The following is a 54342-nucleotide window of genomic DNA, read 5'->3' on the forward strand; positions in this document are numbered from 1 at the left end:
GTTTCGTTCTTGGCGCCGGTGCCGGGATAGAGCGGCATCTGATGCGTCGAACAATAGAGCACCGACGGATCGTCCCAGAAAATGTCCTGCGTGCCGTTGCCGTGGTGGACGTCCCAGTCGACAATGGCGACACGCTCGGCGCCATGTTTCTTCTGCGCATAGCGCGCCGCGATCGCCGCTGTGTTGAACAGGCAGAAACCCATGGCAGTGGTCTTTTCGGCGTGATGGCCGGGCGGACGCGCGGCAACGAAGGCATTGGCGACGCGGCCCTCGAAGACGTCGTCGACGGCAGCATTGGCCGCACCGATGGCGGTCACCACCGCCTGCCAGCTTTTCGGGCTGGCGCTGGTGTCGGCGTCGATCGGGACGATGCCGCTTTCAGGGATCGCGTCGCGGACGCGGGCGACGAAATCCTCGGGGTGCGCATAGAGGATGGTGGCTTCGTCGCCTGCCGGCGCCGTCACCCGATCGAGCCCGGCAAAGGCTTCGTCGTCCAGTACGCGCTCTATGGCGCGCAGGCGGTCTGGCCGCTCGGGATGACCGGGCGGCGTCAGATGTTCGAGAAAGATCGGATGGGTGTAGAGCCTTGTGACCATGACCCGATATAGGCGCGCCCGGCCGCTTTGACCATGGTTTGACGCCGCACTGTCGCGACGCTCAACAGGGATTAGGCGGGGCAACAGGGATTAGGCGGGTTCTAGGTGTTGGACGCAGGCTGCGTCCAGCGCGAGCCGCCGAAGGAAGCCAGCGCCTTGTCCTTGAGTTCCCTGAACTTGGACGACGCCTCGGCCAGCCGCTGGTCCCATTCGGCGTTCGGCACCTGGCCTTCGATGGTCTTGAAATAGACCTGCATCAGGCAAGCGATGGCGAAAGGTTCGATGAAGGCCGCCTTGAAGGCCCAGGCAAGCAGGATGGCGAGCACGAACGCCCAGCCGCCGAGTTGCCCAGGAATGAACCACATGATGGCGGCGGCGGGCGCCAGCATCAGCAGGAAGATGACGAAGGACACGCCCCACATGATGACCGCCAGCCAGACGGCGTTCTTGACCATGGTCTTGCCGTTCTGGGCGTAAAGCACGACGCCTTGCCGGGCGGTTTCGAAGGGCGAGGACGAGTTGATGCGGATGTTGTAGCCGAGGATGATCTCGTCGACATAGGTCAGCGACAGGCGGATCACGGTGTTGATGAAAGCGACCAGGCCGCCAAGGCCTGGAATGGGCAGGAAGGCGGCAATGCCGCCGATCAGGCCGGTGATGGCGCGAATGGCGCCCTTGACCAGCTGGTCGACCACGAAAAGGATGTTGGCCTCGGCGAAACGCTCCTTCACGACATCCTTGGCATAGGCAATCTGGTCCTGGCCATTGGGAATGTCGCGGCCGTCGATCAGATGGACCATGACGGCGATATGGCCGGCCTTGACGACGTAGAGGATGTATTCGCGGACCCAGTAGAGCGCGATCGAAACCACGCCGATGCCGACGATGCCGCCCCAGAGCGCAAAGGAAAGCGGCCCGTCAGGATCGGTGGAGATGTGGCCGACGCCATAGCCGACCGAGGCGCCGCTGCCGGTTGCCACGATGTAGGCGAGCGTGATGCCGAAATAGACGATCATGCGAAAGACGATGAACGGCCATGTCCTGATCATGATGGACACCGACCTGCCGATTTCGAAATCCCACATGCCCGAATCTCCCCTCAGAGATGGTGGCAGAGGATGAACCCGGGTCCGGAATTGTCAATCTCGGCAAATGCCGGGGATCGGCTGGTGAGAGTTCAGACCGGCTGCGAACCCTGCTTTTTTAGCAGGCCTTCGAGCAGCTGCTTGAAGGCGGCGACCACGGTCTTCGACGTCGCTTCGGGATTGCTCGAATTGGCGATCCGCTGCGCCGCCTGGCTGCTGGCGCCGTTGATCAGCCTGGCCGTGGTTTCGGGGTCGACGCCGGTGACGACCATCCCCTCCTGCTGCAGCCTGGTCAGATGATCGGTCATTGAGCCGACGCAGGCATTGGCATTCGGCCATTGCGCGGGATCGCCGAGCACGGCCGGACCATCGCGGAACATGATGCGCTGGATTTCCGGCTCCAACGCCATCTCGATATAGGTCGTGCATTCGTCGACGAAACGCTGCCAACGGCTCGGCGTTCTCGACGCGATCTCATCTATGCGAACCGCCATCTCGCCGTCGATTTCGGCGATGACCGCCTGCAGCAGGCCCTTCTTGTCGCCAAAATGGTGATAGAGCGCGCCGCGCGTCAGCCCGGCCGACGCGGTGAAGTCGTCCATCGAGGCTTCGGCATAGCCGATCGTGCCGAAGGCATGGCGGGCCGCTGTGATCAGCTTGGCGCGCGTTTCGGCAATCATCTCCTTGCGGGGTCTGTGCATTTCTCTGGACCTATCCACATACGTTTCGTATGCCAATTGACATACGCGATGTATGAACTATCTAACAATCATACGCATCGTATGTAATTGTCGAATTGGCCTTTGTCGAGGAACCAGCCATGCAAAACCCATACTCGGAAATCTTTCGCGCCCCCGGAGCCAAGGGCTTTGCCGCCGCCGGCTTCCTGGCGCGCCTGCCGATTGCCATGGCGCCGATCGGCATTGTGGCCATGCTCTCGCAAACGCGCGGCGAATACTGGCTGGCGGGTGCGGTGTCGGCGACCTTCGCGCTGAGCAACGCTTTCGTGGCGCCGCAGATCTCACGGCTGGTCGACCGCCTCGGCCAGACGCGGATCGCGGTTCCCACCACCATCGTCACCGTGCTCGCCTTCGTAGTGCTGATTGCGGCAGCCAACCAGGACTGGCCGGTGTGGACACTGTTTGTGTCGGCGCTGGCGGCTGCTGCCATGCCCAGCATGCCGGCCATGGTGCGTGCACGCTGGACAGAGATTTTTCGCGGCCGGCCGCAGATGAATACCGCTTTCGCCTTCGAGTCTGCGGCCGACGAACTCGTCTACATCGCAGGGGCATCGCTGTCGGTGGGTTTGAGCGCCGCCCTGTTCCCGGAAGCTGGCGTTCTGGTCAGCACGCTGTTCCTCGCCATTGGCTCGACAGCCTTCATCCTGCAGCGCTCAACCGAGCCGCAGGTGCGGCCGGTGGATCATGTCTCGAGCGGCTCGGCAATCCGGCTGCGGCCAGTGCAGATCATCACCTTCGCCCTGATCTTTGTCGGCGCGACCTTCGCCACGACGGAAGTGAGCACGGTGGCGATCACCAAGGAACTCGGCCAACCCGGCGCCGCCAGCCTCGTCATCGGCGTCTATGCGCTGGGATCGTTCGTGCTCGGCCTCGTCGTCGGCGCGCTCAATCTGAAGGCGCCACTGCAACGCCAGCTCGCCATCGCGGTCGCTCTCGTCGCGCTCGGCACGCTGCTGCCGCTCACCGCGGGCACAGTGCCGCTGCTGGCGCTGACCGTGTTCATCAGCGGCGTGGCGATCTCGCCGACCTTCATCACCGCTTTCGGCCTGATCGAGCGGCACGTACCGGAAGCGATGCTGACCGAAGGCATCACCTGGGTGATGACCGGCATCGGCATCGGCATGGCGCTGGGCTCGTTTGCCGCAGGCGCGGTGGTTGATGAGTTCGGCGCCCGGAACGGGTTCTGGGTTTCGGTGGCGGCTGGCACTATTGCACTGGTCACGGTGCTCGCCGGCCAGCGCAGCCTGGCCACCCACACATGCGAGCTGGACGGATGCGACGCTGCCGCCGTTCCCGCGGAATAAGTGCACAGGCGTCCGGTTCGGAACGCGGACCGGACGCAGCTTTCTCCGAGAGCAGCGTGGCTCTCTAAGACTGTTCAAACCTCTTGCTGATCTCGTCTCCATCGAGAACGACAACAGGACTTCCCAGTGTCTCGACCATGTCCGGGTTCAGATGGGGTATGGTTTCAGGGCGCCCGACCATCGGCGGGCATTCTCCAAGGCAATAAACGACCGAGTTGGTGACACGCAGGATTTTCCACAGCGCCTCGTAGAGGCGCGGATCATCCGGCGGCCGAGCGACCGTGAAGCCGGAACATCGCGAGGCATCGCCGGGGTCGAAATTGAGATAGAGGTCGGCCGACGAAGTGTCGTCATAGGTAACGACCCAGCATGAGAACTCAGCCTCACGCCTGGTGATGAACGGCGCGAAGGCTTCCTCGATGATCGACGTGGGGAAGTAGCTCTCTTCGCCACCTTCAAAGCAATTGAGATATGCCTCGAAGCTCATCCGACTGCCCCCAGTACCCTAGAGAATCTCGGTCTTGGCGATATGAATGCCAAAGCCTTCGAGGCCGACGTAGTGGCGCTCGCGCGAGGCGATCAGGTTAATCGAGGAAATGCCAAGATCCTTCAGGATCTGCGCCCCGAGGCCGATTTCGCGCCATTCGTTCTCGCGGCGGCGTGCCTCATCATGATCCTCGCGGTCGGCGTTCAGCGGTCGCTTGCGCTCCTGATGGGCGACGCCGACGGAGCCCTCCCGGAGATAGACGATGACGCCGCGCTTGCGCTCGCCCATCGCTTTCATGATGCCGTCGAGCCGATGGCTGGTGCCGAACACGTCGGTCACCACATCCTCCGAATGCAGCCGCACCGGCACGTCCTCACCGTCTCGGATATCGCCGAAGACGACAGCGACGTGGTGCATGGAATCCCAGGGCAGCGTGTAGGTGAAGACCTGCGCCTTGCCGCCGAGCGTGTCGATCTCGGAACAGGCGACGCGCTCTACCAGCGTTTCCTTGCGCTGCCGATAGGCGATGAGGTCGGCGACCGAAACCTGCTTGAGGCCATGCTCCTCGGCGAAGCTCGCCACCTGCGGGCCGCGCTTGACGGTGCCGTCGTCATTGACCAGTTCGGAAATGACGCCGACCGGCGGCAGGCCGGCGAGCTTGCACAGGTCAACCGCGGCTTCGGTATGGCCCGAGCGCATCAGCACGCCGCCTTCGCGGGCGATCAGCGGAAAGATGTGGCCGGGACGGACGAAATCCGAGCCGCCGACATTGCCATTGGCGAGGTTGCGCACGGTCAGCGTGCGGTCCTCGGCCGAAATGCCGGTCGTGGTGCCGTGCTTGAAATCGACACTGACGGTGAAGGCGGTGGTGTGGGCGGAATCATTGTCGGCGACCATCGGCGACAGGTTCAGGCGCTTCGCCTCCTCGCGCGGCATCGGCGTGCAGACGATGCCTGAGGTATGGCGGACGATGAAGGCCATCTTTTCCGGCGTGCAATGCACGGCGGCAACGATCAGGTCGCCCTCGTTCTCGCGTCCGTCATCGTCCATGACGACAACGATCTCGCCGCGTTCGAAGGCGCGGAGGGCTTCGACGATTTTCTTTTGATCGTAAGGCATGGAGTGCTCGCTTCGCTCGCAGGGCAGTAGGGAATAGGGCAGTAAGGCAGTAGGGAAAAGGAAAATCTGGCTGTGTTCGGCGGGCTGGGTAACATATTGCCCTACTGTCTTACTGCCCTATTCCCCTCCCTTTCCCGTCTGTCCTCTATGCCGCAGATAATGATCGGCGATGGCGCAGGCAACCATGGCTTCGCCGATCGGCACGGCACGGATGCCGACGCAGGGGTCGTGGCGGCCTTTGGTCATGACGTCGACGTCGTTGCCGTCCTTGTCGATGGATTTGCGCGGCGTCAGGATCGACGAAGTCGGCTTGACGGCGAAACGGGCAACGATGGCCTGGCCGGTCGAGATGCCGCCCAAAATGCCCCCGGCATTGTTGGACAAAAAAACCGGCTTGCCGTCATTGCCCATGCGCATCTCATCGGCATTCTGTTCGCCGGTGATGCGGGCGGCTTCGAAACCGTTGCCGATCTCGACACCCTTGACGGCGTTGATCGACATCAGGCCCGACGCAATGTCCTGGTCAAGCTTGGCGTAGATCGGCGCGCCGAGGCCGGCCGGCACGCCGTCGGCGACGATCTCGATCACCGCACCGACCGAGGAGCCGGATTTGCGGATGCTGTCGAGATAGCTGGTGAAGACCGGAACCGAGGCCGGATCCGGGGTAAAGAACGGGTTTTCTGCGTCGCCAATGAAATTCCAGTTCCAGTTGGCGCGGTCGATCGATTTTTCGCCCATCGAGACCAGCGCGCCGCGCACCACCATGCCGGGCACCACCTTGCGGGCGAGCGCACCGGCTGCCACCCGCGCTGCCGTCTCGCGCGCCGAGGAGCGGCCGCCGCCGCGATGGTCGCGCACGCCGTATTTGACGTCATAGGTGTAGTCGGCGTGGCCGGGCCGATACTGGCGGGCGATCTCGCCATAGTCCTTGGAGCGCTGGTCGACATTCTCGATCAGCATCGAGATGGGCGTGCCGGTGGTGATCATCGTCTCGCCGTCCTCGTCGAGGATGAAGCCCGACAGGATCTTGACCTCGTCCGGCTCGCGGCGCTGCGTGACGAAACGTGATTGGCCCGGACGGCGCTTGTCGAGTTCGGCCTGGATATCTTGCCGCGTGAAGCGGATGCCGGGCGGGCAACCGTCGACGACGCAGCCGAGCGACGGGCCATGGCTTTCGCCCCAGGTGGTGACGCGGAACAGATGGCCGAACGTGTTGTGAGACATGGAATTTTGCCCTGCCCGGCAGCGGAACCGGATCAAGGGTGCGTTCTATTGGCGTTTTCCCCAGGGGTCAAACTGTGATCCGGCGGTTTTAGTTTTGACACATTCGGTTGGTTTCTGCTCTCTTCCATCCGCCCGTTGAAAAGCTCGCCGCCACCCGTGCAGGCGCAATGACAAAGAGGACGACGATGCGTACCCTGATTGGCGCTGCTGCCGCCATGTTGCTGATTTCCACCGCCGCCTATGCCGGCCAGACCGAAGGCCTGATCAAGAAGGTCGACAAGGATGCGCTTACGCTGACGCTGGAGGACGGCAAGTCCTACAAGCTCAACGCCGAGACCGATCTCGACTCGCTGAAGCCGGGCATGGATATCGTCATTGCCTATGACGTGACGAATGGCGAGAATGTCGTCACCGACATGGAACTACCCGATACCGAGTAAGACCGGCACCGAATAGGGCCGATACCGAACAGGCTCTTGCTCGCTCCACGGAGCTTTGCCCGGCCAAACAGGACGGACGTCCTGTTTGTTCGGTCTCTGGCTGCTCGAACTCAGGTTTCCAGCCCTAAAGCCATTGCAGACGCCCGTCCTGCAGCCTGAGCACGCGGTCCTGCGGCACCGCCAGCCTCGCCGCTTCGTCTTCGGAAACACCTTCTACCATCCGAAACAGGGTTCGCACGACGCCGCCATGCGTGACGCAGACCGTCTGGCGGTCGAGCGCGTCGAACCACGGCTTCACCCGTTCGAGCAGCATCTGGTAGCTTTCGGCGCCCTCGCCCGGCGGCTGGAAATTCCATTTGTCGCGCCGGCGCGGCTTGACCGAGCCGGGGCTGCGCGCCTCGAGTTCGGCAAAGGTAAAGCCCTGCCAGTCGCCGAAATGCACTTCGACGAGGCGCGGGTCGGTGCGAAATGCGTCGGGATCGAGTTCCATTGCCGTGCGCAGGCGCTGCATCGTTTCGCGCGTCCGCTTCATCGGGCTGGCGACAAAGTCGAAATCGCCGGGATTGTCGATCAGTCCGGCCAACCGCCGTCCGTTGCCGGTCGCCTGCTCACGTCCGAGCGCATTGAGATCGGTATCGGCCTGGCCCTGCAGCCGGAACTCGGCATTCCACTGCGTCTGGCCGTGGCGCACGATGTAGACGAGCGGAACCATCAGGTCTTCCGGAGATCAGGGCGGGCAGGCGGAAACCGCGGCAGGACTATTCCTTGACGGTCGAAATATCCGGCGCGTCGACCGCCTTCATACCGACGACATGGTAGCCGGAATCGACATGGTGCACTTCGCCGGTGACGCCACGCGACAGGTCAGACAGGAAATAGACGCCGGAATCGCCTACTTCTTCCTGCGTGACGGTCTGCTTCAGCGGTGAATTGTACTCGTTCCACTTCAGGATGTAGCGGAAATCGCCGATGCCGGAGGCAGCCAGGGTCTTGATCGGGCCGGCCGAGATGGCGTTGACGCGGATCTTCTTGCCGCCGAGATCGACAGCGAGATAGCGCACGCTGGCTTCGAGCGCGGCTTTGGCGACACCCATGACGTTGTAGTGCGGCATCACCTTTTCGGCGCCGTAATAGGTCAGCGTCAGCAGCGAGCCGCCATCGGTCATCAGCACCTCGGCGCGTTTGGCGATGGTGGTGAAGGAGAACACCGAAATGTCCATGGTGCGCAGGAAATTGTCGCGCGTCGTCTCGACATAGCGGCCGGTCAGCTCGTCCTTGTCGGAAAAGGCGATGGCGTGGACGAGGAAGTCGAGCTTGCCCCAGTGCCTGGCGACATTGGCAAACACCTCGTCGAGGCTCGCCGGATCGGTGACGTCGCAATGGCCGGCGACAAAAGCGCCCAGTTCCGCAGCCAGCGGCTCGACGCGCTTCTTGAACGCCTCACCCTGATAGGTCAGCGCGATCTCGGCGCCATGGTCGACGCAGGCCTTGGCGATGCCGTAGGCGATCGATCTGTTGTTGGCGACGCCCAGTATAAGCCCGCGCTTGCCGGCCATAAGGCCCTGTCCACCCGCCATGTCAGCGCTCTCCGAAAGATTTTCTGCTTTGGAGTGCCTATCGCACAGGCAGAAAGGCGCTTCAAGCGCAGACGGGCCGCGCGTTCAATTCAGACACTCGGCTTGAACAACGAATGGGGGATAATAACGTTGTTGTGAGAACCAACGCCTCATTGCGGCCAGCGCGCCTTGATGGCCCAGGCCCGGCTAACCAGCCGAATCGGCTGATTTGCACCGAATGCCGGCTATTCCGTCGCTTTGCGCCAGGGGATGAGCATTCCCACCTGCTTGCGGTAGAGGCGGTACTGATCGCCGAACATCGCGACGAGATCGCGTTCCTCGAGGAAGATGCCGAGCAGGATGTAGCCGGTGCTGCCCGCCGCGAAGAGCAGATGTCCCCATGTCATGGACGGCGTCGCCCAGAAGGCCAGGAGAAAGCCGACATAAAGCGGGTGCCGGACCCATTTGTAGAACAGCGGCGTCCTGAAGACCGGCGGAGCCGGTTCGCTCTTGCGTAACGCCGCCAAGGCCTGACGCAGGCCGAACAGCTCGAAATGGTTGATCAGAAAGGTGCTGATCAGCAAAACCGCCCAGCCGAGCCAGAATACGCACTGGATGATGGCGACCCACATCGGATTCTCGACCGTCCAGACGGGACCGGGGATTGGCCGCCACTGCCAGTAGAGCAAAAGCAGGATAAGGCTGGCCAAAAGCACATAGGTGCTGCGTTCAGCCGTGTGCGGGACAATCCGCGTCCACCAGCGCTTGAACACCGGCCGCGCCATGATGCTGTGCTGGGCGGCGAAAAGACCGAGCAGAAGTGCGTTGACGATGATGGCTTCGACCGGGTTTTCCGCAATCCCTGAATCGATCGATTTCGGTACGGCTGTATTACTGACAAAACCGACCGCATAGAGAAACGAGCCGAGAAATATCAGGTATGCGGCAACGCCGTAGATAAGGGTGATTACGCCCGCCATGACTGCCCCTCCATGCAAGCATCAAGATTCGGTCGGTCGACCGAATTCGCGTCAAAAACCATAAATTTTAGAACGAGTCAACTTGATCGGTCGCTCGACCGAGATATGGTGGCGGGACGTCCAGCCCCGGACAGGAGAGTTCATGACCCGCCAACATCACGCCTTAACCAGCGGCAGGCACACCGCATGACGGACGCTGCCGAAGCCGTTGCTCCACCCCAGAACAAGCCAAAGCGCGACACCCGCGCCGAACTGATTTCGGCAGCCGAGCTATGCCTCTATCGAGGCGGTTACGCCGATCTGTCGACGCGCCGCGTTGCAGAGATCGCCGGCGTTCCGCTCAGCCAGATCCACTATCATTTCGGTTCCAAGGAACGGCTGTTCCTGGCCCTGCTCGACCATCTGAACGAGGGCCTGCTGAAACGCCAGGCGGAGACCTTCGCAGCACCGATGCCCCTATGGCGACGTTGGGAGCGCGCCTGCGATTTCCTCGATGAGGATATGGCGTCCGGCTATGTCCGGATCCTGCATGAGATGATCGCGGCAAGCCTGTCGAGCCCCGAAATCGCCAAAGCGGTACGCCGTGACCTGTGCGGCTGGTTCGAACTGCTGGATGGGCTGGCGCAAGAGGCGGAGCGGCGGTTCGGCGGCCTCGGGCCATTCTCCGCCGCCGAAGTGACCAGCCTTGTCAGCGCCGCCTTCCTCGGCAGCGAGACGATGATCCTGCTGGAGATCGAGAGCCCACATGTCCCGGTGCGGCAGGCGTTGCGCCGCTTCGGCGAAACCATACGGCGCATGGAGGAAGCAGCACCCGACGCCTAGAGCGTTTTCACCGTTTCACGGAAACGGCGAAACGCTCTATCTCTTTGTTTTGACGCAATTCCCTAGGGAAAGTGCTACGCGCTTTTCCCGGGAAAACCGCTCACACTTTTCCTGGAATTGCTCTAGCAGGCGAAATGAAGCCGCGTCAGCCTTTGCGGCTGCGCATCAGCGCTTCGAGCTCGCTGTCGCCACCTTCTGGCAGCATGATGCGGACATGGGCGTAGAGATCGCCGTGGCCGCCGGCCTTTTCCGGCAAGCCCCTGCCCTTCAGCCGCAGCACCTTGTCCGAACTCGACCAGGCCGGGACATTGACCGCCAGCCTGCCGGTCGGCGTGTCGACTGGCACCTTGGCGCCAAGCACCGCATCGGCCAACGCTACCTCCAGATCGGCATGCAGGTCGCGACCCTCGATGCGGTAGCGCGGGTGCCTGCGGATGTGGATCTTGACCAGCGCATCGCCCGGCTGTCCCGGCCCTTGCTCGCCCTGGCCCTTCAGCCGGATGGTCTGGCCGTCCTCGACATAGACCGGTAGCTTGACCGCAATCTTGCGCCCGTCGGGGAACATGGCGGTCACCTTTTCGGCGGTCGCCATCTCCTCGATGGTGACGTCGAGCGTCACGTTCAAATCTGCGGCCGTCGCCTGCTGGCGGCGGTCGCCGGCACCAGCGCCGCGCGCGCCGGAAAAGGCATCGCCAAAGATCTGGCTGAAGATGTCGCTGTTGCCGTCGAAGGGATCGCCGCCCGGGCGGCCCGAACGGAATTCGAAGCGCGAGCCGCCGGTGCCCTGCTGGCGGCGAAAGCCGCCGAACGGATCGCCGCCGGCTGCGCCCTCAAAACCCTGGAATTTCGGCTTGCCGTCGGCGTCGATCTCGCCGCGGTCGAACGCCGCGCGGTTCTTTTCGTCGCCAATGACCTCATAGGCCTGGTTGGCGGCGGAAAAGCGGTCCTTCGCCTTGGGATCATTCGGATTCTGGTCCGGATGATGCTTCTTGGCGAGTTTGCGGTAGGCCGATTTTATGTCCTTGGCCGATGCGTTCTTGGCAACGCCCAGCACCTCATAGGGGTCGCGCATGCGTCCTGCCCTGGAGAAAGAGTGAATCCACGTTGCCCCTTATATGCGCTTGCATAGGAAGAAATTCCAGTAGCGCACAGGCTTATCAAGGCTGAAATTGCGGTGCCCGCAAGTCTCGAAAATCAGAACGGTTTGAAGTCCTGCATGTGCCAGCCGCCGGCGCCGGCCATGCACAGTTCTCCCTTGAACAAAGCCACGCCGTCGAAGCTTTCACGCGAGGCAGTGAAGCTGCGGCAGGTCTGACCGTTGTCCTGCAGCTCGGCCAGTTCGGTGATAGAGCCGCGCGAACCAGTATCGGCATTCGCCCACGGCACGGCCTGGCCGCGAAGCTCCTCTATGTCGGCCGAAGAGACCGCGTTGCCGATCGTGGTCTGGTCGGAAGCGCTATCGGCGTCCGTTGATGTCGTCCTCACCGGCGCGCTCGAGGTGACGATGGAGCGGTCGACCTCGGCCTTTTCCAGGCTGAATCCGCCGGCGCCGCAGGCGGCAAGCGGCAGGGCGACGATCACGATCACGGCTTTTGAGCTGGCCGAAGCGATAGCGCTCCATTGCCCGCTGTCAAAAGCTTGCGCGATACGCGACAATCGGCAACCTCCTGAAGCTCGAGACAATTTGAGAAAAACTATGAGTGACACTGAGTTAACAACTGGTGACTTTACCGAGGCTGCAGAGCCGTTCCGCCTCTTTGCCGCCTGGCTGGAGGATGCCTCCAAGAGCGAAATCAACGACGCCAATGGCGTCGCTCTGGCAACCGTCGATGCCGATGGCATGCCGGATGTGCGTATGGTTTTGCTCAAGGGGTTCGATGAAAGCGGCTTTGTCTTCTACACGAATTTCGAGAGCGCCAAGGGCCGCGAGATTCTTGGCAGCATGAAGGCGGCGATGTGCTTCCACTGGAAATCGCTACGTCGCCAGGTGCGCATACGCGGACCGGTGGAGATCGTCAGCGATGCGGAGGCGGATGCTTATTACGCGACGCGGCCGCGCGGCAGCCGCATCGGCGCCTGGGCCTCGAAACAGTCGCGGCCGCTGGAAAGCCGCTTCGCGCTGGAGAAGGCCGTGGCCGAATACACGGCGCGCTATCCGATCGGCGAGATCCCGCGGCCAAAGCACTGGTCGGGGTTCCGCATCGTGCCGCAAGCGATCGAGTTCTGGCACGACCGGCCGTTCCGGCTGCACGACCGCCTGGTCTTTTCGCGCAACGCCGAAGGCGATTGGGACAAGACGCGACTTTATCCGTGAGTGTCAGCCGACTGTTGAGATTAATCCTTCTCCAACTGGAACAGCAGGAAATGCGGCCGCTCGCTGGCAACGCTGAGCGCCGGCCGTATCGACTTGGTCGCCTCCTTCGGCACCAGGAAGGTCTCGCGCAGATTGAGCGTGTCGCCGGTCTTGGCGCCGGAGAAAATCGCCGAAATGCAGGTCTGCACATTGTCCGGCGTTTTCAGCGAGACAATGGACTGACGCCTACCGCCACGCCACCATCTGCGGCAGGTTGAACGGCGTGATGATCTGGATGTTGGCCATGCCCGACACAGGCGACTTCGGCAGCAGCCCGTGCGCACGCATGACATGCAGGCAGGCGCTGCGCATGTCCTGACCGAGATCGTGATGCAGGACGGCGCTGATGCGGCCCGCCCGGAGGAGCGCGATGTTGTCGGCGTCGAGATCATGACCGACGAAGGCGCGGCAGGGGCGGCCAAGCGCAGCGAAAGCCTCGATGACAGCCAGGTTGCCGCCGCCGATCGAATAGACGCCGGCAATGTCGGAATGCTGGCGCAAGGCATCGCATGCGAGCCGGCCGGTGTCGCGGTCGAGGCCATGGCCTTCGCTGACCTCGACGATGCCAAGCCCGGGGTAGCGCTCGCGAAGTGCTTGCCTGAAGCCGATCTCGCGCTCTTCCTCGCCGCGGAAACGGTTGCTTGAGATGGTCACCAGGATGCGCGCCGGGCCGCCGCCGAGCCATTCGCCAAGGAGGTAGGCCGCGGTCTCGCCTGCCGCGCGGTTGTCCATCCCGACATAGGCTTGCCGCCCGGTGTCGGGAAGGTCCGTCACCAGCGTCACAACCGGGATGCCGGCTGCAACAAGCCGCGCAGCGGCGGCCCTCACCTCCGTGACATCCGGCGCCTTGAGGAACACGCCATTTGAGCCCCGGCGCTGCAGCGCATCGATGATCCCGACGGTAGTCTCGACGTTACGGGTCTCGGCGAGATGATAGCGGGCGCGGAAAATCGCCGGCTGCAAGGACGGCATCGCCTGCTCCAGTCCCTGCCGAACCGCCTCGCTGAAGCGGGCGGGCGCCTCCATGACGACGTCGAGGACGAATTTGCGGCCGGAAAGACCGACCTGGTCGCGCTGCTGTTCGAGCTCGCCAATGGCTTGCTTCACCCGCCGCACCGTGTGCTCGCGCACGCCTGGCCGGTCGTTCAGCACGCGATCAACGGTTGCGAGGCTGAGGCCGGCCTGGAGAGCGATGTCCTTGAGGAGAAACGCGCGCGACATGTCTTGAGGTGTTTTTGAGGTGTTTGCGAGGCAACAAGCACAGCAGGCCGTTGTATACGGCAATCACAATCAGAACCGCAACAGGAGGATGCATCATGAAGGCCGACAACCTAGCCAGGATCAGGTCCGCGAAGGTCTGGCTGACCAAGCAGCAATGCGACATCGAGGATTTTCGCGCGCTTGTCGAGCAGAAGACGGACGCCGCCGACTATCCCTTCGCCGCGAGCATCGAAAAGAACGTGCCGGTCTATGATGGCGACGCCGTGCGCGAGGCGGCGGGCGATCCCGAAACCCGCAAGGCGCTGCTGGCCGAATGGGTCGAGGCGCTGACCGACGGGCCGGGCGTGGTGGCGTTCAAGAAGGCGTTCGCCGACACCGCGCCGATCGACGCCGCAACGACGCTCTTCAACGACATGATCGCTGAACAGCATGCCACGGGCACCGGTGGCGGCGACCATTTCGCCAAACCGGGCGCCAATGACCGCATCTGGAACGCGCTGGAAAAATTCTGCCTGCGCGATCCCGCCGCCTTCGCGGCCTATTATGGCAACGAGATCATCGCGCTGATCTCGGAAGCCTGGCTCGGCCCGGCCTATCAGATGACGTCGCAGATCAATTGCGTGAACCCCGGCGGCGCGGCGCAGTCGGCGCATCGCGACTATCATCTCGGCTTCCAGTCGCCGGAAGTCATCGAGCGTTATCCGGTGCACGTGCATCGCGTCTCGCCGGTGCTGACGCTGCAAGGCGCGGTCGCCCATTGCGACATGCCGCTGGAGAGCGGTCCGACGCTTTACCTGCCCTACTCGCAAACCTATCTGCACGGCTACCTCGCCACGAGCCTGCCCGAGTTCAAGGCCTATTTCGCCGAGCACCATGTGCAGCTCGCTCTGGAGAAGGGCGACGCGGCATTCTTCAATCCGGCTTTGTTCCACGGCGCCGGCAACAACCGCTCCACCAACATTCGCCGCATGGCCAATCTGCTGCAGGTCTCGTCAGGCTATGGCCGGGCGATGGAAAGCGTCGACCGCACCCGGATGAGCCGCGCGCTCTATCCGACCATCCAGAAGATGCTGGCGACGGGCGCGATCTCGAAGGACGCGGCCGCGAATGCGATCGCCTCGACGGCCGAGGGCTATTCCTTCCCGACCAACCTCGATCGCGACCCGCCGATCGGCGGGCTGGCGCCGGAGACACAACAGGCGCTGTTCCATCGCGCGCTTGAGGCCGGCTGGACGGCGGAAGATTTCGGCAAGGCGCTGGACGAGCAGGCCAACAAGAAGCTGACCTGAGAGGTCACGGGCGCCCGCCGTTGCGCGGGCGCCTATCCCTTTTTCCGGGTCATGAAGGCGGTCAGCGCGGCGCGCGCTTCGTCGGACTTCAACCGTTCGAAGAAATGCCCGCTCTCGATCTTGATGCGGGCGACAAGCTCATCGCGCGGGGCGCGCATCAGGTCACGCGCGATCTTCAGCGCTTCCGGTGGCTTGGCGGCGATTGCGCCGGCAGCAGCCAGCACCGTGGCTTCGAGCGCGTCTTCCTCGACCACTTCGTAAATCAGGCCGGCGGCCTTGGCGCGCTCGGCGGAAAATCCTTCGCCGAGGCCAAGCAGCGCGAAGGCGCCCTGACGGCCGAGGATAAGCGGCGCGAGCAGGCTCGACCCCGCCTCGGGCACCAGGCCGAGATCGACAAAGGGTGTGCGGAACAGGGTGCGCGGCGTGGCGAAGGTCAGATCGCAATGCAAATTGAGCGTGGTGCCGATGCCGACGGCAATGCCGTCGACGCCGGAGATCATCGGCTTTTCCACCTTGGCCAGCGCCATCAGGAAATCCCAGACCTCGGTGCCGCCATCGCCGCCGGTGGCGATGACCAGGAAGTCGGCGAGGTCGTTGCCGGCCGAGAAAGCGCCTGGCACGCCGAGGAAGACATGGACGCGGACAGACGGATCGGCGTCACCTTCGGCCAGCGCCTTGGACATTGTCGCGTACATGGCGCGCGTCAGCGCGTTCTTCTTGTCCGGACGGTTCATGCGGATGATCTGAATGGCGCCCTGGCGCTCGACGAGGATATGGTCTGTCACGGTCTTTTCCTTGTGAACGCCAAATTGAGAAATCAGGCTGAAATCAGCGCCTTGCCGGCGGCAGAAAGGCTTTCGGCGCCACCGATGACGCGTTCCTTCAAGGCGCTGGCTTCGCCAAGCAGGTTTTCAGCAAAAAAGCGGCAAAGCGCGATGCGGTTTTGCTCGGCAAGCCCGCCCCGCGCCAGATAGGCGCCGCCAGCGGCAAGCGAGATCAGCCTGAGATAGGGCGTCGCGCCCGCCTGCGCTTCGTCGAGACGGCCGTCGGCCAGCAGCTTCTGCAGGAAACGCGTCGCCTCGCTCAGGTCGTCGAGCGCCCGGTCGAGCGTCTCGGCGGTGCGGCCGAACCCCTGCAGGTTCGAGGTCCGCACTTCATCGGCGACCGCCTTCAGTTCGGCGATGTAGCCATGTACGTGCTCGCCGCCACCGAGCGGCAGTTTGCGCGCCACCAGGTCGATCGCCTGGATGCCGTTGGTGCCCTCATAGATCGGCGCGATGCGGGCATCACGATAGAGCGCCGCCGCGCCGGTCTCCTCGATGAAGCCCATGCCGCCATGCACCTGGACGCCCAGCGATGCGACATCGACGCCGACATCGGTGGAAAAGGCCTTGGCCAGCGGCGTCAACAGATTGGCGCGATCCCGCCAATGCGTGGCCTCATCGCCCGACGAGACCCGCGCGAGGTCGATGGCGTGAGCGCAGCTATAGGAGATGGCGCGGGCGATCTGGGTCAGCGCCTTCATGGTCAGGAGGTTGCGCTGCACGTCGGGGTGATGGACGATCGGCGCCATGCCGGCGCCTGTGTAATCCGATACCTTGCCCTGGCGGCGCTCATTGGCATAGGCGATCGCCTTCTGCGTCGCGGCTTCAGCCACCGCCACGCCCTGCATGCCAACGCAAAGCCGGGCGTTGTTCATCATGGTAAACATGCAGGCGAGCCCCTTGTTCTCCTCGCCGATCAGCCAGCCAATGGCGCCGGGCGTGGCGCCTCTAAAACCGTCGCCATAGATCATGGTGCAGGTCGGCGAGGCATGGATGCCGAGCTTGTGTTCGAGGCCGGAACAGAAGACGTCGTTGCGGGCGCCGAGCGACCCGTCATCATTGACCAGGAATTTCGGCACCAAAAACAGCGAAATGCCGCGCGTGCCGGCTGGTGCATCGGGCAGCCTGGCCAGCACGAGATGGACGATGTTGTCGGTGAAATCGTGCTCGCCATAGGTGATGAAGATTTTCTGGCCGAAGATGCGGTAAGTGCCGTCGCCGGCCGGCTCGGCGCGGGTGCGCAGTGCTGCAAGATCGGAACCGGCCTGCGGCTCCGTCAGGTTCATCGTCCCCATCCACTCGCCGGAGACGAGCTTTGCCAGATACTTCGCCTTGAGCGCCTCTGAAGCGTGCTTATCCAGCGCCTCGACCGCGCCCATGGTCAGCGTCGGGCCGATGCCGAAGGCCATGGCGGCGGAGTTCCACATTTCGAGCGCGGCGACGCCGAGCATGGTCGGCAGGCCCTGGCCGCCGAACTCCTCTGGCCCCGACAGCGCGTTCCAGCCGCCGTCGATCCAGCTGCGGTAGAGCGCCTTCCAGCCGGGCGGCGTGGTGACGGCTGCATCTTTCAGCACCGCGCCGTGCTCATCGCCGATCTTGTAGAGCGGCGCGACCTCTTCGCTGGCGAAACGGCCGGCCTCGGACAGGATGGCGTCGACAAGGTCTTCGCCGAGATCGCCGAACGCGCCGCTGTCGAGCGCCGGCTTGAGGCCGGCGACATGCTTGAGCGTGAACGAAATATCCTCGACAGGCGCCTTGTACATGCCGCTTTTCTCCTCCGCTGCTCGCCTCCTCGATCCTAGGACCCAGGGCGACGCAAAACCATCCGCCTTTGGGCGGCCTCGGGCCTTCTTTTTACGTAAACGTCAAACTTTGTCACGCGGATTTTGCACTGAACTTCGTCATCCACGGGCGGAGCGGAAGCGAAGCGGACGCCGAGTAGCCATGCCGCGACCTCGCGCGCAGGGTGCAACGGTGCAGAATTCTGGCCGTGGCAACACTTCGAACTTGCGGCATGGATTCTATGGTCTGCGCCGCGTCGCTTCGCTCCTTGCTTCGCCATAGAATGACGAGATCGCGAGGGCGACGGCCTGTTTGCAAGGCTGCCGTTGCCTATCAAAATTTCTGCGGCAAGGAATGAGATCCTGCTGTTATGATATTTCGGAAAAACCATCGACAGATTGGACCGGGCAACATGCTTGCCAGACCCGAGACATACCGCTGCATCGAATGCGGCCTGCCGTATCAGGCAAGCGGCTTCTGGTATTATCATGGCGAACTCGAAAGAGGCCCCGCCTACTGGACCGATCGCGGCATATTGTGCTCGCCGCAATGCTCGCTCGCCCATTACCGCACGCGCGCCGCCGAAGGCACGCTGCCGCAAGAGCCGGCGCCTGATCCGCTTGAGGTGCAGCCGATCCGCCGGTAAAGCATTTCCTTAACCATAGCAGTTCACCATCGGTGTTTGGTCAGCGGGGATCCCCTGTTTGAAAACGCCGGCGCATCTTCTTCGCCGCTCAGCGATCGCTCTCGCGGCGATAATGGCGCTGATATCGGCGGCTAAAGCCTCCGACTTTTCCGAGCCGTGGCGGGATGGCGACCGCGCGCTGGTGGTCGACGCCTACGAATACAATTCCATCGACTGGGCGCAGCTTGCCACCGACAAGCGCGTTGTCGGCTTCATCAACAAGGCCTCGGACGGGCTGCCACCGCCCTATTTCTGCTATGGCGACGAAACCACGGTCAAACTCTGCAAGACGCTGTGGAAACGCTATGCCGTGACGCGCGAACTGTTCCAGACGCGCAAGGTGGTGGCCAAGGCGCTCGGGCTGAAATGGGGCGCCTATCATCTTGCCCGCCCCGGCAATCCGGTCGAGCAGGCGAACAACTTCATCGATTTCGCCGAACCGGCGCCGGGCGATCTCTTGGCCCTCGATCTCGAAGGCAATGACCCCTCGCAGTGGATGTCGCTGGAGGATGCCGAGGAATTCGTGCGCCAGGTGCACCGGCGGCTCGGCCGGTTCCCGATACTCTACAGCAATGGCAAGACCGCACAGTTCATCGCCGACAACCGCTATCAATATCGGCTGTTGTCGCGGCTGCCGCTCTGGTATGCGCGTTACAAGCCCGACATCGACGTGCATTTTCCGATGGGCAACTGGCAGGGCTATGCGCTGTGGCAGTTTTCGGCCCAGGCCAATTGCGGGCGCCTGCGCTGCCCCTACCGGGTCGCCGGCACGCCCAACGACATCGATGTCAACGTGGCGCCAATGGATGCGGCCGCGCTGCGCCAGCAATGGCCGTTCGGCGGCCTGATCGACGTGCCGCCCGACTATCTCGCCTCGATCCCGGTGCCGGTCTCACGCGAGGCCGGGCTGGCCGGCAAAGTCACCATCACCTACGCCGACGTCGCGACCCCACCGACGGTCGAGGAGATGGTTACGGTGCTCGGCGCGCGCTGGCAGACATTTCGCGCTGCCTTCCGCATACCGGTGGTCAAGACAGTGCCGCGCCGTGCGCGCTTCGGCATTGCCGAATATGTCGCGTGGAAGCGGACCGCGTATCGTTCGGAGGCGCTGCTCGAGGCCGCCTTCTCGCAGGCCGCCGATCCGGTCAGTACGGCCTCGACGGAACTGGTTCGCGAGCGCTGAATTACCCGGCGGCGCTGGTTTTCTCCCGCGCCACTGCCTGCCAGCCTATGTCGCGACGGCAAAAGCCTTGCGGCCAGTCGATGCGGTCGAGGGCGGCGTAGGCACGGCTCTGCGCTTCGCCCACTGTCTTGCCTGATGCGGTGACGTTGAGCACGCGGCCACCATTGGCGACCAGCGCGCCGCCATTGATGGCGGTGCCAGCATGGAAAATCTCAACGCCATCGCCTGCGGCTTCGTCCAGCCCGCGGATGACCGAGCCTTTCTCCGGCGTGCCGGGATAACCCCGCGCCGCCATCACCACAGTGAGAGCCGCCTCGTCGCGCCAGCGGATTGAGCTGTGCGCAAGCTGGCCGTCGACGGCGGCGTTGAGCAGCACCAGCAGATCGTCCTTCAGCCGCATCATCAGCACCTGGCATTCAGGATCGCCGAAGCGGGTGTTGTATTCGATCAGCTTCGGCCCCTTCTCGGTGATCATCAGCCCGGCGAAGAGAATGCCGGCAAACGGCGCGCCAAGCTCGGCCATGCCGCGCATGGTCGGCTCGATAATTTCGCGCATGGTGCGCTCGACCATCTCGGGCGTCATCACCGGTGCTGGCGAATAGGCGCCCATGCCGCCGGTGTTGGGGCCGGTGTCGCCGTCGCCGACGCGCTTGTGATCCTGCGCGGTGCCGAAGGGCAGCGCGGTTGTGCCGTCGCACAGGCAGAAGAAACTCGCCTCCTCGCCGGTCATGAATTCCTCGACCACCACCTCGGCGCCGGCGTCGCCGAAGGCGCCGTCGAAACAGGCATCGAGCGCGGCTCTGGCCTCGTCCAATGTCACGGCGATGGTGACGCCCTTGCCGGCGGCGAGCCCGTCGGCCTTGATGACGATCGGCGCGCCGACTTTTTCGACATAGGCCTTGGCCGCGGTGAGGTCGGTAAAGCGGCCATAGGCGGCGGTCGGGATGCCGTATTTGGCGCAGAGGTCCTTGGTGAAGCCTTTCGAGCCTTCGAGCCGTGCTGCCCGCTTCGACGGGCCGAAGACGCGGATGCCCTGATCACGCAGATCATCCGCAATGCCGGCGACCAGCGGGCCTTCCGGCCCGACGACGACGAGGTCGATCGCGTTGTCCTTGCAGAAGGTGGCCACAGTGGCATGGTCGGCGATGTCGAGCTTGACCAGTTCGGCCTCGGGGGCGATGCCCGGATTGCCGGGCGCGGCATAGAGCTTGGTTAGAAGCGGCGAGGCCGCGATCTTCCAGGCCAGGGCATGTTCGCGGCCGCCGGAGCCGATCAACAAAACGCGCATGCCGATGTTCCCTTGTCATTTCACGACAGGGACTGCGCTATTGCGCCGGGGGCTGCGGGTCAAGACTTTTGGTTGCTGCTTGCCGGTTGCGCACGGGAACGTCGCGCGTACCGGCAAGCCGAGGTCGTAAGCGCCGTCTCGCAGGCTCAGCTCTGGAAAACGACCGGGAACCAGTCCTCGCGCAGTTTCTGGCCGGGCTTCATGTCATGGCCGGGATAGGGCGGCGAGGTGCGTCCGGGGCGCTCGACATAGCGCGCGTCGTCGCCGACCCAGCGCAGCGACAGCGCCCGGCGCCGCGCCGCGGTCGGATTGCCGCGCGCGCCATGCGCCGTCCGGAAGTCGAACAATATGGCGTCGCCCGGCTCCATCTCCCATTCCAGCACCTTCAGCGACGGATCCTTGTCGGGATCCGGCACCGGCAGATAGTCGCCCTCGCCGGCATAGAAATTGCTGTCGTCGAGCCAGCGCACCGGCAGGATCATCTTGTCCCATTTGTGCGAGCCGGCGATCAGCCGCAGCGTCGCTTCCTTGACCGGATCGATCGGGATCCAGAAGCTGACGGTCTGACTGCCGTCGACAAAATAATACGGGATGTCCTGGTGCCAAGGCGTCGGCTTCTGTGTGCCCGGCTCCTTGACCAGCACATGGTCGTGGAAGAACTGCGCGCTGCGCGACTGCATTGCCGCCGCCGCCAGTTCGGCGGCCGGGGAATTGCGCACCACATCGACGAATTCGGGGATGCGCTCCCAGTTGCAATAATCGTCGAAGAAGCTGCCCTTGCCATTGGCGATATCGGACGCCGTGGCGCTGCGGTTCTGCATGTTGCGCTCGATGCCGGCGGCGATGGTGCCGACCCAGTCCTTGAACGCGCCACGTATGCAGACCGCGCCATCGCGCTGGTAGTCGGCAATCGCTGCGGCGTCGATATGTCTGGCGGCCATCTCGTGTCTCCCTGTTTCGATTACCGACTATCGCAGTCGCCGCACATCGCGTAAAATAATAACTTCTCATCTCTCTTATAGTTTAATCCTATGAACCTGACACTTACCCAGTTGCGCTATCTCGTCGCCGTCGCCCGGCACGGCAGTGTCACCGCGGCAGCCCGGATGCTGAACGTCTCACAGCCGTCGATCTCGGTGGCGATCGACAATGTCGAAGCGACGCTCGGTCAGAAACTGTTCGTGCGCCAGCGCGGCAGCGGCATCGCGCTGACCTCGTTCGGCCGCGGCGCGGTGGCGAAGGCAAAGCAGGTGCTGGCCGAAGCGGACGAACTGGTTGGGCTCGGGACGCGTGACGCCGATGTCGGCGGCGAACTGGTGCTCGGCTGTTTCGAGGATCTGGCGCCCTATTTCGCGCCGGCGCTGATCCGCGCCTTTTCGCAGCGCTGCCCGGCGGTCATTGTGGTCGTTCGCGACGAGACCTTCGAGACGCTGGGCCGGCGGCTCGGCGATGCGGCAATCGATCTCGGCCTGACCTACGATCTCGGCCTGCCCTCGCACTTCGCCCGCATCCTGCTGCATGAGCTGCGGCCGCATGCGCTTTTGCCGCATGGCCACGCGCTGGCCAGCCAGGGCAGCGTCAGCCTGGCGGAACTGGCGACCCATCCGCTTGTTACCACCGACCAGCCGCATAGCTGGCAGCATATGCTGGACCTTTTCCTCAGCCGCGGCCTGTCGCCGGTCTCGCAGTCGACGACGAGTTCATTCGAATTGCAGCGCAGCATGGTCGCCAACGGCTTCGGCGTCGCGGTGAGCTACACCAGGCCCTATGGCGACAGGAGTTATGACGGCCTGCCGCTGGTCTGCAAGCCGCTGTCCGATCCGCTGCCGATGCAGCGCATCATCCTCACCCATGACACAAGGCAAAGGCTGTCGAAGGCGGCGCTGGCCTTCATCGAGGTGGCGAAGGAATGGTTTGCCAGCCACGATGTCTTCACCGCCTGAGCGACAATGCGGCCGCTTGACGGCGCTCGCCGCTACTGCCACTCCAGCACGATGGAAACCATCCAGTCGAAAGCGGCCCAGGGCCGTGTCGCCGACGCGCCGAGCGGCCATTGGGTCTACAAGATATTGCCGCGCTGGCTGTGGCCTTACGCGCAGCTTGCCCGCTGGGACCGGCCGATCGGCTGGCAATTGCTGCTATGGCCTTGCTGGTGGTCGGCAGCGCTTGCAGCCAGCGCCTATCCGCGCCCCACCGACCCGTTGCTCACATTGCTGCCGTCGCCGTGGTTCCTGTTCCTGTTCTTTGTCGGCGCCGTCGCCATGCGTGGCGCCGGCTGCACCTATAACGACATTGTCGACCTGGACATCGACAACATGGTCGAGCGCACCCGCTCGCGGCCGCTGCCGGCCGGCAAGGTGACGCGCCGCCAGGCCTGGGCGTTCCTGGTTGTCCAGGCGTTGCTGGGCCTCGTCGTACTGTTGCAGTTCAACGACTTTGCCATTCCGCTCGGCATCGTCTCGCTGGTCATCGTCGCCGTCTATCCCTTCATGAAGCGCTTCACCAACTGGCCGCAATTCGTGCTTGGTCTCGCCTTCTCGTGGGGAGCGCTGATGGGCTGGGCGGTGGAGTTCGGCGATCTCGATGGCCCTGCCATCATGCTCTATATCGGCTCGATCCTTTGGGTGATCGGCTACGACACGATCTATGCGCACCAGGACAAGGAGGACGACGCCATTGTCGGCGTGCGCTCGACGGCGCGGCTGTTCGGCGACAACACCAAGACCTGGCTGGTCGGCCTCTATGGCGGAACGCTGGTCTGCTTCGCCATTGCCTTCGCCTCGGCGCAAGCGCCGGTGGTGGCGCTGGCCGGGCTGATCGCCGCCGGCGCCCATATGGCGCGGCAGATAGCGGTTCTGGATATCGACGATCCCGACCAGTGCCTGCGGCTGTTCAAATCGAACAACCAGGTCGGCTGGCTGATCTTCATCGGCCTGATCGGCGGAGCGCTCTGGGTGGCGCTGAAGCCGCTGGTGTAGCGGCGGCTTTGGCTACTCTCTCGAAATGATCTCTTCGCCGTCGATGACCAGTCGCAGGCCGAGATCGCCGGCCCTGCGACGGGCGAGAAAGCGCGGACGGCGCGTGGTCGATACACGGCCCTTGCGGCGATCCTTGGCCGGCAGCGCTTTGATGGCGGCGCCCAGCGATTCTTCCAGCGTACGGGCAATGCCGTCGGATTCGATCAAAAGCATCTGCAGCCGGTAGGCGTCGGCCCAGGCGCGCCAGTCGGCGGCGACGTCGTCGAGATCGTCGGCCACCAGCAGCGGCACCGACAGCATCGGGTCGTTGTGCAGGAGTTCCAGGGTTACCGTGACATTGCCTTCCGGATCCTCCATCGCGCGGGCAGCGACGCCGCGAAACGCGTTGGCGGGCAGTGCGATGATCGCCGGCACGCCGCTCATCTCGAGCGTGCGGCGAATGACGGCGCCACGCTGGTCGATGGTGAAGGTTACGTCGCCATAGTCGTCGCGCGTGGCATAGGTGACCACTTGCGGCAGGCGGAATGGGTCCAGACGCATGTTGCGCCCAGCCCAGACGGGCTTCAGTACACTGTTCATCTACTGCCTTCCTGTGTTTCTCCTGAGAGCCGTTTTCACGGATCCCACCGGGCCAGTTTTCCCGGCCTCGTTATGCGAAACAGTAGCGCGGGCTCCTTACCGCTGCGCTTAAGAAAGTCAGTTAAATTTTGCTGATCTCAGGGGATGGTTATCGGAATAAGACCAGCCACAAGTTATTGAAAGGATCAGATAACCTTACCGGGATTCATGATGCCGGCCGGGTCGAAGGCCGCCTTCACACGGCGCATCAATTCGATCGCCATTGGCGGCGCGGTGGCGATCAGTTCGTCGCGCTTCAACTGGCCAATTCCATGCTCGGCCGAGATCGAGCCATGGAAGGAGCGCACGACATCGTGCACGGCATGGTTCATGGCGTGGTAGAGGCCGAGAAACGCTTCGTCGTCATCCTCCTCCGGCCGGGAGATGTTGTAGTGGAGATTGCCGTCGCCCATATGGCCGAAGCAGACGACACGCGCCTGCGGGCTGACCGAAGCGACAGCGCCGGCAGCCTTGGCGATGAAGGCCGGGATGGATGCCACCGGCACCGAAATGTCATGCTTGATCGAGGCGCCTTCGGGCTTTTGCGAATCCGGCAGCACCTCGCGGAAATTCCAGAAGGCATCGCCCTGCGCCAGGCTTGCGGCGATCACCGCGTCGCCCACAATGCCTTGCTCGAGACCTTCCGACAGCACCTCCTCGATCAGCCCCCTGGCGTCCTCGGCCGAGCGGCCTGACGAAACCTGCATCAGCACATACCAGGGCCAATCCTCGGCCAGCGGCCGGGTGACGCCCTGCGCATGGCGCAGCGTGAAATCATAAGGGCGCTGGCCGATCAGTTCGAAAGCGGTGAGTGCCGCCCCTGCCCGGTCCGTCGCCAGGCTGAACAGCGACAGGGCTGCCTCCGGCGACGACAGGCCGGCAAAAGCCACCTCGCGGCCCTTGGGCTTGGGAAACAGTTTCAGCACCGCCGCGGTGATGATGCCGAGCGTGCCTTCGGCGCCGACAAACAGGTTCTTCAGATCGTAGCCGGTGTTGTCCTTCTTCAATTTGCGCAGATCGTCGAACACCTCACCGGTCGGCAGCACCACTTCGACGCCGAGGCAGAGTTCGCGCGCATTGCCATAGGCAAGCACGCCCGTGCCGCCGGCATTGGAGGAGAGGTTGCCGCCGATCTGGCAGGATCCTTGCGCGGCAAGCGACAGCGGAAACAGCCGGTCGGCGGCGTCGGCGGCTTCCTGCAGCGTTTGCAGGATGACGCCGGCCTCGACGGTCACCGTGTTGGAGAAGACGTCGATCTCGCGGATGCGGTTCAGCCTCGACAGCGACAGCACGATCTCGCGACCGGAGACGTCGGGCACCTGCGCGCCGACCAGCCCCGTGTTGCCGCTTTGCGGCACGACGGGCGTTCCCGTCTCGCTCGCCAGCCGCATGATCTGGCTCACCTCGTCGACACTGCCGGGACGCAACACCAGCCCCGTCCTGCCGTGCCACAGCCCTCGCCGCTCGGTGAGGTAGGGCGCGATATCGGCCTGGTCGCGCAACGCATATTTGTCGCCGACGATTGCGGCGAAGCGGTCGATAAGGGCGGGGTCGAGATCGAATGGGGCGTCGTTCATGGGCAGAAACTATGGCGCTCAGTCGAGCTTGTCACGTGGGGCAGCGGCACGAAACAGCCGATCGTTGATCGCCTCGCCCAGCCCGTCGACCGGGATCGACTCGACGGCGATCGTTGCCGCACCGCTGCGGTCGAGTTCCTGCAGATAGGCGAAGAGATTGCTTGCCGCTTCGCGCAGGTCGCCTGACGCGGACAGGTTGCGCAAGGCGACGGCCGCTTGCCAGCCTTCCACGCGTTTGCCGCCAAAGGCCAGCAAGGCCTCGCCTTCGGCCACGCTTTGCGCATTGAGCCGCACCGATGCGCCGGGCGCATAGTGCGACGCAAGCATGCCTGGCGCCTCGATGCCGGCTGTCGCGCCGCGCTGCAATTTTGTGCCGATGACGGCCTCGATGTCGGCGGCGGCAATGCCGCCCGGCCTCAGCAGCCGCACTGTATCGCCTTCAACCTTGACGATGGTCGATTCCAGCCCGACCGGAGTGGCGCCGCCGTCGACCACAAGCCGGATTTTGGCGCCGAGATCGGCCGCCACGGCTTGCGCCGTCGTGGCGCTGATCTTGCCCGAAGAGTTAGCGCTGGGCGCGGCCAGCGGCCGGCCGAGTCTTGCGATCAGCTCACCGCCGAACCCCTTCGGCATGCGCAGCGCGATCGTATCCAGCCCGGCCGTGACCAGCGGATGGATGCCGTTGCCGGGTCGCAGCGCGAGCACCAGCGTCAGCGGTCCCGGCCAGAATGCCTCGGCCAGCCGCTTCGATAGCGGATCGAAGGTCGCAATGCGCTCGGCCATCGCCAGATCGGCGACATGGGCGATCAGCGGGTTGAAGCGCGGCCGGCCCTTGGCTTCGAAGATGCGGGCGACGCCAACGCCATTGGTGGCATCGCCGGCCAGTCCGTAGACGGTCTCCGTCGGAATGGCGACGACGTCGCCGCCCTCAAGCAGCGCCAGCGCCCGCTCCATCGCTTCGCCGACGGGTAGTATCTCAGCCACTTGCATCACCTCACAGGCGCCGGACCTAATACGGCAGCGATTTTCGGGCAAGTGCGGGCGTTGGTGAATTATCAATGCCTAAAATGCTATGTTTCCCTGCAAGCCGGCATCAATCCACTGGGGTTAAGGCTACCGGCTTGTTGGGTAAGGGGACGGTTGCGATGTCGATGCGTGTGCTTGCAGCGCTTGGTTTCACCCTGGCGGCAATGACCGGTGGGGCACAGGCCTCGTCGATCGTCTTTCTGGGCGTCTCGAAATCCACGCCATCGGTCATCAAGGTCGGCGAACCCGACCCGATGAAGGTCGCCTCGACGCCATCGATCGTGGCGGTCGGCGATGCCCAGCCCGACGTGACTTATGAAAAGGTTGCGGCAATTCCCGAGAAGCCCAGGCACGGCAACCAGAACCCGATGATCATTCGCGGCGGCATCATCGGCGGCGCCTTCGCCGCGCCGGCTCCTGCCAAGGCGAGCGCTGCAGCAGCGCCGGCAGAAGAAACGAAACCCACTGCCGGTACCGCCCCCGCCGGGACGGCGACTGCATCGAACGGCAAGCCCGAGTCGCAGCCGGCGGCGCCTAAGCCGGCGGCTACACCGCAGCAGCCGATCCAGGGCGTCGGCAAAGCCGAGTAGGCCATTTAGCCAAAACAGTCGGCCAGTCCATTCCGCTTGACGCCGATCGGCGCCACGGAGCACGATCGGCCTGTCGGCGGCGGCCCAATTTCGCCAACCGGTTTTGGCATGAGCGCGCCGGGTTTCAAGTGAGCAAGGGGGTATCATGAACAAGGCGAAATCATTGACTATTGCCGGCCTGTTGTTGGCGTCATTTCTGGGCGTCGGCAGCGCGCAGGCCGGTGACGATATGCTGGGGTCCTATGTCGCGCGCATTTCCGATCGCGACCACCATGCCAGCGACGGCTACGAGCTGAGCAGCGCGGCGCAGATGGTGCGGCAGGACCGCGCCAACTGGCACAAGTTCCACCGCCGCGATGCCGACGACCAGGGCGACGACTGGTTTAGCAGCAATGATGATCGGGCCTATCTGGAACGCACGCTGAAGCGCGGCGGCGCCATGAGTTCCTCGACACGGAACGCCATCGTCAATGGCGAGCCGCTGATCCAGGTCGACGTCTATTCAGACAGCGTGCATGTCAGCATCCTTGAGGACTGACAAAGTACGTTTCGGGAGGCCTGAAAGCAGGAAGGGCGGCGTGCGAACGCCGCCCTTCTCGTTTGATGTCAGTCGCCTGAAAGCTCAGGCCGCTTCTTCCTTGTCGTCATTCTCGCCGTCTTCGGACTCTTCTTTGTCGTCGTCCTCGTCGTCGGATTCTTCTTCGTCAGCGTCGCTGGCTTCGGCCTTCACGCTGTCGTCGTCTTCGTCCTCGTCGTCTTCTTCGTCCTCATCGTCGTCCGAAGAGGCGGTGGTTTCTTCGCCTTCTTCATCGCCCGATTCGTCGCTGTCTTCGTCATCGCCGTCCTCGTCATCTGACAGGTCGGCGGCCTCGACCGCCGTGGCGGCGGCATGGTCGAGAATGTTTTCGGAAGCGGATTCAAGCGCCTCGGGAGTGCCCGAGGTTTCTTCTGTCACTTCGATCTCGTGAGCGGAATTCATGGAAGCCTCCGTGGGGTTGGGAACATGTCCTTTTTGCCACGGAGAGATCATCGTCATATGACTGTAAGCCGGCTCGAAGGGCCGGCCGGGCAGAATTTTTTTGGCGCTTCGCTCGCCCTTTAGCCAGCTATTCTGGAGAAATCCGCGACCTGGTCGGTGGCCGCGCGGATGCGGGCGAGCAGCGCCAGACGGTTGGCGCGCACGGCCTGGTCTTCATCATTCACAAGAACGCGTTCAAAGAATGAATCAACGGGTTCACGCAATACGCTAAGCGCCAGCATGGCGGCGGAAAAGTCTTCGTTTTGAATCGCTTCGCCGGCTTGCTTCTCAGCCTGATTCACCGCCGCAAACAGTGATTTCTCTGCTTCCTCGCGAAACAGCGCCGGCTCAACAGTCTCGGCGATGGCCGTTTTCTTCTTCTCCTCGGCAGCCAGAATGTTGGCCGCGCGCTTGGTGCCGGCGAGCAGGTTCTTGCCGTCCTCGGTGTCGAGGAAGGAGCCGAGCGCTTCGACGCGTCGGACGATCTGCAGCAGGTCGTCGGACTGCGGCGTGATGACCGCATCGATGAGATCGTGGCGGGCGCCCTGATCGCGGAGGTAGACTTTCAGGCGGTCGTGGAAGAAGGCGAGAAGGTCATGCAGAATTTCGGATTCGTCCTCTTGTGGCACTTGGCGTTGTACGTACCGTTCGATGTGCTCCCGAACCTGCACGTCCAAGACATATCTACCAGCTGGTGCATTCACCGCTTGTGCAAACGTAGAGCGTGATAGATCAAACAGACTTATCGGAATCTTCGTTGAGAGAAACCGTGCAAGCTTTGCTGCGTTGTGGAGCCTAAGCAGTTGGACACAAAGCTCGACGAGCCGCGATCGCACTCCGTTCTCGATCAAAATTCGGATCACGCCGAGCGCCGCCCGCCGCAGCGCATAGGGATCCTTTGACCCTGTCGGCTTCTCGTCGATGGCCCAGAAGCCGACCAGCGTATCGATTTTGTCGGCAAGCGCGACGGCAATCGACACCGGATCGGTCGGCACGCGGTCGGACGGGCCTTGCGGCTTGTAGTGCTCCTCGATGGCTGCGGCCACGGACGGATGCTCGCCCTGTAGCAGTGCATATTTGCGCCCCATGGCGCCTTGCAGTTCCGGAAACTCACCCACTGCTTCGGTGGTCAGATCGGCCTTCGCCAGCACGGAGGCACGCCCGGCGCGCTCGCGCAGGTATTTCTGCTCGGTGTTGAGGTCGTCGGCCGACAGAAGCTTGCCGTCGAAGAATTTCGGCTGCTTCGACAAGGTATCGGCGATCTCTTCGGCCAGCCGCTTGATCCGCTCCACCCGCTCGCCTTGCGTGCCGAGTTTGGCATGGAAGGTGACGTTGAGATGGTCGAGTCGGGCCATGCGCTGGTCGAGCGGCTTTTTCAGATCGAGTCCGAACTTTTTTGCCGATTCCTCGAGCTGCTCCAGATCAGGCAGATCGCCCTGGTCGGTCCGCCAGAAATAGAGCGCATCCGACAGGCGCGCGCGCACCACCTTGCCGTTACCGTGCGCAATCTCCTTGCCGCCGTCCTTGGCCTCAATGTTGGCGGTGAGGATGAAGCGGTTAGAGAGGTTTTCGCCATCGCCCTGCGGCCGGGTGACGAAGCATTTCTGGTTGGCGCGGATGGTCAGCCGGACCACTTCAGGCGGAATGGCGAGAAAGGCCTGCTCGAACTCGCCCATCAGCACCACCGGCCATTCGACGAGGCCTGACACTTCTTCCAACAGTCCTTCGTCCTCGACCAGGTCGAGCCCGTTGGCGAAGGCGAGATTGCGGGCGTCAGCGAGGATGATCTCCTTGCGTCGGTCACCATCGAGCACGACCTTGGCCGCTTCCAACTTGGTCACGTAATCGTCGAAGCGGCGCACGGTGATTTCATCCGGCGCCATGAAACGATGGCCGTGGGTGACGTTGCCCGAGCGAATGCCGTCGATCTCGAAATCGACCACCACCGGCTCCTCGGTCTCCGGGCCGAAGGTGCACAGGATCGTCTGCAGCGGCCGCACCCAGCGCAGCGAACCGGGCTTGGCCGAAGCCGGCCCCCAGCGCATCGATGTCGGCCAGGGGAAGCCGCGGATGATGGCCGGAACCAGTTCGGCGATGATCGCCTCAGCCGCCCTGCCGGGCTTGGAGATGTGGGCGACGTAGAAATCGCCCTTCTTCGGGTCGGAATGGATATGCGCCTCGGCAACCGAGGCAAGGCCTGCCTTGCGTAGAAATCCGTGCACCGCCTGTTCCGGCGCCGTCGTCGACGGCCCCTTGATCTCCTCGTGGATGTCCTTCGAGCGCGCGGTCAGCCCCCTGATGTCGAGCGTGAGCCGCCGCGGCGTCCAGTATTCGCGCGCGGCGTCATAGGTCAGACCCGCCTCGACCAGACCGTCGGTCAGCATCTTCCTGAGATCGCCCGCCGCCTTGCGCTGCATGCGGGCCGGTATTTCCTCGGAGCGAAGTTCTAAGAGCAGGTCAGGCATGGATGGAGCTCGCGCGACAGTGGTCGGCGGGGCATAGCAACTCGGCTGGCCGCTGTCACCCTCTCCCCTGAGATCGTCGCTGCTGCCACCGATTTTCTAAAAATTTCAACGCGCTGTCGGGCTGCAACTAGGCCGCCCGTCCTTGGATCAAAGATTTCCATGAACCAAACGCAGCGCTGAAGCGACAAACGCTCAGGCAGGGAACCTATTGGCTGAACGACCATGAAAACGGCATCGAGACTTCTCCAGATACTCGCACTCAGCGCCTGTTTCGCCGCGCAGGCGCATGGCGCTTTCTCGATGCCGGGCGTGCGGCAGGCCTTGCGGACCATGGCCGGATCGAGCGGCCAGAGCACGCCTGACGTAATCTACACCGTTTCCCCGTCCGCCTAGGCGGGATCTGGCTGCTCCGAGGTCTTCTCCAGAGCTGCCGCCGGCTGCCGTCGCGAAATATCCTTGACGACCTCCAGAAAGGCCAGGCTCAAAAACACGCTGACGACATCGGAGGCCATCATCGCCAGACTTGCATTCTGCAGCTCCGGGATTTCCTCCGCTTTCATGGTCAGCCGAAATGCGATCCGGTCGAATATGTTGGAGGCGAGCCAGACGAACCACCAGATCGCCAATATGCCCGGCGCCTGCTCTGTCTTCCAGCTTTTCGATCCGCCGCTCGCCCGCCAGATCTCGGCCATCGCCTGATATGGCTTCCAGAGATTGGCGACCGGGACGAAGTACCAGCCGATCGCCCAATTGGGCGTGAACTCCATATCGGTGGCGCCGAGCGCCCTGGCGTTCTTGTTGGCCAGCCTTATCCAGGCAAGGATGCTTATCCCCGCCACCAGCCAGAGAGCGACCTGGATGATGCCGACAATCCTCTGCCTGTTGTCGCTCGAATCGGCGGCCGCCGAAACGTCGTAATCAAGGCTTCCAGTGCCGTTGCCGATGTCGACCAGAAGCTGGAACTCGAAATAGCCGGACACGACAGCGATGACATCGACCGCTATGAGGACCCACAAGATGCGGATCACCCAAGTGGTGCTTGCCGAAAAATCCCTAAAAATGCTCACGTCAGCCCGCTCCTCATCCGCGCCCTGCACACGCTAGACGCGCAAAGGCCGACGCTCAAGCAGTCAGCACCGATCGGTCAGGCCGCCAGACCACCGGCCTGGGTCATCAGGAACGCTTCGCCACAGGCTTTCGCCAGATTGCGCACGCGCAGGATGTAGCTCTGCCGCTCGGTGACGGAAATCACGCCGCGAGCGTCGAGCAGGTTGAAGACGTGGCTGGCCTTGATGCACTGGTCATAGGCCGGGAAGACCATGCGGTGCATCGGCAGATTGTCATTCGAGGCCGGAGCGCCGGCGGCGAGCAGCGCCTTGCATTCGGCCTCGGCGTCCTCGAAGTGCCGGAGCAGCATCACGGTGTTGGCATGTTCGAAATTGTGCCTGGAATATTCCTGCTCGGCCTGCAGGAAGACCTCGCCATAAGTCACTTTTTCATCGCCTTCGCGGCCGTTGAAGTTCAAGTCGTAGACATTGTCGACGCCCTGCACATACATGGCCAGCCGCTCCAGGCCGTAGGTCAGTTCTCCGGCCACCGGCGCGCATTCGATGCCGCAGACCTGCTGGAAATAGGTGAATTGCGAGACCTCCATGCCGTCGCACCAGCACTCCCAGCCAAGCCCCCAGGCCCCCAGCGTCGGGCTTGCCCAGTCGTCCTCGACGAAGCGGATATCGTGCAGCAGCGGATCGACGCCGATCGCCTTGAGCGAGCCGAGATAGAGCTCCTGCAGGTTCGGCGGGTTGGGCTTCAGGATCACCTGGTACTGATAATAATGCTGCAGCCGGTTGGGGTTCTCGCCATAGCGGCCGTCCTTGGGCCGGCGCGAGGGCTGGACATAGGCGGCGTTCCAGCCCCTGGGCCCGAGCGCGCGCAGCGTGGTCGCCGGATGAAAGGTGCCGGCGCCGACTTCCATGTCGTAGGGCTGCAGGATGACGCAACCATAGGCGGCCCAGTAATTGTGCAGGGTCAGGATCAGCCCCTGGAACGAGCGGCTGGGATGCATATGGGCTGGACTGTCTGACGTCACGGCGGCCTCGCAAAACGCGAAAAAGAAGACATTCCCTAGTTGCCGGGCCAGCAAGCGTCAAGGCAGGGCGGCACCTGGCCGGGAGGTTGAACGCTTTGGTAAAGGCTGGCCCATTGCCGGACGGTGCTGGCGGCCGTCTGCTGAGCTCAGTTCCATCGACAAAGGTTCAGCCATGTCCGGCCAGTCCATCGTGCGCCCCATCACCCGCCAGGATTACGAGCAATGGCTGCCGCTGTGGGACGGCTACAACGCCTTTTACGGCCGCTCGGCTGAAACGGCCCTGCCCGGCGACATCACCGCAATGACATGGTCGCGCTTCTTCGATGCCTATGAGCCGATGCATGCGCTGGTGGCCGAGAGCGAAGGCAAGCTTCTCGGCCTCGTCCATTATCTCTACCACCGCACCACCACGGCGATTTCGCCGAACTGCTATCTGCAGGACCTCTTCACCAATGAGGCATCGCGCGGCAAAGGCATCGGCCGGGCCCTGATCGAAGGCGTGTACGAACGCGCGAAAGCCGCCGGCTCGGGCCGCGTCTATTGGCTGACGCACGAGACCAACCATACGGCGATGAAGCTTTACGACAAGATCGGTGATCTCTCGGGGTTTGTCGTCTACCGAAAGCTGTTCTAATGCAGTTCTGAACGAAAACGGGGCTCCAAGGAGCCCCGCTTAAACGAGTATCAGCTGCCCAATCAGCCTTTCGGCGCAGGCGCCGGTGCGACCGGCTTGACCTTCGGAGTTTCCTGCGCGGTGTTGGATTCGATCGGCGGCAGGCCCTTCATCAGCTTCTGCTGCAAGATGGCAAGCACATCGGGATCGGGCTTCAGGTCGCGCGCCTGGTTCCACTGGAAGGTGGCTTCGAGCTTGCGGCCGACGCGCCAATAGGCATCGCCGAGATGGTCGTTGAGCACCGGATCTTCCGGCTTCAGCGACACGGCGCGCTCCATTTCGCGCACGGCGTCATCGAACCGGCCCATGCGGAAATAGGCCCAGCCCAGCGAATCGACGATATAGCCATCGCTCGGCCGGAGGTCGACGGCCTTCTGGATCATCGCCAGGCCTTCCTTGAGGTTCATGTTCATGTCGACCCAGGAATAGCCGAGATAGTTCAGCACCTGTGGCTGGTCGGGAAACAGTTCCAGCGCCTTGCGGAAATTCGGTTCGGCCCTCGGCCATTCCTTCAGCCGCTCATAGGCGATGCCGCGCTGATAATAGATGTTCCAGTTGGCATTGGTCGGCGTCTTCAGCACCTCGGCCGCCTTGTCGTAGAGGGTGGCGGCGGAACGGAAATCTTCCTTCGAGGCATAGACCCCGCCCAGCGCCAGATAGGCGCGCATGTCGTCGGGGTGGGCGTCGACGAAGGCCTTGAGATGGGCGATCGCCTCATCGTGACGGTTAAGATCGGCAAGGTTGAGGCCGAGCTGCAGGTCGGAAAGCTCCTTCAGCGGCGAGGAGGCCGGAATGCGGCGGTAGAGCGCAATGGCGCCTTCGCCGTCCTTCAGCTGCTCCGCAACGGCGGCGAGCTGCACCAAAGCGGCATCGCTGTCGGGCTTGAGCGCCAGCGCATATTGCAAATAGAGGCGCACGAACGGCTCGCCGCCGCCGCGATTGAGCGCGATGGCGAGGTCAAGCAGGATTTCGGAGGCGCCTTCCGACGGGCTGGAGACGAAGGGCTCGATCTTGTCGCCCTTGCTGATCCTGTCGCGAAGCGCCTGGATGTCCAGCTTGCCCGGCGCGAACGCCTCGGCCTTGTCGAGCACGTAGAGCGCCTTGTTCTTGTCGCCCTTGCGAGCCAGGAAAGACGCATAGGCCTGGGCGTTGCGCATCCAGGTCTCGGGCGCGGCACCGCCGGCGGTGATGTCGGTCAGGGTCGCGTCATAGAGCGCATCGGCCTTGTCCGACATGCCTGAGGCATCGGCGATCAACGCGCGGTGGAAGGACTTGAACAGGCCGAACCAGTCGGGGCCCTGCAGCTTGTCGATGGAGGCCATCGCCTCGGTGGCGTTGCCAGCGCCCTCTTGTGCCCAGCCCGACATGACGCCCGAAATCAACCGGTCGAGATCGGATTCGAGCGACAGCTTGAGCCAGTACTGCGCCTTGGTGAAATCCTTCTTGTGGAAGGAATCGACCGCCAGCGCCAGACGCGAGAAGCGCTCGACGTCGGGAACTTCCTTGAGCTTGTCGGCATAGACCAGCGATTCCTCGAAGCGCCCCTGCGCGATCAGCGACAGCATCAGGCTTTGCTGCAGCGAGGTATCGCCGGGATTGAAGGCCAGCGCCTGTTTGTAATAAGCGATGGCATTGTCGAGGTCGTTGTCGCCTTCAGCGATGCGGGCGGCGAGATAGGCGCCCGAGAAGGATGAGATCTTGACCGGGTCGGTCGATTCCTTGGCGTAGGCGGGCAGCGGAGAAATCGCCATCCCTGCCACAATTGCCAGCCCCGCGAGCCAGCGCGCACGTCCTTGCCGCATCGTATCCCTTTCAGCCAGACGCGACCCGCACACAGGCGGGACCGCCATAGACTCGATGTTTTCCGGACAAAGCATGGCCTTTTTGGGGTCAGGCTTCAATCCGGGCCGAATTCACAATCGGGTCACCCGATTAACAAACCATGGCGACGCACACACTGTCGGTTCGGGATAATAGCAGATCGGGGTTGGGAGCTACAGCCTGACATCGCGATATCCGCCTGCAGCGACAGTGGTGCACAGGCCGACCCACTCGCAACCCTGGCAGGCCTCACGCGTCACACCGGCTGAAAAGGCGGCGCGCAGGCCGGCAAGCGTTGCCGCGTCGAGGCTGAAGCGGACGCCGGCCTGGATCGGCCGGGCCAGCAGTTTGCCGACATCGCGTGCCGCCAGTTCGTCCCGGCCGGCCGCACTTTCGCGCAAACAATGCGGCTCGGCCTCGCCGAGCAGCGGCTGGCAGATATCGTCGGGGCCGGAGACAATCAGAATATCCTCGCCCCGGCCCAAACGTTCGGCGATCGTGTCGTAGTTGGCGACGAAGGCTGCGCTGTACCCTTTGCCGACATAGGTCAGCAAGCAAAGCAGATGATGGGAGCGCAGCCTGACGGTCATCGGTCTTTATGATGCCTTCCCGGCCGGTCCGGTCTTATTGCCGGAGAAGAGCTTGAGTGTCGCGGCGCCGAGCGCCGATTTCAGCAAGCCGCCGACGAGGAAGGGCAGGAAGCCGAAGGTGATGGCCTGTTCGAGGCCGATCATGACGGCGAGCCACGCCGTGCCGAGAACCAGGCAGGCGAGATTGCCGAGGACCATGGCGGCGAAGGCAAGCACGACCTTGTTGCCGTTCCAGCCGCGTTCGGCCAGCCAGCCGACAAGCGCGCCGGTGACGGGGAAGGCGAAGAGATAGCCGCCGGTCGGGCCGACGAAATGCGCTACGCCGGCAGCGCCCCCGGCCAGAACCGGAAAACCGACCGCGCCCTCGACCAGCCAGGCGGCGATGGTGATGGCGCCGAGCCGCCAGCCGTAGAGCGCGCCGATCAGGGTCACCGCGAAGGTTTGCATGGTCACGGGGACAGGCACCATCGGCACTTCGATATAGGATGACAGAGCCAGGAACAGCGTGCCGAGGACGACGGCTCCGACCTGCCAGCCAAGCGGGCGGGTCTGCAGGCGCAGCGGGCTGAAGGACGGCTTGGAGGGCGAAAAGGCGATGTCGGTCATGGCGGCTTCCCTGCTGGTTTCAAATTATAGATAATTTTGTTATTCGATCTATTATCGAATCCATATTTGCGCGGGGATGGCAACCCCTCACCCTGAAAAGGCTGGGATCCCATCCGAAATAGCGATGATCTTGGGGTCGCGTCTCGCGCGGCTAGCCGACGATGGCGAAGGCTTCGCGCATCTTGCCGGAGGCAGTCCTTACCGGTTTCTGGCCGATCCACTGCACGTGCCGGCCAAGCGTAGCCGCGGCCGATTCGGTGTTGCCTTGCCTAAGCGCGCTCAGGATCGCGCGATGGTCCTGGTCGGTGCGGATTTCCCATTCCGAGCGCCAGGCGGCGAACAGGAAGCGGGCGCTTGCCGCATGCAGATCGTCGATGGTGGCGATGAGCCGTGGCATGCCGCAGGGCGCCAGGATCAGCCGATGGAAAGTGCGGTTGGCCTCCTCCCAGGAGCGGACATCGCGGGATTTGTCGCCGGCCTTGGTGGCTTCTTCGGCACGGTCGAGAATGGCCGCTGTCAGGTGTGGCGCGGCATTGCGCAGCGCCAGAACTTCGAGCGCGGCCCGCATTTCGGCAACTTCCCTGACCTCGCCGAGGTCGAAAGCGGCGACGCGCACGCCGCGGCGCGGCTCGCCGATCGCCAGCCCTTGCGCCTCCAGACGCCGGAAGGCCTCGCGCACCGGGACATGGCTGGTCTGGAATTCCTCGGCGATGTGATCCTGCCGCAGCCGTGCGCCCGGTTCGATCGCGCCCGATATGATGCGGTCGGCCAGCACCTTGCTGATGCGCACGGCGATGGTGTCGTCTACGGTCTTTGCCATGTTTTATAGATAATTTGACGCGCAGCCCATTGTCGAGCGGTCATTGCCCGATTTTAAGGGCAAAATTTTCGGCGGCGCGCCAGGCGCTGGTCAGTTCACGCGGCTGATGCAGAAATCGATGACGTCGATCAGCGCCGATTTCTGCGGCGTCGCTTCCAGCGGCGCCAGCGCGTCGCGGGCGATCTCGCCGAAATGGCGGGCGCGGCCGATGGTGTCGGCGATGGCGCCGTGGCGGGTCATCAGGCCGATCGCCTTTTCCAATCCGGCATCGTCGGTGACATTGTCCTCGATGGCGCGCTTCCAGAAGGTGCGCTCGGCCTTGGTGCCGCGGCGATAGGCGAGGATGACGGGCAGCGTCACCTTGCCCTCGCGGAAATCGTCGCCGACATTCTTGCCCAGTTCCTGGCTGGAGCCGCCATAATCCAGCGCGTCATCGATGAGCTGGAAGGCAAGGCCGAGATTCATGCCGTAAGAGCGAAGCGCCGCGCGATCGTTGCGCGTCGCCAGCGCGATGACCGGCCCCACCTCGGCGGCGGCGGAAAACAGTGCCGCGGTCTTGGCCTTGATGACAGCGAAATGCTCATCCTCGGTGGTATCGAGGTTCTTGGCGGCGGCCAGCTGCATCACCTCGCCTTCGGCGATGATCGAAGCAGCGCTGGACAGGATGTCGAGCGCTTCCAGCGAGCCGACATCGACCATCATGCGAAAAGCCTGGCCGAGCAGGAAATCGCCGACCAGCACGCTTGCCTGGTTGCCCCAGATCATGCGGGCGGTCTTCTTGCCGCGGCGCATGCCGCTCTCGTCGACGACGTCGTCATGGAGCAGCGTGGCGGTGTGCATGAATTCGACCGAGGTGGCGAGCTTGACGTGGCCCTCGCCGGAATAGCCGAACATCTGGGCGGCGGCGAGCGTCAGCATCGGACGCAGCCTCTTGCCGCCCGACGAGATCAGATGGTTGGCCACCTCCGGGATCATCTCGACGTCGGAGCCGGCCTTGGACAGGATCAACTCGTTGACGCGCCCCATATCGGCTGCCGTCAGGTCGATGAGATCCTTGATGGAGGCGGGTTCCCGCTTCCCGTTTTCGATGTTGAGAACGACACCCACCAACAAACACTCCCGTCTTTGATCACGCGTGCGACGGCACCCTGGTCCCGGTACAGACTCTAGGGCGGCACATACGGGCACGGCAAGAGGCGAATTGGCGCGGCTGCGGTGACGGCGTGTCAACCCTTGGAGCCGCTTCACACGTTTCGGCATCATGCTCCAGCGTTTACATCAACGGCGCAACCTGCGAACTTCGTCCGATGATAGAACTCATCCGCACCAACGATGCCGTGATCATTTCCTTTGTCGAATCGCTGATGCGCGATGCCGGCATCGTCTTTTTCGTCGCCGATCAGAATATGAGCATACTTGACGGCTCGGTCGGCATCCTGCCGCGGCGCGTCATGGTCGACGCCGACCAGGCTGATCAGGCGCGGCGCATACTGACCGACGCCGGCATCGCCAACGAAATCCGCCGGAAATAATGGCCGCGCCCGGCGCCGCCTCCGTCACGGACACGCCGGCCCACACGGTCGATGCCTTCCATCGCGGCCGCTTCTGGCTGGTGCAGCCGAGGACCGGCCATCGCGCCGGCATGGACGCCATGATGCTGGCAGCAGCCGTACCGTCAACCTTTGCCGGGCGGCTGGCCGATTTCGGCGCCGGCGCGGGTGCGGCGGGCCTTGCAGTGCTGTCGCGCTGTCCGGCGGCCGAGGTCGTGCTTGTCGAACGTTCGACCGAGATGGCGGGCTTCGCCGCAACCACGCTCGCCCATCCCGGCAATGCGCATCTCGGCAACCGCGCCTCGGTCCTTGCCGCTGACGTCACACTGTCGGGCCGGTCGCGTGGCGAAGCTGGGCTTGCCGACAATTCCTTCGATTTCGTCATCATGAACCCGCCCTTCAACGCTGCAGAGGACCGCGCCACACCCGATCCGCTGCGCCGGCAGGCGCATGTGATGGAAGAGGGGCTGTTCGAAAGCTGGATCCGAAGTGCGGCCGCCGTGGCAAAGCCGCGTGGTGGCCTGGCCGTCATCGCGCGGCCGGAACAGCTTGGCGATCTTCTCGGGGCCATGTCAGGCCGCTTCGGCGACGCCGAGATGCTGGCCGTCCATCCACGCCCGGAAGCAGCCGCGATCCGCATTGTGGTCAGGGCAGCACTCGGCGCACGTGGAAAACTGTCGATCCGCCCGCCACTGATGCTGCACGCCGAGACCGGCGACGGCCCGTCGGAACGCACCGAGATGATCAACAACGGACTGGCATCGCTGTTCGGCGATTGATTTTGTGCTGAGCATACCCGTTGTTGCGACATGCATTCGCCCCAAAACCGCGGCATTGCCGTTGGCCAGCAAATCCCTACATGCCCAGAGCAAGATCCGCGCCGCCCGAGGAATTTCTTCCAAAACTGATCTATCTTGCTCTTTTGCCACTGGAGACAGCCACCTCGTGAAACGACTTTTCAACCGCCTGCTGCCGAAATCCTGGCGCTCCAGCATCGTCACTATTCCCGTCATCAGGCTGCACGGCACCATCATGGCCGGCGGGGGCCAGTTCCGGCCGACCCTGTCGCTCGCCTCCACCGCCGCCCTCATCGAAAAGGCATTCCTGTTCGACGCGCCCGCCGTCGCCATCTCCATCAATTCGCCGGGCGGTTCGCCGGTGCAGTCGCGGCTGATCTTCAAGCGCATCCGCGATCTCGCGGTCGAGAAGAACAAAAAAGTGCTGGTCTTCGTCGAGGATGTGGCGGCCTCGGGCGGCTACATGATCGCGGTTGCCGGCGACGAGATCTTTGCCGATCCGTCTTCCATCGTCGGTTCGATCGGTGTCGTGTCGGCCTCATTCGGTTTTCCCGAACTGATGAAGAAGATTGGCGTCGAGCGGCGCGTCCACACCGCCGGCCAGAACAAGGCGGTGCTCGACCCGTTCAAGCCGGAGAAAAAGGAAGACGTCGAGCGGCTGAAGGCGCTGCAACTTGAGGTGCACGAGACCTTTATCGACCTGGTCAAGGAGCGCCGCGGCACCAAACTGAAGGACGATCCGGACCTGTTCACCGGCCTGTTCTGGACCGGCAAGAAGGGACTGGAGCTTGGCCTCGTCGATGCTTTGAGCGACATGCGCACGGTGCTGAAGACCCGCTTTGGCGCGAAAACCCAGCTCAGGCTGGTCACCGCGCCGCGTGGCCTTTTCGGCCGCATCGGCTTGTTCGGCTCAAGCTTTTCAGCGCCGGACATCGCTGCTGCCGCCGCCAGCGGCGTGATCGATGCGGCGGAAGAGCGCGCATTGTGGTCGCGCTTCGGGCTTTGAAAACGCGGGGAAAGCGTCTAGCATAATCGCCGACTAACCCGACCCGGCCGCCTTTGCCGCCTTGCGAGGGAGGAGTTTTGAGAATGCCACAGATCATTTTCTTCGCAGTCGTCGGCGCCGCCGCGTATTTCGGCTACCGCACCTTCGTCCGTGAGGCCGAACGCGTGACCGCCAAGGTGCGGCGCACCGAAAAGCAGGCGGCCAACGGCGCCAACGGCACGCTGGTCAAGGATCCGAAGACCGGCGAATACCGCCTGGCCAAGGACTGAACATCATCCCGCTTGCAGCTGACACAGTGGATGTCTCGGCACGGACGCGGCTGGCACCCGCCAAGATAAATCTGGCGCTGCATGTCACCGGCAGGCGCGCCGATGGCTATCATTTGCTTGAAAGTCTCGCCGTCTTCACCCGCTTCGGCGACAGGGTCGAGATCGAGCCCGCCGAGGTCGACCGTCTCTCCGTATCGGGCCGCTATGCCTCTTCTGTGCCTATCGACGACAGCAATCTGGCGGTGAAGGCGCGCGAGGCGCTGCGCAGCCAGGCAGGCCAGCAGAGCACGCCTCCGGTTGCCATCCGACTGGAGAAGAACCTGCCGGTCGCCTCCGGCGTCGGCGGCGGTTCGAGCGACGCGGCGGCGGTTTTGCACGGTCTCGTCCGGACCTGGGGGCTCGACATCGGCGAGGCCGAACTGGCGCGGATCGGTCTCACGCTCGGCGCCGACGTTCCGATGTGTTTTTCGGCAAAACCACTGGTCGCGCGCGGTGTCGGGGACGAGCTGTCGCTGGTGCCGGATTTTCCCGCGCTGGCGCTCGTCCTGGTCAATCCCGGCGTCGCCGTCTCGACACCCGAGGTATTCAACACACTTGAGAAACGCGACAATGACGGGTTGCCGCCCTTGCCCCGCGCATTTGACTTCCACAGCGTCCGCAACTGGCTGGAGATCACCCGCAACGATCTCGAGGCCCCGGCGCAGGCGATACAGCCGCCCATCGGCAGAGCGCTTTCGCTGCTGAACAGGGCCGGATCAGGATTTTCACGCATGTCCGGCTCCGGCGCGACATGCTTCGGGCTGTTCGAAACCGGCAATGTCGCCAAGCGTGCCGCCGCCGAGATTCGAAGCCGCGAACCGGACTGGTTTGTCGCGGCGACGCGCAGCATCGCGTCGGAGGGAGCCGATGGCCAAAATTGACGAGAGCCGCCCCTTCATCCCGGTGCGCATCGCGGTGCTGACGGTTTCCGATACGCGCAGCCTTGCCGATGACAAATCCGGCCAGACGCTGGCCGACCGCATAACCGAGGCCGGCCATGTGTTGGCCGCCCGCGACATCGTCACCGACGATCGCGAGAAAATCCGCGATACGGTTCTGGCGTGGTCGCAGGACAAAAATATCGATGTCGTCATCACCACCGGCGGCACCGGTTTTACCGGCCGCGACGTGACGCCGGAGGCGCTGGAGCCGATCTTCGAAAAGCGCATGGACGGCTTCTCCGAAGTGTTCCACCGCATTTCCTACGACAAGATCGGCACCTCGACGGTGCAGAGCCGTGCCACCGGCGGCGTCGTCAACGCCACCTTCGTCTTCGTGCTGCCGGGCTCGCCCGGCGCCTGCAAGGATGCCTGGGACGGCATTTTGAAGCCGCAGCTCGACTACCGCCACATGCCCTGCAACTTCGTCGAGATCATGCCACGCCTGGACGAGCATTTGCGGCGCAGCAAGGCCGGTTCATAAACCAAGGCAAAGTGCCGGCCGCGCGCCGCCTTTGTCAGGCAGAATGACGCTTGGACCTTCGAAGGATCATTTGCTGCAGGCTGCCAGGCGGGTAATCTGCCGCCAAGGTGCTTGGGACGGAAAGATGCCATGAGTGAGTACCGCGGCGGTTGCCATTGCGGCAACATTCACCTGACGTTTGAAACCGGGATCGAGCCGTCAGAGATGGAGATCCGCGCCTGCCAATGCGCGTTCTGCGTCCGGCATGGCTCGCGTGCTGCCGCCGATCCGCTCGGGCTGTTGATCGTCACGGTCGAGGACGAAGCCTGCTTGCACCGATACCGGTTCGGATTGCGCACCGCCGACTATCTCATCTGCCGGGACTGCGGTGTCTATGTCGCGGCCGTCACCACCGATGGCGGCGACCCCAGGGCGATCGTCATCGTCAATGCGCTGGACGACCGGCTGCGGTTCAGCCGCGAGCCGGTCCCAATGGACTACGATGCCGAGAGCCGCGACGGCCGCATGGCCCGGCGACAGGCGCGCTGGATGCCGGTGGAGATCCGCTCCGCCGTCAGCGGATAACCGGTTCGCCGTGGAAGCGGCGGCGAGACGGGGGCGACACGCCGAAGCCGACCTCCATCATAAGCCGCGGCGTGCGCGACGGCACGGTGCCCATGTGGAAGCCGAACGGGTCCTCGACGAAACCGAGACCGGCCTCGCCGGTCAGCGTAACCGGACTGTCGTCGCCATAGACCTTGAGCACGTCTTCGGCCGGATGGCCGACCAGCAGCGTCAGCTGGTGCCTGAGGCTGCGCCTGTTGTGGCTGCCTTTGACATAGACATGCGGGCCGGTGCCGGCATCGCAGGGCTTCAAATAGAAGAAGAATTTCAGCATGCGCCAGTCGTCGAGATCGAAATGGTACTTGCCGAGCGAGGCGAGGTTCCTGTCGGCGTCGGAAGCCTCGCCGGTCGGAAAGCTCCACCAGACACGTGTGGTGATCAGCTTTGCCTGCCCGCCCAGATAGTTCTGGGCGATGTCGAGCAACAGCGGATCATTCTGGATGGCGAGCGCGGCCCTGCAGCCGAGGATGCGCTCGAAATAATGGCCGCTGAGCAAGGAGCGGCCGAACCGCTTCTCGGCTTCTGCGTGTTCCCCGGGCATGAATTCGAGCCGGCGATCGAAATTGCCGAAGCATGGCGCGCTCTGCGCGAAGCTGGCGATCTCCTCATGGATCGCCTTCGGCAGCACCAGTCCGGAGAACAACCCGTCGGTGCGCAGCGTTTCGACGATCGACTTGAGCTCGACGCTCCTGAACATCGTAGCTCCGGCACTTTGCGCCGGGCGCGCGGCTTTGGCGCCCAGCCAGTGCAGCTTGCGCGCCGGCATGGTGCGGGCAAGCATGAACATCGGCAGCCAGGCCGGGTTCTCGCGCAGGTCGGACAGATAGGTCGGTATCCGCGCGGCAATGCGGCGCAACAGGCTACCGTTGCGGGCAATGGCTTCCAGGCTGGCAGCGCCGGATTTGTCAGGGGTCAAAAGGTTCATTGGGGTCCTCAGGTATGAACGGCAGCGGACGAAACGTCGATTTCCACCGCTCCCGCATTACCCAGACCCGATATCCCGCATCAATGAGATGCTAATCCCGCGTCAGTTTTTGTGCAATGCACAATAAGCTTTCGCGGTGAAAAAGAGGACGATCCTATGCAGCGTGCCAATGCTTGGAAACGTCAGCGCCGCCCCTCATCCGCCTGCCGGCACCTTCTCCCCGTAGAACGGGGAGAAGGGAGAAACATCACTTCTTCGGCGCCACCCAGATTTCGGCATCCAGTCGCCTGGAGGCAAGGCCGCGCGCAAGGGCTTCGGCGCTGTGCGCGTTCTTCGACAGGGCGGCGGCCTGGCGCTTGCTGATGACCAGCCCTTCGGCCAGCGCCCGGTTTCCCTGGAGCACCCGCGCCAGGAACGGCGTGCGGCTGCCGCGCGCACGGGAAAAGCGCGCCGGCATGGTTTGCCGCGCCGTGTGGGCGACAACCTCGTCGATCCAGCCTTCCGAAAGTCGCGCGCCGGGTTCCAGAAACAGCAGCCAGTCGCCTTTCGCCTGCCTGATCCCTGCGGCAATGCCGCCGGCGACAAAGTGGCAGCCGGCGTGATCGGCGACACGATGCGTCTGGTCGGTCGAGCCGGTGTCGCAGACGATGACGTCGCGCACCACGCCCTCGACCGCGCCGCCGATAAGCGAGGCGAGCGTGCGGGCAAGGCCCTCTTCGTCATCACGGGTTTCGATGAGAACGCTGAGCATTTCAGCCGAATAGCGGAAAGCCTCACGAAGCGCCAGTTTTGCATCGCACGGCAAAAAAGTTCTTGCTTTGTTCTCATCGGCAAAATAGGATTATTTTCATGAACAGACCGATTCGACAGCCGGCCGACAGTCCTTGGGAGAGGGCAAAGATGGAACATATCGTGCGTGCGGACATTGCAGCGTTCGGAGCAGGACGAGCCGAGATGGCCAATGCCATGATCGAACAGAGTGGCATGCGCGTCCGTCCGGACCGCAACCGCGGCCGTTCGGCCGGCATCAATCCGTCCGGGCGCTTCGAGCCGGTCAGCCGGCATGTGTTCGACGATGGCTGGAATTCGCTGGAGGAACTGCCGCCGTTCAAGACCGAGGTTCAGGTCGAGAAGCCGCGCACCATCATCACCCGCAACGAATCGCCCGACATCTCCTTCGACCGCTCGATCAATCCCTATCGCGGCTGCGAGCATGGCTGCGTCTATTGCTTCGCGCGGCCGACGCATTCCTTCATGGGCCTGTCGCCGGGGCTGGATTTCGAATCGAAGCTGTTTGCCAAGCCGGATGCGGCGCGGCTGCTCGACAAGGAACTGTCGAAGGACGGCTACCAGCCGCGCACCATTGCCATCGGCACCAACACCGATCCCTACCAGCCGATCGAGAAACAATACCGGATCATGCGCGAGATCCTCGAAGTGCTGGAGGCGCGCGGCCATCCGGTCGGCATCGTCACCAAATCCCATCTGGTGACGCGCGACATCGACATCTTGTCGCGTATGGCCGAACGCGGGCTGGCCAAGGTGGCGCTGTCGGTGACAACGATGGACCGCATGCTGGCGCGCACGATGGAGCCCCGCGCGTCGACGCCGACCAAGCGGCTGGAGGCGATTAGGCAGCTCTCGGATGCCGGCATTCCGGCCTCGGTGATGGTGGCGCCGATCATCCCCGGCCTGACCGACCAGGAGATGGAGCGCATCCTCGATTCGGCACGCGCCGCCGGCGCGCGTGAAGCCGGCTATGTCATTCTGCGGCTGCCGCTCGAAGTGGCGCCGATCTTCAAGGACTGGCTGCTGCGCCATTATCCCGATCGCTACCGGCATGTGATGTCGCTGATCCGTTCGATGCGCGACGGCAAGGATTACGATTCGGAATGGGGCAAGCGCATGAAAGGCGCCGGACCCTATGCCTGGCAGATCGGCCGACGCTTCGAGATCACTGCCAAGCGGCTCGGCCTCAACGCCGAACGGCGAACACTGAGAACCGATCATTTTGTCGCAGCCGCCAACGCAACCGAGCAGCTGATGCTGCTCTGAAATCATCGCCGGTCTGCCTTAGTGGCTGGCAGGCAACAAGAATCCCGTCCGGCCTGTCCCCCGGCCTGCAGACGGTGCCCTCCCGGTCTTGCCCCACCTGACCCTGGAGGGACTTGCGGAGAATCGGAGCCGATGCGAACCTCGCCGCAACATGGCTCGCGCGCGTTCCGATTCTCCGCTTCTTTTCGAAATCGTCGAGAAGCCCGACTTCTCCTTCGAGACGAAGGCGATGGCCGAAGGTCTGTGGCCGGTGGCAGGCATGGACGAGGCCGGCCGCGGTCCGCTGGCCGGGCCGGTGGTGGCGGCGGCGGTGATCCTCGATCCCGCCAACATTCCCGACGGCCTAGACGATTCCAAACGGCTCAACCATTTGCAGCGCGAGGCGCTGTTCCTGAAAATCCTCGGCTCCGCGCTCGGCGTGTCGATAGCCTCGGTCAGTGCCGAAGGCATCGACGGCAGCAACATCCTCAAGGCCAGCCTGGAGGCGATGCGCCGCGCCCTTGCCGGCCTGCCGATACAGGCAAAGCTGGCCCTGGCCGATGGCCGCGACGTACCGCCGGGCCTCATCTGCGAAGGCCGCGCGCTGGTAAAAGGCGACCAGCGCTCGCAGTCGATCGCCGCCGCCTCGATCGTCGCCAAGGTGATGCGCGACCGCATGATGTGCGGCTGCGGCAGCCACCACGAACGCTATGGGTTCGAAGTCCATATGGGCTACGCCACGGTGCGGCACCGCACCGCGATCGAAGCGCACGGCCCGGTGGCAAGACTGCACCGCGCGTCGTTCGCGCCGTTCAGGCTGGGTGGCGTTGAGGTGGTGGAAGAAGAGGGTTTTGCCGGGTTGGAGTGAGCTGGCGGCACAGCTGATCTCCCCCCTTGTGGGGGAGATGTCCGGCAGGGCAGAGGGGGGCGCTGTCCCTCCAGCCTGTCCCTACTACACAATTTGCAGCCGGCGCAACGCATGAGAACCGATCGCCGCGATCCTTCGCGCCCCCCTCTGCCCTGCCGGGCATCTCCCCCACAAGGAGGGAGATTACGCGCACTACCGCCTTCGCCAATCTCCATCGCCGCGCCCAACAAAAAAGCCGCCAAGTTGCCCGGGCGGCTTCGATGATGCGTTGACGGCTTCCGCTCAGTTCAGCTTGGCCTTCACGTCCTGCAGCGCGGATTTGAACAGGTCGGCGCCGGCCTTGGCATCGACTTTGGCCGCAAGCAGCGTGCGGGCTGCCTCGACGGCGATGTCGACGGCGCTGGCGCGCACTTCGGCGACAGCTTCGCGCTCGGCTTGGCCGATCTTCTGCTCGGCAAGCGCGGTGCGGCGGGTGACGTAATCCTCGGTCTTCTTGTGCGCCTCGGCGGCAAGCATGTCTGCCTCGCGCTTGGCTGCGGCGACGATTGCCGCGGCCTCCTGCTCGGCTTCCTTGCGCTTCTTCTGGTACTGGCCGAGCAGCTGCTGGGCCTCCTCGCGCAGCCTGCGGGCTTCCGCAAGCTCGTCGCTGATCTTGGCGGCACGGGCGTCGAGCGCCTTGGCAATCAGCCCCGGTACCTTGATGTAGATGGCGACGCCGAGGAAAATGATCAGGGCGACGGTGGCCCAGAGCGTCGCGAGCGATGTGGCGTCCATGATGTGCTCCTCAGCGGGCCACGGATTTGACGGCAGCCGCGATCTCGACCTTGCTGGCCTTGCCGCCGACAAGCGCATCGACAATGGCCGATGCGGTGTCCTCGGCGATCGTGCCGACTTCCTTCATGGCCTTGGCCTTGATGGAAGCGATGCTGGCCTCGGCCTCGCCGAGCTTCTTGTCGAGCGCGGCCTCGATCTTCTTGCGAGCGGTCTCGGCTTCGGCCTTGGCGGCGTCGTTGGCCTGCTGGCCGATCGCATTGGCCTTGGTCTTGGCTTCCAGCAGTTCCTGCTCGTAAGCAGCAACGGCAGCGTCAGCCTCGCCCTTCAGCTTGGCGGCCTGGTCGAGGTCCTGCGTAATGCGATCGCTACGCACGTCGATAATGCCGCCAAGGCGCGGCATCACCACCTTCTTCAGGAACAGGTAGAACAGCCCGAACGTGATCGCCAGCCACAGAAGCTGCGACGGGAACGTCGCCGGATCGAATGGCGGGAACGTGCCGTGCGCCTCGGCGGGCACGCCGGTGCCGGAATGCGTGTCGCCTTCCGTGCCGGTGTGGGCGCCTTCAGCGGCGGGTGCGGACTCTTGCGCAAAGGCAGATGTCACGAACATGGACTATCCCCTGATATCAGGCATGGCCGCATGGTAGCGGCCGGCCTGTCCAATCTTCTCGAAAGCTCAGCCGAACAGGGCGAGAAGCGCGATCAGAAGCGAGAAAATGCCCAGAGCTTCGGTCACAGCGAAGCCGAAAATCAGGCGGCCGAACTGGCCATCGGCGGCCGACGGATTGCGCAGGGCGCCCGCCAGGTAGCTGCCGAAGATGTTGCCGAGGCCAATGCCCGCGCCGCCCATGCCCAGGCAAGCGATGCCGGCGCCGATGTACTTTGCTGCTTCTGCGTCCATTTTAAACTCCTTTGGATCTGTAATTCCGTTGCAATTCCATCCGGCGACCGACGCCGGAAACTCTATCTAGTGCGAAGGATGCAGCGCATCATTCAGGTACATGCAGGTCAGCACGGCGAACACATATGCCTGCAAGAGCGCCACGAGCAACTCCAGCGCGGTCAGCGCCACGGCCATTGCCAGCGGCAGGACCGATCCCGCAACGCCGAGCGCACCGAGCGCACTCAGGCTGACCACAAACCCGGAAAACACCTTCAGGGTAATGTGGCCGGCGAGCATGTTGGCGAACAGACGAACCGATAGGCTGACCGGACGCGAGACAAAGGAAATCACCTCGATTGGAACGACAAGCACCATCATCAGGATGGGCACGCCCTTCGGCACGAAAAGCTTGAGGAAGCCCAGGCCGTGCTTCATGAAGCCATAGACGATGACGGTTCCGATCACCAGCGCGGCCAAGCCGAAGGTGACGATGATGTGGCTGGTGATGGTGAAGAAATAAGGAAAAAGGCCAAGCAGATTGGCGACAAGCACAAACATGAACAGCGAGAACACGAAGGGAAAGAACTTCATGCCTTGGGTTCCGGCTGCATCGCGCAACATATTCGCGACGAACTCGTAGGCCATTTCCGAAACCGACTGCAGGCGCCCGGGAATAAGGCTCCGGCTCGAGGTCGAGAGGTAAAGAAACGCCGATGCAATGGCCACGGTCGCGACCATGAACAGTGCCGAATTGGTGAAGGACAGGTCGTAGCCGCCGATGTTGATCGGAATCAGCTTGACGATATGGAACTGGTGGATCGGATCGACCTTGTCAGCAGCCATTTACATCCCCGTCAAAGCCACGAACGGCTTTAAGTGTTCTTATGCGCCATTGGCGGCGCCAGTTCATTCTTTCGGATCGCGCGACTTCTCGCTTTTTCCGAATTCCGCCACAACACCTGCCGAACGCAGGACATTGAGCACGCCGGCGCCAAAGCCCAGCAACAGACCGACAACCAGACCCCATGGCGAGGTTCCCGCCACACGATCCAGAAACCAGCCAATGCCCACACCCACCACTATCCCGGCGATGAACTCGCTGGACAGCTTGAGCGCCTGGCCATATCCGGCCGTCGCTTTCGCGCCGTCATTCCCCTCTAGCCGATCCGGCCGTCTTGTCGCAAGCGATGCTCCAAGCTCGCGCCGGCGGCGCTCGAGATCTTCGTCGCGGACGTCGGCTTCGTGCTTGCTGCCGCGGCCGGTTTCTCCGGTTCCGTCTGGCCCGTTCTTGTCGGCCATCGTAACCCCCCTGCCCGGTCAGACCGTCACCGTCCGTCCGCTTCTAAAGTCGCCGGCAACATAGTTAGAGGGTTTGCGCCCGTCAAGCCACGGGCGGGACTTCAACGCCATGTATTTTCTCTATTGAAATCAACCACTTGCAGAGGTGCGACATCGTGCCCGGCACTATGGGGTCGGCACATGCCCCGAATCCGTCCGGCGACCGCTGTCCGATTTCGGCGCCCGGGGGCTTTTGCGGCTCGTAACAGATGGCGGCCCGAAGGGCTCAGCTCCAACCGCCGCCATAGGTGCGGTAGAAGATATGCAGGCCGATCTTGGTCATCTTCTGCATCGTGCGGGCCCAACCCGGATGAACATAGTTGGCGTAGTAATGGGTCGATGAGCCGACTTCCGGGATGAAGATCTTGCCGGCGGTGACGGCCATGGCGACATCCTGCGCCACCTTGTAGTTGGCAGGGCTTTCGATGCGCTTCTTCCTGCCGTCGCAGGCGAAGGAGAACTGGCAGCGGTTCAGCCAGTTGTCGTTCTGGTAGACGACGCCGCAGATCGAATTCGGATAGGCGGGATTGCGGACCCGGTTGAGGATGACCTGCGCGACTGCGGCCTGGCCGCGCACGGATTCGCCGCGCGCCTCGAAATAGATGCCGTTGGCGAGGCAGGCCTGCTCCTTCTTGGAGAAGACGCTGGCCGGCAGTGGGGTCTGAATCCACGAGTGATCGCCCTTGGCCATCGGCGGAATGAAGCGCCCATCGTTCGGGTCCTCGTCCTGCAGCAGCGCCTCGAAGGGCGAGGCTTTGGCGTAGTCGGGTTCGGCCTGGGCATAGGCGGTGGCCAGCACGTCGGGCTTGTCGTTGTTGACGAGGGCCGCAAGCATCGCCGGCACGCCGGGATCGGGCTTCCTGTCCACATTGGTGTGGAACGCCTGGGCGATCTGGATTTCCTTGCCCTTGAGGCCAGGCTTGGCAAAGGCCAGCTTCAGGCCGCTGTCCATGCTCGGCCGCAGCAGCGAGGAGGTGCGCTCGAAGATCGAGCCGGCATTGAAGTTCTTCGGCGGCGCCACCGGCGAGACCTGGATGATGCGGCCCTTCTTGTCGGCGCGCATGATGCGATCCTCGTCCGGCGTGACGCCGGCGACATTGCCCTCGCCGCGAAACGAGACCTTGCCGACGCCGGGCAGGCGCACGCCCGAGCCCGAGAGCGAGCCGGTGGTGACGGAATCGATGAAAGGCATTTCAGCGGCATGGACCGAGCCGGCGACCGAGCGCTCGACGTAAGAGTTCCAGCGGGTGCCCGACGCTTCGAGGCCGGAAATCAGACTGCCCATGTCCTGGTAGGCAACGACGGTCGGAAAGCCGATCCAGATGCCGAGCCCGATGACCAATGGCGATATGAAGGAACGTTTTTTCTCACCGGCGGCGGCAGCCAGCCGCGTCAAGACACGTCGATGCACGGGGAACTCTCCAGAAACGCCACTGAGCCACTGGAGAGCCAAAGTGAAGCATTAACCTTGATGCGGGGTTAACGACATCGATGGCGTTTTTTCAAACTGGCCCGAAACGGGACGCCGTTTGCAGGCCCGTCAGTTCGGCCGCAGCAAGATCGGCCAGGCCGACAGCGCGCAGAGCGCACCCACCAGCCAGACGCCAGGCCACGACCAGATGAGCAGCAATGCCGGAATGGCCGTCGGCACCACGAAGAAGGCAATGAAGACGAAACTGTTGGCGAGGCCGAGCGCGGTTCCGGCGCGGCTGGCGCCGGCAAGCGTGGCGAGCTCGGTATAGGCGACGCCATGCCAGGCGGAGACCGAGATGCCGGCAACGACCAGCAGCACCGCGATTGCCGGTATCAACGCGGAATGCCAGCCTGGCGTGGCGGCAGCCGCCAGGACCAGCAGGCCGAGAGCCGCGAAACCAAGCGCGCTCGTCATGCTGCAGAGGCGCAGGAACCAGCGGCGGTTGCCATGGCGGTCGGTGAAGCGGCCGCTCCAGACGCGCATGACCATGGCGCCGGTCTGCACCGCCGCAAGGCTGGCGCTGATCGTGAGCGTGCCCATGCCGGCGAAGTCATGCAGGAAGACGGAAGCGAAAGTCAGCACCGCCACCTGCGGGAAGCAGAGCAGGCCGATGGCGGTGGCGATGCGCCAGACCTCGACATTGCGCAACGGCGCCGGGCCAGCCGGCTTTGCCATGGCCATGCCGTCGGCATCGCTCTCCGGCGGCTGGTGCAGCCAGCGCCAGGCAAACAGCGCCGAGACGGCGTTGACGGCTGCCAGCAGCCCGAAGACCGCCGCGAATCCATGCGCTGAGGCCAGCGACGGCAGGACCAGAGCGCCGAGCCCGCCGCCGAGCGGCACCGCCGTCTGCCGTATGCTCATGGCAAAGCCACGCTCGCCTTCATGGAACCAGGCCATGATGGCGCGGCCGCTGGAGCCGTTGACGCTGCCGCCGAGCAGGCCGGTGACGAGAAGGCATGCGGCCAGCATTGCAACGCCGGGCACATAGGTCGCCGACGGGACGATGAACAACGCCATGGCCGCGAGCCACGCCGCCGTCGCGCCGAGGCCGGTCAACAGCACGCCGCGATCACCCCAGCGGTCAGTGAGCAGCCCCCAGGGCAGTTCGCTCAAGGCGACCCCCAGGCCGAGCAGGCCGAGGACCAGGCCGAGATTGCCGTTGGAGAGCTGATAACCCGAACGCAGAAACACCGCCGCCGCCGGTATGCCGGCGAAGGTGGCTGAGAAACTGGCATTGGCGGCAACGCCGATGCCAAGCACCTTCCAGCGATGATTGGCGGGAAATCGTTCAGCCTTCGAAGTGACGGCGGCTCGACCAACCCGGCCTGGCTCACAATTTGCGTCGGCGATCGACATGGCGGGGACTCCTGTAATGGCCCTTTCCGGACCTTGACGCCTCGTCTCTACCGCCGTAATTTCATCCCGAATATCGGGAAGTTTTTGACAATTATTCCCGAAAAGCAGGATTGTTGCGATGCGACGCATAACCTTCGACCTCGATGTCCTCAGAAGCTTCGTCACCGGCATGGAGCTAGGCAGTTTCGCCAAGGCCGCCGACCGGCTCGGACGGTCGACCTCGGCGGTCAGCGCGCAATTGAAGAAACTGGAGGAGCAGGCGGCGACGCCGATCTTCCGCAAGTCTGGGCGCGGCCTGGCACTGACCGAAGCCGGCGAAACCATGCTCGGCTACGCCAGGCGGCTGCTCGAGTTGAATGACGAGGCGGCTTCCGCCATCCACGATGTCGAGCTGGAAGGCTGGGTGAGGCTTGGCCTGCAGGAGGATTTCGGCGAGGCGGTGCTGCCTGAGGTGCTCGGGCGCTTCGCCCGCGCGCACCCCAAGGTCAAGATCGAGGCGAGGATCGGACGCAGCTATGAACTTGCCGAGCGGATCACATCAGGCAATCTCGACATCGCGCTGGCCTGGGACAGCGGCCAGGCGCTGCCCTACAGCCGGCATGTCGGTGATGTGCAGTTGCGCTGGATCGGTCCGGCAAAGCTGATCGAGACCAGCCTGCGCGAGGGCGAGGCGCTGCCGCTGGTGGCGCTGGAAGCGCCCTGCCTGCTACGCACGGTGACGACGGAAACACTCGACCGCGCCGGCTTGCCGTGGCGGATGGCCTTCTCCAGCCCCAGCCTTGGCGGCATCTGGGCGGCTGTTGCGGCGGGGCTAGGCTTGACGATCCGCACCGATATCGGCCTGCCGGCCAATGTCAGGGCAATGGCGCCGCAGGCGCTGGGTTTGCCCGCGCTGCCGACAATGGCGCTGGTGCTGCACCAGAAAGATGCCGAACTGGATCCGGTCGCGGCGCGGCTGGCGGATATATTGTTGCAGGCGGCGATAGAGGCGCTGCCGCGGGACGAACGATTGAGGGAGGTCGCTTAGACAGCCGGAACAGGTATCCAGCGCCGCGTTCCGTCACGCCCCCCTCTGTCCTGCCGGACATCTCCCCCTCAGGGGGGGAGATTGGCTACCACGTTGGCTTTCGCCAATTCTCGGACGATTGGGAAAAG

General features: G+C 63.6%; 61 protein-coding genes (1 of these 61 running past the window's edge). 23 read left to right on the forward strand and 38 right to left on the reverse strand.

Features of this window, described 5'->3' with window-relative positions; genetic code table 11:
- The 3 genes from H0241_RS14435 to H0241_RS14445 form a co-directional block, all read right to left on the reverse strand.
- Window positions 1-596: the 5' portion of a histone deacetylase family protein gene (locus H0241_RS14435; RefSeq protein WP_181058337.1), read on the reverse strand. 331 nt of this gene lie to the left of the window's left edge; the window shows 596 of its 927 coding nt (coding positions 1-596); it begins with the start codon at window positions 594-596; the stop codon falls past the left edge of the window.
- A gap of 101 nt (window positions 597-697) precedes the next feature.
- A complete protein-coding gene (locus H0241_RS14440; RefSeq protein ID WP_181058338.1) occupies window positions 698-1681 on the reverse strand; it encodes a hypothetical protein in 984 nt (327 codons plus the stop codon).
- Between the two features lie 92 nt (window positions 1682-1773).
- Window positions 1774-2382 carry a TetR/AcrR family transcriptional regulator gene (locus H0241_RS14445; RefSeq protein WP_181058339.1) on the reverse strand — a complete coding sequence of 203 codons (609 nt, stop codon included), beginning with the start codon at window positions 2380-2382 and terminating at the stop codon, window positions 1774-1776.
- 119 nt (window positions 2383-2501) lie between these two features.
- Here H0241_RS14445 and H0241_RS14450 point away from each other — a divergent pair, with 119 nt between their 5' ends.
- On the forward strand, window positions 2502-3725 hold the full coding sequence (locus tag H0241_RS14450; RefSeq protein ID WP_181058340.1) for an MFS transporter: 1224 nt from the start codon (window positions 2502-2504) through the stop codon (window positions 3723-3725).
- 64 nt (window positions 3726-3789) lie between these two features.
- On the opposite strand, the gene H0241_RS14455 is transcribed toward H0241_RS14450, so the two are convergent.
- The 3 genes from H0241_RS14455 to aroC form a co-directional block, all read right to left on the reverse strand.
- Window positions 3790-4212 carry a hypothetical protein gene (locus tag H0241_RS14455; RefSeq protein WP_181058341.1) on the reverse strand — a complete coding sequence of 141 codons (423 nt, stop codon included), beginning with the start codon at window positions 4210-4212 and terminating at the stop codon, window positions 3790-3792.
- Between the two features lie 18 nt (window positions 4213-4230).
- Window positions 4231-5331 (reverse strand): 3,4-dihydroxy-2-butanone-4-phosphate synthase, encoded by a 1101-nt coding sequence (gene ribB / locus H0241_RS14460; RefSeq protein WP_181058342.1) that lies wholly within the window; start codon window positions 5329-5331, stop codon window positions 4231-4233.
- A gap of 117 nt (window positions 5332-5448) precedes the next feature.
- Window positions 5449-6555, reverse strand: coding sequence for a chorismate synthase (gene aroC / locus H0241_RS14465; RefSeq protein WP_181058343.1), 1107 nt, complete (start codon window positions 6553-6555; stop codon window positions 5449-5451).
- 185 nt (window positions 6556-6740) lie between these two features.
- Here aroC and H0241_RS14470 point away from each other — a divergent pair, with 185 nt between their 5' ends.
- Window positions 6741-6995: a DUF1344 domain-containing protein gene (locus H0241_RS14470; protein ID WP_023747552.1), complete on the forward strand. Its 255-nt coding sequence runs from the start codon at window positions 6741-6743 to the stop codon at window positions 6993-6995.
- A gap of 124 nt (window positions 6996-7119) precedes the next feature.
- On the opposite strand, the gene H0241_RS14475 is transcribed toward H0241_RS14470, so the two are convergent.
- The 3 genes from H0241_RS14475 to mddA all read right to left on the reverse strand — a co-directional run bounded on the left by H0241_RS14475 (window position 7120) and on the right by mddA (window position 9531).
- Window positions 7120-7707 (reverse strand): histidine phosphatase family protein, encoded by a 588-nt coding sequence (locus tag H0241_RS14475; RefSeq protein WP_181058344.1) that lies wholly within the window; start codon window positions 7705-7707, stop codon window positions 7120-7122.
- Between the two features lie 46 nt (window positions 7708-7753).
- Window positions 7754-8572 (reverse strand): enoyl-ACP reductase FabI, encoded by an 819-nt coding sequence (fabI, locus tag H0241_RS14480; RefSeq protein WP_181058345.1) that lies wholly within the window; start codon window positions 8570-8572, stop codon window positions 7754-7756.
- 224 nt (window positions 8573-8796) lie between these two features.
- Complete coding sequence (mddA, locus tag H0241_RS14485; protein ID WP_181058346.1) at window positions 8797-9531, reverse strand: methanethiol S-methyltransferase; 735 nt, start codon at window positions 9529-9531, stop codon at window positions 8797-8799.
- Window positions 9532-9717: 186 nt separating this feature from the next.
- Between mddA and H0241_RS14490 the strand changes: the two genes are divergently transcribed.
- On the forward strand, window positions 9718-10353 hold the full coding sequence (locus tag H0241_RS14490) for a TetR/AcrR family transcriptional regulator (protein ID WP_181058347.1): 636 nt from the start codon (window positions 9718-9720) through the stop codon (window positions 10351-10353).
- Between the two features lie 145 nt (window positions 10354-10498).
- Here H0241_RS14490 and H0241_RS14495 read toward each other — a convergent pair whose 3' ends face one another.
- Both H0241_RS14495 and H0241_RS14500 read right to left on the reverse strand, forming a co-directional pair.
- Window positions 10499-11425 (reverse strand): DnaJ C-terminal domain-containing protein, encoded by a 927-nt coding sequence (locus H0241_RS14495; RefSeq protein WP_181058348.1) that lies wholly within the window; start codon window positions 11423-11425, stop codon window positions 10499-10501.
- Between the two features lie 122 nt (window positions 11426-11547).
- Complete coding sequence (locus H0241_RS14500) at window positions 11548-12009, reverse strand: RT0821/Lpp0805 family surface protein (RefSeq protein ID WP_181058349.1); 462 nt, start codon at window positions 12007-12009, stop codon at window positions 11548-11550.
- Window positions 12010-12049: 40 nt separating this feature from the next.
- Here H0241_RS14500 and pdxH point away from each other — a divergent pair, with 40 nt between their 5' ends.
- The gene (gene pdxH / locus H0241_RS14505) at window positions 12050-12667 is read left to right on the forward strand and encodes a pyridoxamine 5'-phosphate oxidase (protein WP_181058350.1); all 618 of its coding nucleotides are present in this window, start codon (window positions 12050-12052) and stop codon (window positions 12665-12667) included.
- A gap of 20 nt (window positions 12668-12687) precedes the next feature.
- Here pdxH and H0241_RS14510 read toward each other — a convergent pair whose 3' ends face one another.
- Window positions 12688-12855 carry a hypothetical protein gene (locus tag H0241_RS14510; RefSeq protein ID WP_181058351.1) on the reverse strand — a complete coding sequence of 56 codons (168 nt, stop codon included), beginning with the start codon at window positions 12853-12855 and terminating at the stop codon, window positions 12688-12690.
- Between the two features lie 37 nt (window positions 12856-12892).
- Window positions 12893-13927 (reverse strand): LacI family DNA-binding transcriptional regulator, encoded by a 1035-nt coding sequence (locus H0241_RS14515; protein ID WP_181058352.1) that lies wholly within the window; start codon window positions 13925-13927, stop codon window positions 12893-12895.
- Between the two features lie 95 nt (window positions 13928-14022).
- On the opposite strand from H0241_RS14515, the gene H0241_RS14520 reads away from it, so the two are divergent.
- Entirely contained in the window at window positions 14023-15216 is a 1194-nt protein-coding gene (locus tag H0241_RS14520) for a phytanoyl-CoA dioxygenase family protein (protein ID WP_181058353.1), read from the forward strand.
- A gap of 32 nt (window positions 15217-15248) precedes the next feature.
- Here H0241_RS14520 and H0241_RS14525 read toward each other — a convergent pair whose 3' ends face one another.
- Both H0241_RS14525 and H0241_RS14530 read right to left on the reverse strand, forming a co-directional pair.
- Complete coding sequence (locus H0241_RS14525) at window positions 15249-16001, reverse strand: crotonase/enoyl-CoA hydratase family protein (RefSeq protein WP_181058354.1); 753 nt, start codon at window positions 15999-16001, stop codon at window positions 15249-15251.
- A 32-nt stretch (window positions 16002-16033) separates the two neighbouring features.
- Window positions 16034-17803, reverse strand: coding sequence for an acyl-CoA dehydrogenase family protein (locus H0241_RS14530; protein WP_181058355.1), 1770 nt, complete (start codon window positions 17801-17803; stop codon window positions 16034-16036).
- 431 nt (window positions 17804-18234) lie between these two features.
- Here H0241_RS14530 and H0241_RS14535 point away from each other — a divergent pair, with 431 nt between their 5' ends.
- Both H0241_RS14535 and H0241_RS14540 read left to right on the forward strand, forming a co-directional pair.
- Window positions 18235-18468, forward strand: a complete 234-nt coding sequence (locus H0241_RS14535; protein ID WP_181058356.1) for a hypothetical protein — start codon at window positions 18235-18237, stop codon at window positions 18466-18468.
- A 112-nt stretch (window positions 18469-18580) separates the two neighbouring features.
- A complete protein-coding gene (locus H0241_RS14540; RefSeq protein ID WP_181058357.1) occupies window positions 18581-19690 on the forward strand; it encodes a glycoside hydrolase family 25 protein in 1110 nt (369 codons plus the stop codon).
- A 1-nt stretch (window position 19691) separates the two neighbouring features.
- On the opposite strand, the gene purD is transcribed toward H0241_RS14540, so the two are convergent.
- Window positions 19692-20978: a phosphoribosylamine--glycine ligase gene (purD, locus tag H0241_RS14545; RefSeq protein ID WP_181058358.1), complete on the reverse strand. Its 1287-nt coding sequence runs from the start codon at window positions 20976-20978 to the stop codon at window positions 19692-19694.
- 146 nt (window positions 20979-21124) lie between these two features.
- Window positions 21125-21919, reverse strand: coding sequence for a phytanoyl-CoA dioxygenase family protein (locus H0241_RS14550; RefSeq protein WP_181058359.1), 795 nt, complete (start codon window positions 21917-21919; stop codon window positions 21125-21127).
- Window positions 21920-22009: 90 nt separating this feature from the next.
- Here H0241_RS14550 and H0241_RS14555 point away from each other — a divergent pair, with 90 nt between their 5' ends.
- Window positions 22010-22921, forward strand: coding sequence for a LysR family transcriptional regulator (locus tag H0241_RS14555; RefSeq protein ID WP_181058360.1), 912 nt, complete (start codon window positions 22010-22012; stop codon window positions 22919-22921).
- A 51-nt stretch (window positions 22922-22972) separates the two neighbouring features.
- Complete coding sequence (gene ubiA / locus H0241_RS14560) at window positions 22973-23956, forward strand: 4-hydroxybenzoate octaprenyltransferase (RefSeq protein WP_181058519.1); 984 nt, start codon at window positions 22973-22975, stop codon at window positions 23954-23956.
- 12 nt (window positions 23957-23968) lie between these two features.
- Here the strand turns inward: ubiA and H0241_RS14565 are convergent, their stop codons facing one another.
- The 3 genes from H0241_RS14565 to H0241_RS14575 all read right to left on the reverse strand — a co-directional run bounded on the left by H0241_RS14565 (window position 23969) and on the right by H0241_RS14575 (window position 27135).
- Window positions 23969-24535 (reverse strand): DUF6101 family protein, encoded by a 567-nt coding sequence (locus H0241_RS14565; protein ID WP_181058361.1) that lies wholly within the window; start codon window positions 24533-24535, stop codon window positions 23969-23971.
- Between the two features lie 185 nt (window positions 24536-24720).
- Window positions 24721-26151, reverse strand: coding sequence for an FAD-binding oxidoreductase (locus H0241_RS14570; RefSeq protein ID WP_181058362.1), 1431 nt, complete (start codon window positions 26149-26151; stop codon window positions 24721-24723).
- An 18-nt stretch (window positions 26152-26169) separates the two neighbouring features.
- Entirely contained in the window at window positions 26170-27135 is a 966-nt protein-coding gene (locus H0241_RS14575; RefSeq protein ID WP_328824690.1) for an L-threonylcarbamoyladenylate synthase, read from the reverse strand.
- Between the two features lie 161 nt (window positions 27136-27296).
- Between H0241_RS14575 and H0241_RS14580 the strand changes: the two genes are divergently transcribed.
- Both H0241_RS14580 and H0241_RS14585 read left to right on the forward strand, forming a co-directional pair.
- Window positions 27297-27767 (forward strand): hypothetical protein, encoded by a 471-nt coding sequence (locus H0241_RS14580; RefSeq protein WP_181058363.1) that lies wholly within the window; start codon window positions 27297-27299, stop codon window positions 27765-27767.
- Between the two features lie 145 nt (window positions 27768-27912).
- Window positions 27913-28305 (forward strand): hypothetical protein, encoded by a 393-nt coding sequence (locus H0241_RS14585; protein WP_181058364.1) that lies wholly within the window; start codon window positions 27913-27915, stop codon window positions 28303-28305.
- An 84-nt stretch (window positions 28306-28389) separates the two neighbouring features.
- Here the strand turns inward: H0241_RS14585 and H0241_RS14590 are convergent, their stop codons facing one another.
- Both H0241_RS14590 and glyS read right to left on the reverse strand, forming a co-directional pair.
- The gene (locus H0241_RS14590; RefSeq protein ID WP_181058365.1) at window positions 28390-28746 is read right to left on the reverse strand and encodes an ATPase (modular protein); all 357 of its coding nucleotides are present in this window, start codon (window positions 28744-28746) and stop codon (window positions 28390-28392) included.
- Window positions 28747-28865: 119 nt separating this feature from the next.
- Window positions 28866-31250 (reverse strand): glycine--tRNA ligase subunit beta, encoded by a 2385-nt coding sequence (glyS, locus tag H0241_RS14595; RefSeq protein ID WP_181058366.1) that lies wholly within the window; start codon window positions 31248-31250, stop codon window positions 28866-28868.
- A 222-nt stretch (window positions 31251-31472) separates the two neighbouring features.
- Between glyS and H0241_RS14600 the strand changes: the two genes are divergently transcribed.
- Entirely contained in the window at window positions 31473-31643 is a 171-nt protein-coding gene (locus H0241_RS14600) for a hypothetical protein (RefSeq protein WP_181058367.1), read from the forward strand.
- Here H0241_RS14600 and H0241_RS14605 read toward each other — a convergent pair.
- Together H0241_RS14605 and H0241_RS14610 are read right to left on the reverse strand one after the other, a co-directional pair.
- Entirely contained in the window at window positions 31640-32317 is a 678-nt protein-coding gene (locus tag H0241_RS14605; protein WP_181058368.1) for a DUF4328 domain-containing protein, read from the reverse strand. The genes H0241_RS14600 and H0241_RS14605 overlap by 4 nt on opposite strands.
- Window positions 32318-32394: 77 nt before the next feature.
- Window positions 32395-33339: a glycine--tRNA ligase subunit alpha gene (locus H0241_RS14610; protein WP_181058369.1), complete on the reverse strand. Its 945-nt coding sequence runs from the start codon at window positions 33337-33339 to the stop codon at window positions 32395-32397.
- A 172-nt stretch (window positions 33340-33511) separates the two neighbouring features.
- On the opposite strand from H0241_RS14610, the gene H0241_RS14615 reads away from it, so the two are divergent.
- Window positions 33512-33973, forward strand: a complete 462-nt coding sequence (locus tag H0241_RS14615; RefSeq protein WP_181058370.1) for a GNAT family N-acetyltransferase — start codon at window positions 33512-33514, stop codon at window positions 33971-33973.
- 62 nt (window positions 33974-34035) lie between these two features.
- Here the strand turns inward: H0241_RS14615 and H0241_RS14620 are convergent, their stop codons facing one another.
- The 5 genes from H0241_RS14620 to H0241_RS14640 form a co-directional block, all read right to left on the reverse strand.
- Complete coding sequence (locus H0241_RS14620; RefSeq protein WP_181058371.1) at window positions 34036-35814, reverse strand: tetratricopeptide repeat protein; 1779 nt, start codon at window positions 35812-35814, stop codon at window positions 34036-34038.
- A 192-nt stretch (window positions 35815-36006) separates the two neighbouring features.
- Window positions 36007-36423, reverse strand: a complete 417-nt coding sequence (locus tag H0241_RS14625) for a DUF1284 domain-containing protein (protein ID WP_181058372.1) — start codon at window positions 36421-36423, stop codon at window positions 36007-36009.
- 6 nt (window positions 36424-36429) lie between these two features.
- The gene (locus H0241_RS14630) at window positions 36430-37029 is read right to left on the reverse strand and encodes a biotin transporter BioY (protein ID WP_181058373.1); all 600 of its coding nucleotides are present in this window, start codon (window positions 37027-37029) and stop codon (window positions 36430-36432) included.
- 151 nt (window positions 37030-37180) lie between these two features.
- Window positions 37181-37849, reverse strand: coding sequence for a GntR family transcriptional regulator (locus tag H0241_RS14635; RefSeq protein WP_181058374.1), 669 nt, complete (start codon window positions 37847-37849; stop codon window positions 37181-37183).
- A 90-nt stretch (window positions 37850-37939) separates the two neighbouring features.
- Complete coding sequence (locus H0241_RS14640; protein WP_181058521.1) at window positions 37940-38956, reverse strand: polyprenyl synthetase family protein; 1017 nt, start codon at window positions 38954-38956, stop codon at window positions 37940-37942.
- A 200-nt stretch (window positions 38957-39156) separates the two neighbouring features.
- Here H0241_RS14640 and H0241_RS14645 point away from each other — a divergent pair, with 200 nt between their 5' ends.
- From H0241_RS14645 to H0241_RS14675, 7 genes are all read left to right on the forward strand, one after another.
- Window positions 39157-39381, forward strand: a complete 225-nt coding sequence (locus H0241_RS14645; protein WP_181058375.1) for a putative signal transducing protein — start codon at window positions 39157-39159, stop codon at window positions 39379-39381.
- Entirely contained in the window at window positions 39381-40178 is a 798-nt protein-coding gene (locus tag H0241_RS14650; protein ID WP_181058376.1) for a tRNA1(Val) (adenine(37)-N6)-methyltransferase, read from the forward strand. Before H0241_RS14645 ends, H0241_RS14650 begins: the two co-directional genes overlap by 1 nt.
- Before the next feature lie 166 nt (window positions 40179-40344).
- Window positions 40345-41202: a S49 family peptidase gene (locus H0241_RS14655; RefSeq protein ID WP_181058377.1), complete on the forward strand. Its 858-nt coding sequence runs from the start codon at window positions 40345-40347 to the stop codon at window positions 41200-41202.
- Window positions 41203-41285: 83 nt separating this feature from the next.
- Window positions 41286-41471 (forward strand): hypothetical protein, encoded by a 186-nt coding sequence (locus H0241_RS14660; protein ID WP_181058378.1) that lies wholly within the window; start codon window positions 41286-41288, stop codon window positions 41469-41471.
- 26 nt (window positions 41472-41497) lie between these two features.
- Complete coding sequence (locus tag H0241_RS14665) at window positions 41498-42391, forward strand: 4-(cytidine 5'-diphospho)-2-C-methyl-D-erythritol kinase (protein ID WP_328824691.1); 894 nt, start codon at window positions 41498-41500, stop codon at window positions 42389-42391.
- Window positions 42378-42932, forward strand: coding sequence for a molybdenum cofactor biosynthesis protein B (gene moaB / locus H0241_RS14670; protein ID WP_181058379.1), 555 nt, complete (start codon window positions 42378-42380; stop codon window positions 42930-42932). Before H0241_RS14665 ends, moaB begins: the two co-directional genes overlap by 14 nt.
- Window positions 42933-43061: 129 nt before the next feature.
- A complete protein-coding gene (locus H0241_RS14675) occupies window positions 43062-43496 on the forward strand; it encodes a GFA family protein (RefSeq protein ID WP_181058380.1) in 435 nt (144 codons plus the stop codon).
- On the opposite strand, the gene H0241_RS14680 is transcribed toward H0241_RS14675, so the two are convergent.
- Both H0241_RS14680 and H0241_RS14685 read right to left on the reverse strand, forming a co-directional pair.
- Window positions 43486-44460 carry a hypothetical protein gene (locus H0241_RS14680; RefSeq protein WP_181058381.1) on the reverse strand — a complete coding sequence of 325 codons (975 nt, stop codon included), beginning with the start codon at window positions 44458-44460 and terminating at the stop codon, window positions 43486-43488. The genes H0241_RS14675 and H0241_RS14680 overlap by 11 nt on opposite strands.
- Window positions 44461-44707: 247 nt before the next feature.
- Window positions 44708-45211, reverse strand: coding sequence for a glycosyltransferase (locus H0241_RS14685; RefSeq protein ID WP_181058523.1), 504 nt, complete (start codon window positions 45209-45211; stop codon window positions 44708-44710).
- Window positions 45212-45360: 149 nt separating this feature from the next.
- Here H0241_RS14685 and H0241_RS14690 point away from each other — a divergent pair, with 149 nt between their 5' ends.
- Both H0241_RS14690 and H0241_RS14695 read left to right on the forward strand, forming a co-directional pair.
- Window positions 45361-46515 carry a PA0069 family radical SAM protein gene (locus H0241_RS14690; RefSeq protein ID WP_181058382.1) on the forward strand — a complete coding sequence of 385 codons (1155 nt, stop codon included), beginning with the start codon at window positions 45361-45363 and terminating at the stop codon, window positions 46513-46515.
- A gap of 151 nt (window positions 46516-46666) precedes the next feature.
- Window positions 46667-47362, forward strand: a complete 696-nt coding sequence (locus H0241_RS14695; RefSeq protein WP_181058383.1) for a ribonuclease HII — start codon at window positions 46667-46669, stop codon at window positions 47360-47362.
- Window positions 47363-47644: 282 nt separating this feature from the next.
- Here the strand turns inward: H0241_RS14695 and H0241_RS14700 are convergent, their stop codons facing one another.
- From H0241_RS14700 to H0241_RS14730, 7 genes are all read right to left on the reverse strand, one after another.
- Window positions 47645-48136, reverse strand: coding sequence for a F0F1 ATP synthase subunit B (locus H0241_RS14700; protein WP_181058384.1), 492 nt, complete (start codon window positions 48134-48136; stop codon window positions 47645-47647).
- A 10-nt stretch (window positions 48137-48146) separates the two neighbouring features.
- Complete coding sequence (locus tag H0241_RS14705; RefSeq protein ID WP_181058385.1) at window positions 48147-48746, reverse strand: F0F1 ATP synthase subunit B; 600 nt, start codon at window positions 48744-48746, stop codon at window positions 48147-48149.
- 66 nt (window positions 48747-48812) lie between these two features.
- On the reverse strand, window positions 48813-49037 hold the full coding sequence (locus H0241_RS14710) for a F0F1 ATP synthase subunit C (RefSeq protein ID WP_006206606.1): 225 nt from the start codon (window positions 49035-49037) through the stop codon (window positions 48813-48815).
- Between the two features lie 66 nt (window positions 49038-49103).
- Window positions 49104-49862, reverse strand: coding sequence for a F0F1 ATP synthase subunit A (locus H0241_RS14715; protein ID WP_181058386.1), 759 nt, complete (start codon window positions 49860-49862; stop codon window positions 49104-49106).
- A gap of 63 nt (window positions 49863-49925) precedes the next feature.
- Window positions 49926-50318 (reverse strand): AtpZ/AtpI family protein, encoded by a 393-nt coding sequence (locus tag H0241_RS14720; protein WP_181058387.1) that lies wholly within the window; start codon window positions 50316-50318, stop codon window positions 49926-49928.
- 265 nt (window positions 50319-50583) lie between these two features.
- Window positions 50584-51768 (reverse strand): cell wall hydrolase, encoded by a 1185-nt coding sequence (locus H0241_RS14725; protein ID WP_181058388.1) that lies wholly within the window; start codon window positions 51766-51768, stop codon window positions 50584-50586.
- 129 nt (window positions 51769-51897) lie between these two features.
- Window positions 51898-53187, reverse strand: a complete 1290-nt coding sequence (locus H0241_RS14730; protein WP_181058389.1) for an MFS transporter — start codon at window positions 53185-53187, stop codon at window positions 51898-51900.
- A 118-nt stretch (window positions 53188-53305) separates the two neighbouring features.
- Between H0241_RS14730 and H0241_RS14735 the strand changes: the two genes are divergently transcribed.
- The gene (locus H0241_RS14735; RefSeq protein WP_181058390.1) at window positions 53306-54214 is read left to right on the forward strand and encodes a LysR substrate-binding domain-containing protein; all 909 of its coding nucleotides are present in this window, start codon (window positions 53306-53308) and stop codon (window positions 54212-54214) included.
- Window positions 54215-54342: the final 128 nt, after the last annotated feature.

The sequence above is a fragment of the Mesorhizobium neociceri genome, from assembly GCF_013520985.1.
Taxonomy (GTDB): Bacteria; Pseudomonadota; Alphaproteobacteria; order Rhizobiales; family Rhizobiaceae; genus Mesorhizobium; species Mesorhizobium neociceri.

What these genes read in the sequence shown, in the direction of transcription:
- H0241_RS14520 (WP_181058353.1), top strand. Translation starts at nt 14,023, where the DNA reads ATGAAGGCCGACAACCTAGCCAGGATCAGGTCCGCGAAGGTCTGGCTG.
- H0241_RS14675 (WP_181058380.1), top strand. Translation starts at nt 43,062, where the DNA reads ATGAGTGAGTACCGCGGCGGTTGCCATTGCGGCAACATTCACCTGACG.
- H0241_RS14440 (WP_181058338.1), bottom strand. Translation starts at nt 1,681, where the DNA reads ATGTGGGATTTCGAAATCGGCAGGTCGGTGTCCATCATGATCAGGACA.
- H0241_RS14710 (WP_006206606.1), bottom strand. Translation starts at nt 49,037, where the DNA reads ATGGACGCAGAAGCAGCAAAGTACATCGGCGCCGGCATCGCTTGCCTG.
- H0241_RS14620 (WP_181058371.1), bottom strand. Translation starts at nt 35,814, where the DNA reads ATGCGGCAAGGACGTGCGCGCTGGCTCGCGGGGCTGGCAATTGTGGCA.
- H0241_RS14600 (WP_181058367.1), top strand. Translation starts at nt 31,473, where the DNA reads ATGAAAACGGCATCGAGACTTCTCCAGATACTCGCACTCAGCGCCTGT.
- H0241_RS14540 (WP_181058357.1), top strand. Translation starts at nt 18,581, where the DNA reads ATGGCGCTGATATCGGCGGCTAAAGCCTCCGACTTTTCCGAGCCGTGG.
- purD (WP_181058358.1), bottom strand. Translation starts at nt 20,978, where the DNA reads ATGCGCGTTTTGTTGATCGGCTCCGGCGGCCGCGAACATGCCCTGGCC.
- H0241_RS14735 (WP_181058390.1), top strand. Translation starts at nt 53,306, where the DNA reads ATGCGACGCATAACCTTCGACCTCGATGTCCTCAGAAGCTTCGTCACC.
- H0241_RS14475 (WP_181058344.1), bottom strand. Translation starts at nt 7,707, where the DNA reads ATGGTTCCGCTCGTCTACATCGTGCGCCACGGCCAGACGCAGTGGAAT.
- H0241_RS14580 (WP_181058363.1), top strand. Translation starts at nt 27,297, where the DNA reads ATGTCGATGCGTGTGCTTGCAGCGCTTGGTTTCACCCTGGCGGCAATG.
- H0241_RS14650 (WP_181058376.1), top strand. Translation starts at nt 39,381, where the DNA reads ATGGCCGCGCCCGGCGCCGCCTCCGTCACGGACACGCCGGCCCACACG.
- H0241_RS14730 (WP_181058389.1), bottom strand. Translation starts at nt 53,187, where the DNA reads ATGTCGATCGCCGACGCAAATTGTGAGCCAGGCCGGGTTGGTCGAGCC.
- H0241_RS14590 (WP_181058365.1), bottom strand. Translation starts at nt 28,746, where the DNA reads ATGAATTCCGCTCACGAGATCGAAGTGACAGAAGAAACCTCGGGCACT.
- H0241_RS14685 (WP_181058523.1), bottom strand. Translation starts at nt 45,211, where the DNA reads ATGCTCAGCGTTCTCATCGAAACCCGTGATGACGAAGAGGGCCTTGCC.
- H0241_RS14615 (WP_181058370.1), top strand. Translation starts at nt 33,512, where the DNA reads ATGTCCGGCCAGTCCATCGTGCGCCCCATCACCCGCCAGGATTACGAG.
- H0241_RS14680 (WP_181058381.1), bottom strand. Translation starts at nt 44,460, where the DNA reads ATGAACCTTTTGACCCCTGACAAATCCGGCGCTGCCAGCCTGGAAGCC.
- H0241_RS14455 (WP_181058341.1), bottom strand. Translation starts at nt 4,212, where the DNA reads ATGAGCTTCGAGGCATATCTCAATTGCTTTGAAGGTGGCGAAGAGAGC.
- H0241_RS14445 (WP_181058339.1), bottom strand. Translation starts at nt 2,382, where the DNA reads ATGCACAGACCCCGCAAGGAGATGATTGCCGAAACGCGCGCCAAGCTG.
- H0241_RS14565 (WP_181058361.1), bottom strand. Translation starts at nt 24,535, where the DNA reads ATGAACAGTGTACTGAAGCCCGTCTGGGCTGGGCGCAACATGCGTCTG.
- H0241_RS14450 (WP_181058340.1), top strand. Translation starts at nt 2,502, where the DNA reads ATGCAAAACCCATACTCGGAAATCTTTCGCGCCCCCGGAGCCAAGGGC.
- H0241_RS14570 (WP_181058362.1), bottom strand. Translation starts at nt 26,151, where the DNA reads ATGAACGACGCCCCATTCGATCTCGACCCCGCCCTTATCGACCGCTTC.
- H0241_RS14630 (WP_181058373.1), bottom strand. Translation starts at nt 37,029, where the DNA reads ATGACCGACATCGCCTTTTCGCCCTCCAAGCCGTCCTTCAGCCCGCTG.
- ribB (WP_181058342.1), bottom strand. Translation starts at nt 5,331, where the DNA reads ATGCCTTACGATCAAAAGAAAATCGTCGAAGCCCTCCGCGCCTTCGAA.
- pdxH (WP_181058350.1), top strand. Translation starts at nt 12,050, where the DNA reads ATGAGTGACACTGAGTTAACAACTGGTGACTTTACCGAGGCTGCAGAG.
- H0241_RS14515 (WP_181058352.1), bottom strand. Translation starts at nt 13,927, where the DNA reads ATGTCGCGCGCGTTTCTCCTCAAGGACATCGCTCTCCAGGCCGGCCTC.
- H0241_RS14555 (WP_181058360.1), top strand. Translation starts at nt 22,010, where the DNA reads ATGAACCTGACACTTACCCAGTTGCGCTATCTCGTCGCCGTCGCCCGG.
- H0241_RS14720 (WP_181058387.1), bottom strand. Translation starts at nt 50,318, where the DNA reads ATGGCCGACAAGAACGGGCCAGACGGAACCGGAGAAACCGGCCGCGGC.
- ubiA (WP_181058519.1), top strand. Translation starts at nt 22,973, where the DNA reads ATGGAAACCATCCAGTCGAAAGCGGCCCAGGGCCGTGTCGCCGACGCG.
- H0241_RS14705 (WP_181058385.1), bottom strand. Translation starts at nt 48,746, where the DNA reads ATGTTCGTGACATCTGCCTTTGCGCAAGAGTCCGCACCCGCCGCTGAA.
- H0241_RS14700 (WP_181058384.1), bottom strand. Translation starts at nt 48,136, where the DNA reads ATGGACGCCACATCGCTCGCGACGCTCTGGGCCACCGTCGCCCTGATC.
- H0241_RS14625 (WP_181058372.1), bottom strand. Translation starts at nt 36,423, where the DNA reads ATGACCGTCAGGCTGCGCTCCCATCATCTGCTTTGCTTGCTGACCTAT.
- H0241_RS14715 (WP_181058386.1), bottom strand. Translation starts at nt 49,862, where the DNA reads ATGGCTGCTGACAAGGTCGATCCGATCCACCAGTTCCATATCGTCAAG.
- H0241_RS14585 (WP_181058364.1), top strand. Translation starts at nt 27,913, where the DNA reads ATGAACAAGGCGAAATCATTGACTATTGCCGGCCTGTTGTTGGCGTCA.
- mddA (WP_181058346.1), bottom strand. Translation starts at nt 9,531, where the DNA reads ATGGCGGGCGTAATCACCCTTATCTACGGCGTTGCCGCATACCTGATA.
- H0241_RS14470 (WP_023747552.1), top strand. Translation starts at nt 6,741, where the DNA reads ATGCGTACCCTGATTGGCGCTGCTGCCGCCATGTTGCTGATTTCCACC.
- H0241_RS14690 (WP_181058382.1), top strand. Translation starts at nt 45,361, where the DNA reads ATGGAACATATCGTGCGTGCGGACATTGCAGCGTTCGGAGCAGGACGA.
- H0241_RS14635 (WP_181058374.1), bottom strand. Translation starts at nt 37,849, where the DNA reads ATGGCAAAGACCGTAGACGACACCATCGCCGTGCGCATCAGCAAGGTG.
- H0241_RS14645 (WP_181058375.1), top strand. Translation starts at nt 39,157, where the DNA reads ATGATAGAACTCATCCGCACCAACGATGCCGTGATCATTTCCTTTGTC.
- H0241_RS14550 (WP_181058359.1), bottom strand. Translation starts at nt 21,919, where the DNA reads ATGGCCGCCAGACATATCGACGCCGCAGCGATTGCCGACTACCAGCGC.
- fabI (WP_181058345.1), bottom strand. Translation starts at nt 8,572, where the DNA reads ATGGCGGGTGGACAGGGCCTTATGGCCGGCAAGCGCGGGCTTATACTG.
- H0241_RS14660 (WP_181058378.1), top strand. Translation starts at nt 41,286, where the DNA reads ATGCCACAGATCATTTTCTTCGCAGTCGTCGGCGCCGCCGCGTATTTC.
- moaB (WP_181058379.1), top strand. Translation starts at nt 42,378, where the DNA reads ATGGCCAAAATTGACGAGAGCCGCCCCTTCATCCCGGTGCGCATCGCG.
- H0241_RS14695 (WP_181058383.1), top strand. Translation starts at nt 46,667, where the DNA reads ATGGCTCGCGCGCGTTCCGATTCTCCGCTTCTTTTCGAAATCGTCGAG.
- H0241_RS14530 (WP_181058355.1), bottom strand. Translation starts at nt 17,803, where the DNA reads ATGTACAAGGCGCCTGTCGAGGATATTTCGTTCACGCTCAAGCATGTC.
- glyS (WP_181058366.1), bottom strand. Translation starts at nt 31,250, where the DNA reads ATGCCTGACCTGCTCTTAGAACTTCGCTCCGAGGAAATACCGGCCCGC.
- H0241_RS14495 (WP_181058348.1), bottom strand. Translation starts at nt 11,425, where the DNA reads ATGCGCGACCCCTATGAGGTGCTGGGCGTTGCCAAGAACGCATCGGCC.
- H0241_RS14490 (WP_181058347.1), top strand. Translation starts at nt 9,718, where the DNA reads ATGACGGACGCTGCCGAAGCCGTTGCTCCACCCCAGAACAAGCCAAAG.
- H0241_RS14535 (WP_181058356.1), top strand. Translation starts at nt 18,235, where the DNA reads ATGCTTGCCAGACCCGAGACATACCGCTGCATCGAATGCGGCCTGCCG.
- aroC (WP_181058343.1), bottom strand. Translation starts at nt 6,555, where the DNA reads ATGTCTCACAACACGTTCGGCCATCTGTTCCGCGTCACCACCTGGGGC.